The organism is Paraburkholderia ginsengiterrae (assembly GCF_001645125.1).
GTDB lineage: Bacteria > Pseudomonadota > Gammaproteobacteria > Burkholderiales > Burkholderiaceae > Paraburkholderia > Paraburkholderia ginsengiterrae.
The window spans coordinates 1-55,639 of record NZ_LXKA01000320.1 but is presented as its reverse complement, the minus strand read 5'-3'; the positions used below and the strand labels follow the sequence as shown (position 1 = coordinate 55,639).

Genomic DNA, 55,639 nt, shown 5'->3' with positions numbered 1-55,639 from the left:
CGGCAGGTGATGAAGCGGGTCACGCCGTCTTCGAACTGAAGTGCAATGCTGTGTTCCATGTGCTGCTCCCGAACCACGTCTTTCTCAGATGTGGTAAATGTCGATGACCTGATTGATGTAGTCGTTCTTCAGTACGACATACTTGTTCAGGATTTGCGGTTCGCCGCCCGAAAAGTCGATCACGTAGCGCGACATGCCGAAGTAGCTGTAATTCGTCTTGTAACGATGGCTCAGCGTGTGCCAGTTGAAACGCACCGTGAAAATGCCGTCCTTTTCGCTCTCCAGCTCCACGTTGCTGATGTTGTGACTGGTGCGCGTGTCCGGCATGGTCGCGCTCGAACGCTCGGTTTTGATGCGGAACACGCGGTCTTCGAGCCCCTGGCGATTCGGGTAGTAGATCAGCGAGATTTCGGTTTGCGGATCGGTAACGAGCTTGTCTTCGTCATCCCACGAGGGCATCCAGAACACCGCGTCCGGGTGATAGCAGGTGAGCCAGTCGTCCCATTGCTCGTCGTCGAGCAGGCGCGCCTCGCGATAAAGAAACGCTTTGATGTCGGTAATGGCAAGCGGCTTCATGCTGCGGCTCCTTCGGTCGGCGAGACCTGTTTTGCTGCCGGCGTCATGGCCGCTTTCATCGTCTCGATCCAGTAGCGGTGCTGCACGGTGTACAGCCCTTCGTCCTCGGTCTTGACGCCGCTCATCAACGGCTTCAGGCCGATCTTGTTCGCCGCTTCGTCCGGACCGTCGATCCAGTGGCGCGCGCCGCGGCACATGTCGTTCCATTCGAGCGCACTTCCCGCATAGCCTTGCTGGCACGCACGAAACTCTTCGAGGTCGTCAGGCGTCGCCATACCGCTCACATTGAAGAAGTCTTCGTACTGACGGATGCGGCGCGCACGCGCTTCGGCCGATTCGCCCTTGGGCGCGATGCAGTAGATCGTCACTTCGGTTTTGTCGACGGATAGCGGGCGCAGCAGGCGGATCTGCGAGCCGAACTGGTCCATCAGGTACACGTTCGGATAGAGGCACAGGTTGCGCGAGTTCTGGATCATCCAGTCGGCGGTTTCGCTGCCGCAACGCGCGGCGAACGCGTCGCGCTGGCTGAAATTCGGGCGGTCTTCCGGATTGGCCCAACGCGACCACAGCAGCATGTGGCCGTGTTCGAACGCATAGAAGCCACCGCCTTGGCGGCCCCAGTTGCCCGCGTCCATGGCGCGTACCTGATCGACGCGCGCGTTTTCTTCCTTGCGATGATTGGTGGTCGCCGCGTAATTCCAGTGAACCGCCGACACGTGATAACCGTCCGCGCCGTTTTCGGTCTGCAGCTTCCAGTTGCCCTCATACGTGTACGTCGAGGCGCCGCGCAGCACTTCGAGTCCGTCTTCCGACTGGTCGACGATCATGTCGATGATGCGAGCAGCCTCGCCGAGAAACTCTTCCAGCGGCAGCACGTCGGCATTGAGGCTGCCGAACAGAAAGCCACGATAGCTCTGGAAACGCGCGATCTTCTTGAGATCGTGCGAACCCTCCTTGTTGAAGCAGTCGGGATAGCCGGCATCTTCCGGGTCTTTGACCTTCAGGAGCTTGCCGCTGTTGTTGAAGGTCCAGCCGTGAAACGGGCAGGTGTAGGTGGCCTTGTTGCCGCGCTTGTGACGGCACAGCATGGCGCCGCGGTGCGTGCACGCATTGATGAAGGCGTTCAGTTCGCCTTGCCGGTTGCGCGCAATCACTACCGGCTGGCGGCCCATGTGCGTCGTGTAGTAATCGTTGTTGTTCGGGATCTGGCTTTCATGCGCCAGATAAATCCAGTTGCCCTCGAAGATATGCTTCATCTCGAGTTCGAAGAGGGCAGGATCGGTAAAGGCGCTGCGGTGCAGGCGATAGTCGCCGCGCTCTTCGTCTTCGATCAGAAAATCGTCGATACGTGTGAGACGCGGCGTGCGATCGGGGTAAATCGGAATCATGGTTGTCTCCTGAATCGTTATTGCGGGGCGAATCGCTTGGCGTGTATTCGCCCCGCGGCAGGCATTACGCAGCGGCGCGAAGGCGCTCGACTTCGCTGGCGGGCGTGGCTGCCTGCTCCGCATTCAGGCGGAAGTCGAAATCGATGGAAACGAAGGGTTGCTCGAGACCCTCGCGGCTGATCTGTTCGGGCGAGGTGATCCGCTCGATGGGCGGCACGAGGCCTTCGCGGCTTGCGAACGCGAAGTCGTCCCACAGGTACTCGTCACCGTCGATGTTGATTTGCGTGGTGAGCTTGTGGTGGCCCGGCGCGGACACGAAGAAGTGGATGTGCGCGGGGCGGCGGCCGTGGCGGCCGAGCTTGTCCAGCAGCCGCTGCGTGGTGCCGTCGGGCGGGCAGCCGTAGCCCACCGGCACGATGCTGCGAAACTGATAGCGGCCGTTGGCATCGGCAATGATCGTGCGGCGCAGGTTGAAGTGCGACTGCGTCTTGTCGAAGAAGGAGTAGTTGCCCTTCAGGTTCGCGTGCCAGACCTCGACCTGAGCGCCCGGCAGCGGCTGGCCGTGGGTGTCGAACACCGTGCCTTGCATGACCAGCACGTCTCCGTCGGCGGACTCGGTGCCGTCATCGAGCCGCGCGAAGCCTTCGCTCGCCGGTGCGCCCGCCACATACAGCGGCCCTTCGATGGTGCGCGGCGTCGCGCCGCTCAGACCCGCCGCGGCGTCCGCTTCGTCCATGCGGATGTCCAGAAAGCGTTCGAGGCCGAGCCCGGCGGCAAGCAGCCCCAATTCCTGCGTCGCGCCCGCTTCGGAGAAGTATTCGATGCCTTTCCAGACTTCGCTGGCCGTGAGGTCCAGATCTTCGATTGCCTTGAACAGGTCGCTCGTCAGCCGCACGACCACTTGCTGGGTGCGGGCGTCGACGCTGCCCTTCGCGGTGTCCACGAGGAATCCGCGGACGAGGGACTCGATGTCGGAATGTTTCATTGTCTGCTCCAGTACTCTGCTTTTCGAGGGCGCCGCAGGTATGCTGCGGGTGTCGCCGTGTAATGCCTGAAAGGTATAATTTGTTTGGAGATCAGGCTTAAGTGCAGAATAATGGGCGCCGGTTTGGCCCGTCCAACACCGATTTAGTATGAGTTTTATATCCAAAAGGTATGGTTATGGAGCTGCGCCACTTACGCTATTTCGTCGCGGTCGCCGAGGAGCAGAATTTCACGCGTGCCGCGGAACGTCTGCACATTGCCCAGCCGCCGCTTAGCCGGCAGATCCAGCAACTGGAGGAGATGCTCGGCGTGCAGTTGTTCGAGCGCGGTTCGCGGCCGCTCAAGCTGAGCGACACGGGGCGCTTCTTCTACTCGCATGCGGTGCAGTTGCTGGCGCAAACCGCCGAGCTGGAGTCGATGACCAAGCGCGTGGGCAAGATCGAACGCAGCATGTCGATCGGATACGTCGGCTCGACGCTGTACGGCATGCTGCCGAAAATCATCCGGCGCTTTCGCGACCAGAACCCCGCGGTGGAGTTGACCCTTCATGATCTGTCGACGATGGATCAGATCAAGGCCTTGAAGGAAGGCCGTATCGATGTCGGCTTTGGCCGCATCCGTCATGAAGATCCGAGCGTGCGCCGGATCGTGCTGCGCGAGGAGCGCATGATCGTGGCGCTGCCGGTGGGCCATTCGCTCACGCTGTCTAAAAGCGCGCTATCGCTGCACGATCTGCTGGCCGAAACGCTGATCATTTTCCCGAAGGCGCCGCGGCCGAGTTTCGCGGATCAGGTGCTCGCGGCTTTTCACGACCGCTCGCTCAAGCCACACCGTGTGTACGAAACGCGTGAATTGCAGATCGCGCTTGGCCTCGTGGCGGCCGGCGAAGGCATTGCGATTGTGCCGAGCAGCGTGTACGGATTGAAGCGCGACGACGTGAGCTATATGAATCTGGACGACCCGAACCTCGTCTCGCCGATCATCATGAGCATGCGCATGCTCGACGAATCGGAAGACATCAACGCGATGCTGAAGTTGATTTACGCGCTATACGTCGAAGAACAGATGGATTTCCTGCCGCCGGGCGAGCACTGAGCCGCGGCCGGCGGCGCGCGCTCATGCCTCGCTCATGCTTCGGTCACCTGCAGGTGATACAGGCCCCAGGGGGACAACTCGAAGCGGTCTTTGAGCGGCTTGTTTGAGAGTTCGGGGATATTGTCCGCGTCATACGTGGCCCATAGCGGACCCACGCCGCCGAGCGGCATCGGCTTGCCATCCATTTGCGTCGCCACGATGAAGCGATACGCGCGCACTTTGTCGAGCGTGGTCATGATGGCGTAGCCGTCCACCGCGTGCATCACGATTTGCGTGCTGCCCGCGGTTGGCGCGCCGACGTGTTCGAGCACGTCCGTCAGCAATGGGCCGCTCAAGGTGTGCTGGCGGGAATCGTATTCGGTGGTGGGCTTGATCGTCACGGCGGGCATGCCGGCAAGCATCGGAAAATCGACGCCATATGCCTCGGAGAACTTCACCTGGTGCTTCGCGAGCAACTGATCGAATGCCGGATCGAGCGCGCCGCGATTGTGCCGCTTGATCGCGCCGGTGATGGTCAGAACGACGGGGGAGGCAGCGCAGGCTTCGTGACGCTTGGGCTTGCTGCCGAATGCGGGCGCGGCAGCGGCGCTCAGCAGTGCGGCGCTGGTCAGGAATTGACGCTTGTTCATGGGCGTGGTCTCCGGGCTCGAATAGGGGGCGGCGTGTCTGGCTAATCCGTCGCGGCCTCTATTGTCAGGCAATCGCCACCGTCTGTGTCGCGGCCGCGCTTTATATTTGGCGGTCGTTCCCTATGGGCACTTCACGGGTGGCGCATCTGCGGCTGCCACTTCCGCACGCTCGGTCGCACCAGCTCTATTACATGTGAGGTAATTGGCGGGCCGCACCCCCACGCCTAATCTTCGGTTGTCGCGCGGTTCATCCCGAGCTGCGTTCACCACTGAGGACTTCATCATGTCGACGTTTCAGGTTTACACCATTGACTCCGCCCCCGAACAATCCAAGCCGGTGTTGCGGCAGCTTCAGGAAATCTTCGGCTTTGTCCCCAACATCGCAGGGGCTATGGCTGAATCGCCCGTGCTGATCAACGCCTTCATCAACCTGTTCCAGAAGGTGCATTCGGGTACGTTCACGGAAGCGCAGATCCAGACGCTGCTGCTAACGAATGCCGTCACCAATGCATGCACGTGGGCAGTGGCGTTTCACACCGCGTTGGGCTTGCAAGCAGGACTCGCTCCCGCCGACGTCGAAGCGATTCGCGCGGGCCGCGCGCCTGCGGACAAAGAGCATGCGGCGCTTTCCATTCTGGCGAAGACAGCAATTCAGAAGCGCGGACATCTCGATGCCCATGCCGTGAGCCAGTTTCTCGAAGCCGGGTTCCGCCGGGATCAGGTGCTTGAAGTGCTCGCGGTGTCGGCGGCGTCGACGATCACCAACTACGTGTGCAGCATTACGCAGCCGCCGCTGGAAGCGCAGTTCCAGGTTCACGCCTGGCAAGCCTGAGCTTCGTGAGAGAAGGAAGAGGAGGCGGTCAGCGCCGAGGAGTATGCTGATCGCTGACGTCCGGCGGATCGGTTGGCGTCGAGGCACTAAACGTGCTCGACGCTTGCCGGTCCCCCAAACTGACTGTTATCGACTTGCGGATCAGAGAGCGATGAATTCTGCGAACCCAGTGAAGAAAGTGCCGCCGAACGATCTCGGCATGCTGTTGCGCCATTGGCGAGACATGCGAGGTGTCAGCCAGTTGGACCTGTCGTTAAATGCCGGCGTTTCGCAGCGTCATATCAGCTTTATCGAAAGCGGACGCAGTGTGCCGAGCCGGCAGATGCTGATGGATATCGCGCAGACGCTCGACATTCCGCTGCGCGAGCGCAACACGCTGCTCTTGGCCGCGGGCTATGCGCCGATGTATGCGGACGGTGCGTGGAATGCGCAGGAGATGCACAGCGTCACGAGGGCGCTCGGACGCATGCTGCGGCAGCATGAACCCTTTCCGGCGCTGGTCATCGACCGCTACTGGAACGTGCTGATGACCAACGACGCCGCCCCGCGCTTTTTCAGTTGCTTCATTGACATGGCGGCGCGCGAGGGGCCGCGCAACATGCTGCATCTGATATTCGATCCCGACGGCATGCGCCCTTTCGTCGCCGACTGGCCAGGCGTGGCGGACAGTCTGATTCGGCGGGTCTACCGGGAATCGGTGGGCCGCGTGGTCGACGACTCGACACGCGAGCTGCTCGACGCGTTACGTGCGTATCCGGACGTGCCGGCGAGTCTCACGCCAGGCAGTGAGTTGGCGGCGGGTGCTTCAGCGGATGCGATGCCGGTGATCCCGATTGGCTTCGTTAAAGACGGCCGCGTCATGAAATATTTCTCGATGGTCGCGACCGTCGGGACGCCGCAGACGATCGCGGCGCAGGAACTGCGCCTCGAATGCATGTTCCCCGCGGACGACGAAACGGAAGCGTGGCATCTGGAAATGCTGGACGAAGCTTCGCAACGGACGCATTGAATCGTGAGTGGCCTGGCGGTTCGTGATGTCGGTTGCGGTTCTTATGCCGAATCCGCTGCCATCTTGCCGTCACTAAGCGGTTCTACATTCACGAATCGTTCCATCCTCGACGGAGATCAATCTGCATTCCTGATATTTTTAATTGCCTCTGTACGTGCCTCGATGGCGCGAACGACGGCCGCCATATCGGCTTGACCGAGACCTAACTCGACCGTCTCCGTGTACAGATTAAAGCAGACATCCAGCAGCGGAGACGCCAGGTGCGCATTGCGCGCCGCTTCGGCCGCGAGCCGGTTGTTCTTCAGCACGTCGTGAATGGAAGCCTGCACCGTGAAATCTTCGTTCACGAGCTTGTCGACCTTCACGCGCGATACGTTGCTTGCCATCGGTCCCGCGTCGAGCACGGCCTGGAATTGCTTCATGTCGAGTCCGTAGCGTCGCGCCAGATGCGACGCCTCGGCCAGCGCGGTCACCATTGGGATCAGGAACGTGTTGACGGACAGCTTCATCAGCAGCCCGGCGGGCACTGCTCCGCAGATTACCGTTTCATGGCACATAGGCTTGAGGAGTGGACGTACCTCTTCGACGGCTGCGGGCTCGCCAGCCAGCATCGCCACCAGTTGCCCCGCCTCAGCCGGCTTGCGCGAGCCCGAAACGGGGGCTTCGACGTACTGTCCCCCTGCCGCGCGGATGTCGGCTTCCAGACCACGCGAATAGTCGGCTGAAGTCGTGCCCATGTGCACAATGATGTGCTGTGCGACGTTCGCTGCGAAATCCGCGGTGTGGCGGCAGAGCACGCTGTCGAGCGCCGTATCTGTCGCGATCATAAGGATGACGATGCGGGCCTGGCGGAAGACTTCACTGGCGGATTCTGCAACCAGCGCGCCTGCGTCGCGCAGCGCGGCGCAACGTTCCGGTGTGCGGTTCCATACGACCAGCGGAGTGCCCGCGAGTGCGAGGTTGAGCGCCATGGGCTGTCCCATGACACCAAGGCCGATGAATCCTGTTTTCATGAGTGTCTCCTTTCAGATCGCCGCAACTACGCCTGCACACCGGAGGTGTCGATTTTCATAAGAAAAATGCACCCACTCTTCAAATAATTTCATTTTACTGTTCGCGGTGCAGCGCTCAGGATGAGAGTTCGGCAAGGGTAGCGGTGAGGGGCACGGAGGTGAGCATGCATGATCCTATTGAACCACTGATCCTCGATTTGCTGGAGTGGATTGGGCATGGCACTCGCCCTTATAGTGAGGCGATCGAAGTGTGGCGTACATCCTGTCCGCGGTTGCCGGTCTGGGAGGACGCCTGCGCGTCTGGCTATCTGACGCGCACTCATTTACCTGGCGGTGTGGCCGAAGTGGCGCTCAGCCCGGCCGGTGTTGCCTATCTGCGCGCCAGTAGAAACACGCCGGGGACGGATTCACCGCTGGGTGGTTGAGCTTTCGGGAGGGAGGTCTATTAGACGCTGTGCCGCTTCAGCCGAGTGTTTCTATTCCACGATCGTTGGGCGTTCCAGTTCGATCCAACGCTTCACAGACGGTCTTTCCCACTGATATGCGGCGTAGTCTTTCAGTCGTGCGGGTACCGGGTCATCGTTCAGGATGAGGCGATTTAGCATCAAAGCAAGATCAGTGTCAGCGATGCACCAAGACCCGAAGAGATTCTGGTCATCTCCGGCGAGCAATGCTTCGGCTGCGGAGAACAATTTTCGGGCGGCGGCTTCGGCCACTGGAGTAAGCTGCGCGCCGCGTGCACCGTAGAACACCACTTCTGTAGAGCGTTCCAGGCGGATGGGCATCAGATCGCTGCGCAACCACGCCTGAATTTGGCGTGCACGCGCGCGCATGCGTGTGTCTTGCGGATATAGCGATGCCGGCGCAAATGCTTCATCAAGATACTCGGTAATCGCTGATGATTCCGACAGCGCAAAGTCTCCGTGCGTCAGCATGGGTATGCGCTGTGTCAGCGACGTGGCTGCATAGCTCGCGTCATGATTCGCGCGACTGCCGAGGTCCACGGTCGACATTTCAAATGGAAGCCTCTTTTCGTGAAGCGCCACGAAGACCGACATCGCGTAGGGGCTTGCGAATTGCGCATCGGCATAGAGGTGAAGGCTATTGTCCGGCAATGTGCTCTCCTTGGTGCTGCGGTCGTGAAGGGCCTTGATGATAGATGGCGTGCAGAAGCGCTTCGAGATGATCCTTCCATGCGGGCCACAAAATCCTGACCCGTATAAAAGAGCAAGCACTCAATCTCCGTCAGGGATCGGAAACCGTGACGAAAACTTCACTTCACGTAGCGCAAGGCTGGACTGTATCGAAGCGATGCCCGCCTGCTTCCTCAGCACGCGCTCGACGAAATCACCGTAGGAATCCAGATCGTGGGCGACAACCTGCAGGATATAGTCCGCGTCCCCAGTGATCTTGTGACACGAAAGAACCTCGGGGCGACTGCGAATGACGGCTTCGAAATTGTCAGCCGTCTTGTCTGAATGGATGTGAAACCTGACGTGCACGAAGGCAAGCAGGTTGAGTCCGATCGCGCGCCGGTCGATGTTTGCTTGATACCCCGTAATCACACCCTGGTCTTCCAGGAGTTTGCGGCGTCGCCAGCAAGGCGTCACGCTGAGCGAAAGCTGCTCGCCGAGAGCGGCGTTCGACAGCGCGCCGTCTTCCTGCAGAAGGCGCAGCATTGAGCGATCGACGGGATCCATCTCGACTTTTGGGCGGTTTGTGCTCATTGCGGATAATTTGTAGGCGAAATTTCTAATAGTGTAGGCTTTGATGCAATCGAAAGCAAAATCATTGCAGTGATGCGTCGCTAGACTGTTGGCTACTCTCAATAGCGCAGCCAACCATGCTTACCATCTACAGCAACGATCACAGCCTGCATCATGGCGTCGAACTCAAGGACGGCGCGATCTCCGAGTCGTTCGAGAAGCCTCTGCGCGCCGAGACGGTACTCGCGCGAGTCAAGGCAACGGCATTGGGCGATGTGATTAGCCCGAAGCCCTATGCACCCTCAAGTTACGTTGGTGCGCATAGCCAGCGGTACATCGATTTCCTGGCGAGCGCGTGGAAGGAATGGTCCGCTACGGGCCGCAAATCCCAGGCGCTTCCTCTCGTGTGGCCCGTGCGCGGGTTGCCGGCCACGGAGCTGCCGCAGTTCATCGACGGCAAGCTCGGCTTCTTCTCGATGGACGCCGGCTCACCGATCAACTCAGGTACGTGGGATGCGGCGTGCTCGAGCGCCAACGCGGCGCTGACGGGCATGGATGCCATATGCGATGGCGCGCGCGCCGCGTTCGCGCTGTGCCGTCCGCCTGGCCACCATGCCGGGCGCGAATACATGGGTGGCTATTGCTATCTGAACAACGCCGCGATCGCCGCGCAACACGCCGTCAAACGCGGTGCGAGCCGCGTGGCAATTCTCGACATCGATTTCCATCATGGAAACGGCACACAGGACATCTTCTACGATCGATCCGATGTGCTGTTCGTATCGATTCATGGTGATCCAGCCGTCTCCTATCCGTATTTCTCGGGGCACGCCGGCGAGCGGGGCATAGGTGCCGGAGCAGGATTCAATCTGAACTTGCCGCTGCCAAAGGCAACGGCTATGAACGCATTCGAGGCGGCACTGCATCGTGCCGGCGCAGCGATCGGCGGACATGCGCCCGACGTGCTGATCATTTCCCTGGGTGTCGACACGTTTGAACACGATCCCATCAGTCACTTCCTTCTGCGTACGCCCGACTATCTGCGCATCGGGGAGATCATCGCGGGTTTCAACATCCCTACGCTGTTTGTGATGGAAGGTGGCTACATGGTTGACGAGATCGGGATCAATGCGGTCAACGTTCTGCTGGGCTTCGAAGGGCGTGCATGACACGTCTTTCCAACGCATGGCAGTGCAAACCGGTAATCGCTTTAAGAGAGGAGCACGAATGATGACACGATATATCGACGTCAACGATGTTTCAAAACTGGTTCAGGACGTTGGCATGACCCGCGTGCTGAATTCGATGGCGAGCTACATCGAGCAGGACTATCGGCGTTGGCACACGTTCGAGAAAACGGCGCGGCTCGCAAGCCACTCGGCCGACGGCGTCATCGAACTGATGCCGACGTCCGACGCCAAGCTTTACTCGTTCAAATATGTGAACGGACACCCCAAGAACACCAAAGCGGATCTGCTGACCGTGATGGCTTTTGGCGTGCTTGCCGATGTCGACACAGGCTATCCGTTGCTGCTCAGCGAGATGACGCTGACAACGGCGATTCGAACCGCAGCGACATCGGCGCTTTTTGCCCGCTTCCTGGCACGACCGGACTCGCGCTCCATGGCATTGATCGGCAACGGCGCACAGAGCGAATTCCAGGCGATCGCGTTTCACGACATGCTGGGTATCGACGAGATCCGAGTGTTCGATGTCGACCCTGAGGCAACCGACAAGCTCGTTCGCAACCTTGCACACCTGAGGGGGCTTCGGGTCGTTCGCGGTGCTTCCGCGGCCGATGCGGTGCGCGGCGCGGACATCGTAACGACGGTGACAGCAGACAAGACGAACGCGACCATTTTGACGGCGGACATGATCGAGGACGGGATGCATATCAACGCCGTCGGCGGAGATTGTCCCGGCAAAACGGAACTGCACGCAGATGTATTGCGCCGCGCGCGCGTGATCGTTGAGTACGAGCCGCAGACGCGAATCGAGGGCGATATTCAGCAGCTCAGTGCGAAGTTTCCTGTTGTCGAGTTTCATCGTGTGCTGTCTGGCGAGCAGAAAGGCCGCGAATTTCCCTCGCAGGTGACGGTGTTCGACTCGGTCGGCTTTGCGCTCGAAGATTTTTCGGCGCTGCGCTATCTGCATGCCGTCGCGCACGAACGTGACATCGGCATCGAGCTCGATCTCATTCCCGCGCCGCACGATCCGAAAGATCTCTTCGGTCTGGCTGCGGGCGTAAGCCATGTCGACCTTGTGCGGCGGGCCGTGGTCGTGCGGGACGAAACCGTCATTCATCAATAGAAGCGGCAAACAAAGGCAAAAACGAGCGCACAAACCTGTACTCACAAGCGCCCATCAAGGAGACAACACAATGAAGCAAGGTTACCGGAACGGCCTGGTTGCAGCAGCGGTCACGGCTCTTTCATTTGCAGCACAGGCAGATGAGGTCGTGCGTATTGGGCATGTGGCGCCGCTCACCGGCGGGATAGCCCATCTGGGCAAGGATAGTGAGAACGGAGCGCGGCTTGCGGTCGAAGAGATCAACTCCAGCGGCCTGTTAATCGGAGGAAAGCGGGTGACGCTGCAAGTCGATTCTCAGGACGATGCAGGTGACCCACGCACTGCCACCCAGGTTGCGCAGAAGTTGGTCGACGATAAGGCGGTCGGCGTTGTCGGGCACCTGAACTCCGGTACGTCGATTCCCGCATCGCGAATCTACAAAGATGCCGGCATTGTTGAAATCTCGCAGGCCGCAACGAACCCGGCTTACACGCAGCAAGGCTTCAAGACGACATACCGGGTGGTTGCCACGGACGCCCAGCAGGGGCCGGCACTTGCGGCTTACGCAGCGAAAACGCTTGGTGTGAAGAAGGTCGCTATCGTCGACGATTCCACGGCATACGGTCAGGGGCTTGCCAACGAGTTCCGGAAAGCGGCAGAAACGTCAGGCATGACAGTGGTGTCGCGCGACGCTACGAATGACAAGGCAGTCGACTTTCGCGCCATCCTCACGAAAATAAAAGGCGAAAACCCCGATGCGATCCTGTATGGCGGCATGGATGCCACCGGCGGTCCGTTCGCGAGGCAGGCACGGCAATTAGGCGTACGAGCGAAAATACTCGGTGGCGATGGCGTTTGCTCGACCGACGTCGTGAAACTTGCCGGACCCGCGGCCGACAATATCGTGTGTTCGGAGGCCGGCATGGCGCTCGAAAAGATGCCCGGCGGAGCGGCGTTCGCGCGCAAGTACGAAGCGCGCTTTCACCAGCCGCTGCAGGTGTACGCACCATTTTCCTACGACGCCGTGTACATCATCGTCGACGCGATGAAGCGGGCAAACTCCACCGACGCCGCGAAAGTGCTCGCGGTGATGCCGTCGACGGACTACAGGGGCGTGATTGGCGAGACGAGCTTCACGGCGCAAGGCGATCTGAAGCACGGTGCGATTTCGGTGTTCTCGTATAAGGATGGCAAGAAGGTCCTGCTTGACGTAGTGCAGATGTGAAATGGCCTGAATCGGTGCGGGGGGAGGCCACCTGTCAGTTGCTCGCCAACACCCCGTGCCCGCATGACGGCCGCAGCCCAACTCGCCTTGTCGCGCATCGCGCAGCGCGGGCCTTCATGCGGGCCAAGCCCGCATGGCATGACATCTGCAAGGTGCAACGCAAGCGACCGGCCGCTTGACACCTCTGCAACCGTCCTGCCCAAGGAGACATATCATGAACACACTGAACATCCACGATCTCGACAAACTCGCGGAACTCGATCGCGAAGAGATGGCCGAGATTCAAGGCGGCCGAATCAAACTCCCCGGCGGGCACGGCGGCGGTCCGATCCTCACATCCCCCGACGGCGATCCCGTAGGCGTATATGTCGACGGCGTGCTGCAAAACTCCGTGGTCGACGGCTATTACCACGGCTGACAGCAAGGGGCGCGCAATCTTGCGCCCCTTGCATCGACCAACGCCGCGGGGCACGCGCAAGCGCTGCACCATCTTGCGGTCAGGCCTGCACGCCGGGTGAAGTGATACGCGAATGGATTAAGCGGCGAAGGAGATGTGTGACCGACGTCCCGAGAATGAGCAGCATCGCGCCTGCAACGCTGTAGTTGGTGCGCAGCAATACGTCGGCGACGGAAAGCGTCAACGAGGTCAACACCATGTGACCGGCGATGGGTATCGATCGCGGATTCATCATTTCACCTGGTGTTCTTTTCAGCGGGCCTGAAGATTCGGACGGCACCGGCGAGAATGCCCCAGACGACTCAGGCGCGTTACCCGGATCGTCGGGGCGGTGTCGGACGAGCCATTCGCGGTCAGTTTCCGAAGAAGAGGGTGCAGTAGCTTGCGGGGCCGACGCACGACGATGGCGAGGTCCTCGTCACAGGCTGGACACTGCCGGAAGCCGAGGTGCCGTTGGTCGTTGTGCCGCCAACGTCGCTGTTGCCCGCCTGCTGGCTGTCCTGTGCGGCGACTTTCGCTTCAGCAGCCTGAATTTGCTCGGGATACTTCGTATGGTCGCCGTCGCCCATGCGATAGCCGGCCTGTTCGAGGCGGATCAATTCGGCGCGCACCTGCGCGCGGGTGACGGGCGCGGTGCTCTGAGCGAAGCTGACGACCGGGCTGGCAAGTGCACAGCTGGCGATGACAAGGCAACGATGGAGAAGAGCCCGTTTATCGCTGCAATAAGCCATGTTCGCACCGTGTGCGGCACGACGGGGCGCGCGGCTTCGCACGGTTGAATCGGGCCTCCGCAGGAGGGCCGGCCATGAAGGGAAGCGAGAGTGGTGGTGCCGCGCCGACAGCCTCGCCACCAGAGGTCTGAAGCGTACCAACAGTTCGGTGCCCCGCACATGCGCGAAGGCCCTCCACGTATGCCCTGGCACTTCGTCCGCGCGACGAGCCGGCGTGCCGCGGTTCTCGCAGCACGCCGCTCATACCCAGGTGGCGTCAACGTTCACGCAGCGGCACGATGATCAATTCGCGGATGTTCTGGACAACCGCTCTACCCGGTTCTTTAGTGCAACGTTCATCGCTTGCATACTGCCAATAGTGCGTTGAAGAACCTCGTCAGTCAGCGTTCCCGCGAAAATCCCAGTGAACGTTTCACTCTGGATAAAACGCGTTCTGGTGCCCACAGCTTGCAGGACGAACCGGTGTTCTCCGTCAAAGATTCCAGGAAACCAGACGTACCCCTTCCATCGCAGTTCGCGATCAGGTTGGACGGCAAGTATCGTTGGGTGAAAAGTCATCGCGTCCGAGCCAGCGCCTTCAACGAATTCGATGACGTTACCCTCCTTAAGCTGTCCGTTCAGTTGCACGATCTCAGGATTCCACGATGGATAGTTATCGGTGGCGGTGAGAACGTGCCATACATCATGAGGTGGCCTATCGATCAGAACTTCGGCCTCGATGGCGCCATTGTGGTGCATTGCCAGCATCGCGAGCAAACCCACGATACCAATGCCCGCCACGCCGACAATGAAGCGCTTCGCTAGAGTCAAGATGAATTCCTCTATGCGCCTGCAGACACGATCAGCATCATGGGACGTTCCAGTTCCTCCTCCAATTGCGGCAGATGCTCAATCTGCTCGGGTGTCGGAGCAAATTCCTCGACCCTGCGGATTTCAAAGCCCGCGCCGATCAGTGAGTTCAGCGTCGTACCTAAAGTCCTGTGGTATTTCACAACGCCCTTGGCAAACCAGTCCGTCCGGCGTTCACCCTCCACGGAATACCCGTTGATCGGCCAGGTTTTTCGGCCGTCTTCATCGCTGATCCAGTGCGGATGCACCGCCGCCATAAAGATCGGATGCTCGATCGTAAAGACAAAATGTCCGCCGGGAACCAGTGCCTTGCGGATCACACGTACGAGGCGATCAAAATCCTGAACATAGTGAAACGTCAGCGCGCTGTACGCGAGGTCGAAAGCCGCGGCGGGCAGTTCCAGCGTGTCGAGATCGGCGATGCGATACTCAACGGCGGAGTCCGCTGTCTCCGCTCTGGCGCGCGCGATCATATTCTGCGAAAGGTCGAGACCGAGCACCGAGGCCGCGCCTTGCTCGCGCATCCAGCGTGAGACCCAGCCGAATCCACATCCCAGATCGACGACGCGTTTGCCGCTCAGATCGGGCAGCAAGGCCCGGATTGCGTGCCATTCAGGCGCGCCGTCCAGGCCATGCACCTGCCGGGGTAATTGGCTGTACCCCGCGAAGAAATCAGGATTGTCGTAGATGTTCTGTGCCATGTATCTCCCCAGGATCGTGAGGGACGAGGCTCATGATCAAGCCTCGCTCTCACGAACGAAGTGTACGATCACGGCGTCCAGCGATAAACAGTGATGCTGTTGCCCTTCACGTTGTTCTTCGTGACGACGTACTCGCCCGTCGATCGCAGGTAAGCCTTGACGCCGTACATCGAATCCATGGCGCTGCTGGTGTCCACGGTAGCCGGACTGGTGTTGACCAGCGTGGTATCGAGGTTGCCTGTACTGAGATTGAAAACGTCGATGTTCGGCCACGCTGGCCCGCTGATGCCGCTGTACCAGTAGCTGACGAAGAGGTAGTTGCCGGCCGCGTCCATCGACTTGGCGTAGGCGTGGGGCAGGGTGATCACCGGATTGGGTTTGGTGGTGTTGCCGGCGCTCCAGCCGTGATACACCTCGATGCGCGTGCCAATCGCCGTCCAGTCCGTTCCGCCGACGATGCCCTGCGCGAGAATCATGGTGTCGCTGTCCGCGAGGTAGACGATGCGCGTGAGCGGCTGGATGCTAGCGGGAATGGGGATCGGAATGCCGGGGCCCCATGCTGGTTTGCCGGTTCCGTCAAAGCCGGTCAGCGGGTAATGGTAGATGTTACCGGTCTTGTCGAGACCCGCCCACACGCCGCCTTTGCTGTCGATGCTGAATCCATGCGAGACCCGCTGGGTCGTATTGAACGCGGGCCCCGGAATCGATGCATCCGGAATGGCGATATAGCCATTCGCGGCGTTGAAATGGAAAAAGTAAAAGATCGGCGGGTTCTGGCCGGACGCCACGAGAATACGGTTTGCGCCAACGCTGACGAGTTGCCCGAAATGCTCGTCGCGCTGGGTATCGCTCAGGTTGATGCGCGGATCGGCCGGGTAGGCGAATGGATCGACGGTATTCGCAACGAAGGTGCCTCCCGCATTGCCGGTGTAGATGTTGGTGCCGCCGTAGAACAAGGCGCCGTCCGTGGCCGGGTCCGGCGCAGCGACGCCCTCGAAGTTGAGAGACTGCAGCGTCCACCGCAGCCTGCCGGTGGTGTCATAGTCGTGAATGTCGGTGCCGCCGTCGCGGCCGAGGTCCCAACTGCCGCCCCAGGGGTTGTTGAGCACATAGAGGTTGCCGGCGGTGTCCTTGCCGATGCCTGCGACGCGAGTGAAGCGCTTCGCACCGACCTGGCCTTTGATTCCCGTCGTGGTGTCGAGATAACCGCCCTGAACACCGAACGTGCCGGCCAGCGTAGGCGTGCGCGAAAGGGTGTAGCGCTTGATGTTCATGTCGGGGCCCTCGTCCCCGACCATGAGCTGCCCTGACGACGCATCGAAATAGAGCGACGCGGGCCGCGATTCGCTGGACATCCGGATAGTGTTCAGCAGGGCACCCGTCGGACTGAACGCGACGATCGTGCCTTCGCTCTTCTGCGCGACCCAGACGTTGCCTGCGGCATCGAGCGCGAGCGCGCCGGGGCCCGTGACGTTGATGTCCCGTTGCCAGACACCGTCGGTCGTGAAGACCCTGACGCGATTGCCGTAGAAGTCGCTCGCATAAAGGAGCGAGCCCGCCGTGGCGAGTCCGGTAACGACGTCGATACGAGGCTGGTTGTTTAATGCGGTGATCTGAATGACACGATCGCGCGTTTTGGTGGTGCGGTTGTATCGTCCCACCGCACCGCTTCCATACGACTTGCTGTCCTGCAGCGCCACGAAAATCGACGTTGCGTTGCCCGCGATCGCGCTGCCCTGAAAATCGCCATGCGCGCCGATCGAACCGAGGCTCTTGCCGTTCTGGTAGACGGCGACGCCGCCCTCGTACTCGTCCCACATTGATGCCGTATAGATGACGCCTTCGGGCGCGACCCACATCGAACGCGCGGTATTACCTACGTGGGCGGCGAGGGTGCCATACGTGTTCGCCAGCCAGTCGGTGGTGTTTTGCGCCTGAATTGCCGGCGCTATCGTGGCGATCGCCGCGGCGAGGAGCGAAGCATGAATTCGTTTTTTCGCGAGCATGACTGATGTTCTCCTTAATGTAGCGATCATTCGCGTGAATAGCCGGTAAATCGTGCCTCGTCTTCTTTTAAAACGAATTGAGGATTTACGCTAGAGCTTCGCACGGAGCGGATGACGCACATATGAATATACGGAGGACACTCTGCACATAGTGGCTCGCACCGCCAACTATGCTTGCTGCATGTTCAGTCGTCGCGTCGCTTGCTCACATGACTGCCGACCGACTTCTAGTCGACGCTCGAATGCACGGTGAGTGATCCGAGCGTCCGCACACCCGCTTATAGCGACTGCACCTGAACCGGAGCTCCCGGCTTGCCTGCCACTTGCGGCGCGATCACGAGGTAGTGGCGCTTGTCACCGGAGGTGCTCGCACCTGGCGTGACCAGTTGACGAATCTGGCCGAGCGCGTTGACGATTGCCGAGCCCGCCGGATTGGTCATGAAGTTCGCAACAACCTGCAGGTTGCCGGTGCCGTCGGGATTGTCGGCGAGACCAAGAACATAGGACTGCTTCGGTTGAAGGCCGGTCACGGCGGCCTGGAGGACTTGCACGAGTCCCTGATCGAACAGCGCGACAGTCGTAGGGGCATTGCCGGCCGCTGCCGACTCGCCCGATCCCACCGGCACCAGTGCAATGTGGGCGCTCTGGCCGGCCAGACCGAGTGTCTGCAGGTTCTGTGTGCCATCACCTTCCGGCACCGCGTTCGGCACATAGGTGACCGCTTGCGGCGCCTGCCCGATCGGCACGGTTGCGATGACCTTGTTGGTCAGTGTATCGATTGCGGTCATGGCGTCCGCATTCTCGAGGCCGACATAGATGCGGCTGCCATCACCCGACGGCCAGAGTCCATGCGGCAGGTTGCCGACCGCAATGGTCGCGACCTGCGAGAGGTCGTCCGTGCGGAACACCTTGACGACATTCAGGCCGCCGACCGTCACGTAGGCGAACATGCCGTTGGCGTTGTGCACGATGTTCACGTGGTTGGTAATTGGGCCCGTGTCGAGCGTCTTGATCAGCGCGAATGGCGGCTTCGCATCGAACACCTGGACCTTGCCGACGTCCTTGAGCGTGAACCAGACCTGCTTGCCGTCAGGCGTCGCGGCGATGTCCGGACAGAACGGGCTGGCCTGCTTGACCGTGCCGACAATCTTGTGATCGGCCACGGAAACGACCTCGGTCTCCGGGTTGAAGGACGAGCAGACGTAACCATACTTCCCGTCAGGAGAGAAGATCTGCATGCCGGGGCCGGCCGGGACAGTGATGCGTGTTTTCTCCTCATAGGTCGTCCCGTCGAGTACCGCGACGTAGTTTTCGCCGCGCACGGTCACCCAGACTTCTTTACCATCAGGCGTAAAGAAGGCTTCGTGAGGCGAGCGGCCGACGTAGGTGACATGCTTGACGGCGTTCGTCTGCGTATCGATAAATGAAACCGAGTTCGATCCGATGGAGACGACCGCTATCGTGCGATGATCCGGCGAATAACCCATGCCGTGCACGAGCAATTGGCCCTTGTACAGCGGACTGAAATTGCCCGGCGACGGGTCGCCGAGGCGAATCAGGCCGACCAGCTTGTTGTCGGCCGGATCGATCACGGACACCGTATTCGAAAACTGCTCGGCGGCGTACACGCGATCATGGTGGCTTACCGGAATGTCGGCATCGGCCAGCGATCCGGGAGCCTGTCCTGCCCAGGCGAGCTGCGCGGCGGCCAGCGCGGCCGCCGACAAGGCGATGGTGAGAATGGATGTGCGTTTCGTCATTGCTCCTCCTGCGTGTGGTTCGGCATGTTCATTTGCATACCCTGGTGAGATGTCGAGTGAGTCTGGGCGGCCGGCATGGACGCCGGCTTTTGCTGGTCTGGTGCAGGCGCCGAAGGCGGCAACGGCAGCCCGAGCGCGATGCGCATGGCGTTGATTTCCTGCTGTTGTTCGACCACGATCTCTTGCGCGATGCGGCGTAATTGCTCGTTGTGTCCATAGCGCAGTTCAGCCTGCGCCATGTCGATGGCGCCTTGATGGTGAGGCTCCATCATGGCGACGAAGTCTCGGTCGACGTCGCCTGTCGGCTTCACGGACATGCCGTCCATCATCTTTGTCATGGCGGTGTCGTTTTCCGCCAGAAACGGCGCTTCGTCGGGGGCTGCGGATTGCAAACCTGCAGAAAATGCCGGCGAATCGTAGAGAGCGGTGATCGCAAGGGCGATGATGGCGCTCAGGATCGTCCGCGCGGTACGAGGAATGGAGGGGCGCACGATGAGTCTCCTGTTGTGGTTGGCACGTTCACGTTTCTCATTGGGGTGAACCCGCCGCATGCGAAGTTATTCCGGGGACCATGAATTTTTTTCCGGAAGACGCTGCGGCGTCTCAGGCCCACCACAATTCGACGCGATGCGGCATGCCCGCCGGCTGTCTCGGGATAGTCACCCATCAGGCGCGCGGATATGTGCGCTACCGCACAGAAAGAAAGGTCGACGCAATACATACCCAATAGTCTTGCCAGATCAGATAGCCATCCGAGTGCCGACGGCGGACTGCGCACGCGTCCTGGTGGGTGGTTGCTCAAGTCAACTACAGAGGCCCAAAATGAAGCTCAACCGAAAGCTATGTTGTACGGTCAGCGTTATCGGCGCTTTGGCCGGTGTGCTCGTCTTCACATCAGGCGGCGCACATGCGCAAAGCACGCTCACTTTCTATACGCAGGTCGTTGATGGACCGCCTGCCTCACCTGCTTCACTTGGCCCTGCCACCGATGCGGTCAGTAGCGACATTGGAACGCCGGGCGCACGCTACGTCCAGGAATCGAGTTTGTTTTCAGGCTCGACGCTTACCGGAAATTCCGTTGGCAAAGTCAAAGTTGCTTGCACTGAACTCATGACTTTGCTTGACCAGGAGTGCGTCGCAACATTCGTGTTCAATGGAACAGACTCGATCGCGATTGCGGGGTTCTATACAGAAGGTACGCAGCAACCGCCCCAGTGCATCTCTGTAAATTACATTGCGATTACAGGCGGAACGGGTAAATATAGGAATGCGCAAGGGCAAGTCAAGGTCACCCACATACCCGTCTTTCAGCCAGGTGACGATGTGAGTCAGTGTCAACACGAAATACATGATTACCGATACGACATTTCGCTAACCAATCAGAACATGTGACCACTTCGAAGCAGGTGCCGCCAGGTCCAGGCTTACTCAGGAAGGGAAAAACAATGGCAACCGCTCACGCTATCAGGCACGCAGCGAATACGCTGTTTCGCGGTCTTTCTGCGATCGCACTGGCAACTGGACTTGGACTCGCTGTTTCTGCTTGCGGCGGCGACACGCTAACACCTGGCGAGCCGGCATTCGCCACGGCCGCGCGCCCGCAGATCAACGCATTGCTTGCAAACACCATGACGACCGGTGCCGTCGTGTACGTGCAATCGCCGAACGGCGACTGGCTCGAATCGTTCGGATCGGCGGTGCGCGGCACGAACACGCCGATACCGACGACGGCTCACTTTCGCGTTGGCAGCATAACGAAGACGTGGACTGGCACGGTGATTCTGCAACTCGTGCAGGAAGGAAAGCTGAGCCTGAGCGACCCTGTCAGCAAATACATTGCTAATGTGCCTAACGGCAACTTGATCACCATTGAGCAGTTGCTGACCATGCGCAGCGGCCTCTACAACTATTCGACCAGTCTCGCATTCAATCAGACGCTCGATTCGCAGCCAAACAAGGTGTGGACCACCGCGGAATTGCTGAGCATCGGATTTGGTCAGCCCGTGTATTTCGCGCCGGGTGCGGATTTCCGCTACTCAAACACGAATACGGTGTTGCTCGGACTCATCATCGAGCAGCTAACGGGAATGAGTGCCGCGGCTGCAATGCAGGCGCGTCTTTTTGCACCGCTCGGTTTGACCGATACGTTTCTTCCGCCGCAGGACGATACGTCGCTGCCCGCGCCATCGCCACATGCTTACCAGTGGGGCACCAATGTCGAGACGGCCAACAGTGACGTGCTGTCGCCTGAGCTTCAGGCGGCTGCGCAAAGCGGGGCGCTGCAACCCACCGACGTAACCAGTGTGAACACCTCTTGGGCCTGGACTGCCGGCTCGGGCATCTCGACCGCGAAGGAGCTGGCTGCATACGTACAACGGATGGTGGGCGGCGGCTATCTGAACGCCGATCTGCAGGCGCAACGGCTCGCCAGTTGCACGTCGATCCAACCGTCGGACCCGGCGTCCGCCAGCTACTGCCTCGGTCTCGCCAAATTCGGCACGTTCTACGGACACACGGGAGAAATACCTGGTTTCAACACGTTCATGGGCTACGATCCCGCCACGAAAACGACCATCATCACGTGGGCGACGACGGCTTCGGCACCCGACGGCACTCCACCCGCCAACGCCATCGCGCGGATCCTGATGGGAGAACTCAGCAAGGCGTCCGAAGTGCCGAGCGAGGGCAGGCCTTAAGCGCTACACAGTCGACGCTACACAGTCGACATCAACCTGACAATTTCCCGCAACAGATAGTTGGCGGCCGGACCGAGCCGCCGCCCGGCCCGCGTGATCACGTAGCGGTCAAACGTGCGTGCGATGGGATGGTCGATCGGCACGGCCGTGACCTGGCCGGACGCAATCCGCTCCTGGGCCGCGCCGCGCGTCATGAATGCGACGGCGAGGTTCTGCGCTGCGATGGCCGTGGCCGTCGAAAACCGGTCGCAGCGAAATGCCGGCACGTAAGTGCGTCCGATATCGGTCAGGATCGCATTGACGTGGGCCTGCAGCCCGAACTCCGCCGGCATGAAGACCAGACGCTCGTTGGCGAGATCTTCCATCTTCACCGATTTGCGCGACGCCATGGGATGCTTGACCGGGAAAATGGCGCACAAGGGCTCGCTCTGGAACAGGCGAGCGTTGAGCGTCGGATCGGTCGATGCGCCGATGGATACGCAGATATCGACCACGTCCTCGCGGATCATCGAGAGGAGCTGGGGAAGCGAGCCGGTGCGCATCTCCACGACGATGCCGGGGTATTTGTCCAGGAAGGGTTTAAGCACCACCGGGACCAGACTCGTCACAATTCCCTCGCCCATGGCAATCGTAACTTGCCCTCGTTTCAGGCCGCGGTATTCGTCGAGCTGGGCGCGAAACCGGCGGGCATTGCGCTCGCAGTCGCGATAGTAGTCGACCGCCATCTGACCTGCTTCGGTCAACTCCATTTTTCGGCCGCGACGTGTCACCAGCGAAAGCCGCAGCTCGCGTTCGACAAGGGCGACCTGCCGGCTGATCGTAGAAACGTTCACATCCAGGCCAATTGCCGCCGGACGCATCCCGCCGTACTGCGAGATTGCGACCAGGTATTGCAGCGTGCGCTCCGACAGGCTTCGTTCGAATGTGTCCAATGACATCTCCAATGTTGCTTTGCATGCAACATTTTCGCAGGTTGGATGGCAACTTAGGGTCCGGACTTTCGCTGATACTCGGCACCCAGAGATCTGCAGTGGAATGCGGGCATGCCTAAGCCGGCCAGAGTGACTCAAGACTCGAGCGAATTGACGGAGGAGCAAATTGAACGACGCGAAGCACGCAGTTGAAAGTCCGGAGCCCAAAACCCGGTTATCCGGGATGAGCGGCGCAAAGGAGCCGATCAGTCCCTATGTGCTGCTCTTTGTCATGTTGATGCTGGCCGCGATAGCGACATGGGTTGTACCGGCGGGTGCGTTTTCGCGAACCGTCGCCAATGGCGTCAGCCTTGTCGTTCCCGGCAGCCTGAAGCCGGTGGTGCGGCATGGTGTGATGCCGGGCGAGATGTTCGTTGCGCTCGCCAAGGGGATGATCGAATCGGCGCCCATCATCGTCCTCATTCTGTTCACCGGCGGTGCGCTCGCCGTGCTCGAAGCAACGGGCGCCATGCGCAGCGCGCTCGCGATCGTTGCGCATGGAGAAGGGGCGCGCACGCGCGTCACCGTGATTGTGCTTTGCGTCGTCTTTTCGCTGCTTGGCACACTGGGCGTGGTGACGAACTCTGTCGTCGCGTTCGTCCCGCTCGGGCTGCTGCTTGCCGAGTCGATGGGGCTGAGCAAGGAAATGGGCGCGGGCATGATCTACCTCGGCACCTACGCCGGGTTCAATACGGGCATCCTCAACCCGGTGACGACCGGACTGTCACAACGCCTGGCCGGCCTGCCGATGTTTTCCGGCATGGCGTTCCGGATCTGCGTCTACGTGGCATTCGTCGTGGTCACGATCGTTTTTCTCGCCGCGCGAATCCGTGTATGTCGAATCGGCGGCGGCTCGCCATCCGCGTCAGCGCCGGGGCATCAGGCGGTAGCACCGGCGGCGTCCGCGCGAGGACTCGATGGCCGGCAAGTCACGGTTGTCGGCATCGTACTCGTCTGCCTGGCGGTCTTTGTCTATGGCTCGTCGACGCGCAACTGGGCCGAGCCGGAAATGATCGCGATGTTTGTCATCTTGGCGATTGCCTCGGGGATCGTGAGTGGAATTCGGGCGAGCAGGATTGCGGATACGTTTCTTCAGGGCTGCAGCGGCCTCATCAAGGGTGCGCTTATAGTGGGGTTGGCGCGGGCCATCTCGATCGTTCTCAGCAACGGAAAGATCCTGGACACGATCGTCGACATGCTCGCCGGCTTGCTTGCACCGCTTGACTCCACGGCCGCCGCGATCTCCATGTTTCTGAGCGCCGCGCTGATTCACGTCGGCATCTCGTCCGGCTCGGGCGAATCAGCTGTGCTCATCCCCATCTTCGCGCCCCTTGGCGACACGCTGCACCTGACCCGGCAGGTCACGGTACAGGCGGTGCTGCTTGGCGAAGGCTTCATCAACTGCTTCAACCCGACTTCCGGCGTCCTGATGGCTGTGTTGGCTACGGCTGGCATTCCTTACCTCAAGTGGGTGCGGTTCGTCGCGCCTCTGCTGATCGCCTGGTTCGTCATCTGCCTCGTCGCTATTGCAACGGGCATCGCCATTCATTGGGGCCCGTTCTAGTTAGTCGCTTTTTCCTGGATCGATCATGTTATTACCCGACCTCAGTTCCGTCTCTGCCCTGAAGCCGTTCGCCGACGATATGCGCAGGCTCCGCTACACACTGCATGGCTGTCCGGAACTGGCGTTCGACGAGGTGCAGACCGCGGGGATCGTCGCGAGCCGTTTGAAGGAATACGGTTATTCGGTCGAGACCGGCATTGCCGGCACCGGCGTGGCCGGCACACTGCGATTGGGCGCGAGCGAGCGCAGCATCGGGATCCGCGCCGATATGGACGGACTGCCGATCAATGAACTCAACACGTTCAGCCACAAGAGTCTCCATCCGGGCCGGATGCATGCGTGCGGCCACGACGGACATACCGCCATGCTGCTCGGCGCGGCTCGCCACCTAGCGCAATGCCGGCGATTCGATGGCACCGTGCATCTGATTTTCCAGCCGGCGGAGGAGCGAGGCTATGACAGTGGAGCCAAGAGAATGGTGGAGCAAGGGCTCTTCACGCGGTTTCCCTGCAACGCGGTGTTCGCCATGCACAACCATCCGGGCGCGCCGGCGGGCACGTTCATGTTCCGCAAAGGGCACTTCATGGCTGCGGGCGACCGCGTATACGTGAAGATCGTGGGCAAGGGCGGGCACGCAGCCCGCCCTCATCTGGCAAACGATCCGATCGTCGCGGCAAGCAGCATTGTCATGGCCCTGCAGACCATTGTGTCCCGCAATGTCGATCCGACTCAATCCGCGGTGATCACGGTCGGAAAGCTTGCCGGTGGCTCGGCCCCCAACGTGATTCCTGGCGAAGTCGAGTTGAGCATCAGCGTTCGATCATTCGACGCGCAAGTGCGCCAGTTGCTGAAAGAGCGGATCACGAAGCTCGTGCGCGCTCAGGCGGACAGCTATGGGCTCAGCGCAGTCATCGACTATGTGGAGGGCTATCCGGTGGTGACGAACACCGATGCCGAAACCGAACTTGCGATTCAGGTCGCGAAGGAACTGGTTGGCGACGAGCGGGTGACGGAGCAGATGGACCCGTTGATGGGCAGCGAGGACTTTGCGTACATGCTGCAGGCTTGCCCCGGAGCATTCCTGAGGATCGGGAATGGCCCGGTCGACGGTGGGAACACCCTGCACAGCGCGACCTACGACTTCAACGATGAGAACCTGGTCGTCGGCTCCGCATTTTGGGCCAGACTGGTGGAACGCTATCTGCCGATCCAGTGAGCGGTCGATGGCGAACGATCTGATCATCTCGTGCGCTGCCGGAGAACCTCACTTAGCGCGACGAATGGTCGCCGCCGCAAGGCCCGCCCCGGCGAACGCGCACACGGCGGACACGAGTGCAACGGCGCGCAGCGCGTCGGTAATGGCGTCGGCTTCTGCGCGAGCCACGGGTGTTCGAGTCAGTGTGTGGACGCCGCCCGATGCCGCGTCGGTTGGCTTGTCAGGTTCGAGTAACTGTCCTGTCTGACGCGCCGCCTGCGGCACGTGAAGCTGATCGAGCCCCATCGCCAGTGATGCGTGGTGCGCCCACACGAACACGATGCCGAGCACGGCAATGGCAAGCAGGCTCGCCACGCGTGCAACAGAATTGTTGATGCCGGAAGCGACGCCGGCGCGCTCGCCTGGCACCGAGCCCATGACGGTTGTGGTCAATGGCGCGACGGTGATTGTCATGCCGAGCCCGAGCACGGTGAGGGCAGGCAGGAAGCCGGCCCAATAGTCGCCGCGCACGAACGGCAGCGCCAGCATCGCGAACCCGATTCCGGCGACACCCGGTCCCACGGTCAGCAACGCGCGCGAACCATAACGGCTCGTCAAGCCACCCGTGAAGCGCGACAGCACGCCGATGATGACCGGCACCGGCAACAGCGCGGCGCCTGCTTCGGTCGCGGTGTAGCCATGCGCACGGATCAGCGTGAACGGCAGGAAGAAGAACGTACCGCCGAGGGCGAAGTAGAGCAGCAACGTGACGAAATTGGCGCCGGTGAATTCGCGTGAATGGAACACGTCGAGAGGCACCATCGGATTGCGGCTGTTTGCTTCGATCATCACGAACGCGGCCAGCACCAGCACCCCGGTGCCGATCGCACCCAGTACGAGCGGATGACCGAACCCGCGCGCCGACGCGGCCGTCAGCCCGTAGGTGAGGGCGGCCAGTCCCGCCGCCGCGGTCACCGCGCCGAACCAGTCCAGCTGTTGCGGTGCATCCAGTTTGTGGCTGTTGGGCACCGACGACACGGCGAGGGCGATTGTCACCGCGGCAAGCGGCACGTTGAGGAAGAAGATCGCGCGCCAGGAAAACGCGTCGACGAGCCAGCCGCCTGCCACCGGCCCCGCCGCGGACGTAATCGCGGCGGCCGCCGTCCACGTGCCGATTGCCCGTGCGCGTGCTTCCCCTTCGAATACAGCGCCGATGATGGCGAGGCTGCTCGGGACAAGCAGCGCCGCACCGATGCCCTGAACGGCACGCGCGGCGATAAGCGAACCCGCATGCGGCGCAAATCCACATGCGACGGACGCCAGCGTGAAGAGGCCGATGCCCGCGATAAACACCGTGCGCCGGCCCAGCTTGTCGCCCATCGACCCGCCAACCAGCACCAGCGACCCCAGAAAAAGCAGGTATGCGTTGACGACCCATTGCATTGCCGCGACGCTCGCGCCGAGCTTGCTCTGAATGGACGGCAGCGCGACATTGACGACCGAGCCGTCGATAAACGCCATGCTCGAGCCGAGGATCGTCGCGGCCAGTGCGAGCCGCTTGCGCCGGCATGGCCGGTCGACCGCGGTGGGTTGCGTGCTGATGACCAGTTCGTCGCAAGGAGCCGCCTGCGCGGCGACGACGTGCGCGGTGCTTCGACGACTATCGAGAAGATCCTGGCCGGCCACCTTCGCTCCCGTCCTGATCGATCTGGCAGGCACCAATCTTAACTCACGCGTGCCGCCAAAGTCCGCTGCACGGATTTCCAACGTGTTACAGGTTGATGGGCGCGAGTGAGGCGTGAAGATCGCCTTCGGCCGTCGAGTGAGCGATGACCTCATCGGCCATCTGGCAATCTCCGGATTGTCAGGCCGATAGCGCCGCGACGATCTCGCCGGTCGAGACAATGGCGTTCGCGTAGGCCGGCATGTTGAACTGCAGCGAAGCGTCCATCTCGGCGTGACCGAAGCTGCCGATAGCGTCTTTCACCAGCGTGACTTCGTAGCCCAGCTCGGCGGCAAAGCGTACGGTGGACTCGATGCACGTGTTGGCGCGCATGCCGATCACGATGATCTTGCGCACGCCGTGCTTCTTCAGTTGGAAGTCGAGATCCGTGTTGGCGAATCCGCTCGAGAGCCAGTGTTCCTGCGCGACGACTTCGCCGGGACGCGGCTCGAAATCGGGGTGAAAACTTCCGCCCCACGTTCCGTCGGCGAAAACGCGCCCCTTGGCAGCAGCGGCCCCGATGGGCGGTATCGTCTTCCAATGACTGTGCAGATCACATTCACGCCAACGATGGTGAGGGGCGATGAAAACCTGCACGCCGGCCGCACGAGCCGTGGCGAGAACCTGTCGCATATGCTCGACGACGTGGTTCGCTTCAAGCGTCGAGCGGCTGGCTTCGTAGAGCTTGCCGCCCTCCGACAGGAAGTCGTTATAGGGATCGACGATCAACAGTCCCGTCAGCTCGGACTCATAGGTCAGCCCGGACCTCGACTGATTTGCCATATCCAATGCTCCTCCGGTTCGTTGATCTTGTTGCTACAATATTTGAAGTCACCAGGTTTGTAAAGAACAAAACCAGCGATCTCCGACCGGTGCCGATCTTGGATTGCAGCGCGGACAGGTTCACAATGCAGGGCTCTGTGAGAGAGCGATATGAAACAACAAACGACCGGCGAGACGCTTTGTCCCCTCGCTCGCGCGGCTGCAATCATTGCGGACCGCTGGACGATCCTGATTCTGCGCGAGCTGAGAATGGGCAATGACCGCTTTGACGGCATTCATGCACAGACCGGCATGTCGCCCAACTTGCTTACCCAGCGCCTCAAAACCATGGAGGACAACGGGCTCATCGAGCGCCGGCTTTATCAGGAGCGGCCCAAGCGTTACGCGTACTGCGTCACGGACAAGACGCGTGAGCTTGACGGAATGATGCTGACCCTGCGTTTGTGGGGCATGCGGCACTGCGGGCTGGATCCGCAGGCCGAAGGCGCCGTGACGATGAAGCATCGCCGAACCGGCGCGATCATCGGTAGCGATTGGCAGCCCGAGGAAGCGGATCTGCCATTCAACTTCAGTCAGGTCGAAACCCGGGTCAATGCGGCATGGGCTGCCGAACGCGCCGCGCGCGCGGACGCTTTCGCGGCAGGGCGGCGCGTTCAGGTTGCCAACCGCGTGCCGCAAAAAAAACGTGCAGCGGCCTCGTCGAAAACGGCAAGCAAAAAGGGCGCTCCGCGAAAGCGCCATGCCGCATCCGTGAAGGACTGACTTGTTACTTGCCGGCGAAATGGTCGTTCAGACCCGTGAACTGCTTTGAATAACCGTCGTAGCCCTGCTCAGCGGCAAAGCGCAGCGGAAGCACGCGTTTGACGAGCACTTCGCGAACGTCCGGCTGGGTGTCCAGAATCGACATCACTTCGTCGATGAACTCCGCGAGCGGCATCGCATTGGCATCGCTTGCCTGCTGTTCGCCCATCAGTTCCGTCTGAACATACGGCGGGACGATCTCGACGACGTCCACGCCCGTGCCCGCGAACTGATAGCGCAAAGATTCGCTGAACGAATGAATAGCCGCCTTGGTGGCGCTGTACGTAGGTGTGAGCGCGAGTGGCAGGAATGCCAGTCCCGACGAAACGGTCAGCACGGTCGACCTGGCTTGCTTGCGCAGCACCGGCAACAGCGCGGCCGTGAGACGAATCGGCGCGAGCAGATTCGTGGCGATTGTCGCCTCGGCGATGCTGACGTTGATGTCGTTCGTGCGCCAGTCTTCGGGTTGCATGATGCCGGCGTTGTTGATCAGCGCGTTCAACGTCGGATACTCGGCAGCGATCTTTGCCGCGACACGCGCGATGTCTTGCGGGTCCGAGACGTCCAGCACGACAGTCTCGATGCCCGGATTTGCGCGTGCGACGTCTTCCAGTGCGGACGCGCGACGCCCTGCAACGATGACCCGGTTATCGCGACGATGAAATGCTTCCGCCAGCGCGCGCCCGATGCCTGAGCCGCCGCCGGTGATCAGAATGGTGTTTCCGCTAGTCTGCATGACTGTGCTCCTGATTGAGGTTGTGCTAGCGTATGCCAATTACTCTCAATCAGGAAGTAGGCACTGATTTGTGCAGTACGAACACACTGGTAACTAATGGGAACAGGTAATGGCGAAAGGCAAACAGGCACCTCGGCGGGTGGTGTTTAAATCTTCTCTGGGGCGCTCGTCCACTGCGGAGCTGGATGCGCTCGTGCTCGACGTGCTCGGTCGCGTGGCCGACAAGTGGACGATGTGCGTGCTCGAGGTACTGGCTCAGAATGGCGTGTTGCGCTTTACGCGCGTCGGCGAGCTGGTGGGTTCGATCAGCCAGCGCATGCTGACCAAAACATTGCGGGAAATGGAGGCGGACGGGCTCGTGCTGCGAACGGTCTATCCGGAGGTTCCGCCGCGCGTCGAGTATTCGTTGACCGAACTGGGCACGAGCCTGTGCGCCGCATTTTGCGGCGTCTGGCATTGGGCCGAAAAGCATGAGCCGGAATTGCGTGCGCTGCGCGAGAAAAGGGAGGTGGGTGATTGAGGGGGCGATCGGGACAGGTAAAGGGGCTGTCTTGACCGGTCTCGATCAATGGAGCATTTACACCGTTGTTGCCAGCCCTTCCCTGACAGACCGTTAGCGTGAGTCCACAGGAGCAGATCACATGCAAACTGTATCTCCTCAGAAAACCATCCTTCTTATCGGCGCATCCCGTGGTCTTGGCCTGGCAATGGCAGAGGAATACCTCAAGCGCGGCTGGTACGTGATCGCCACCGGGCGTGCCACGTCAACGAACAAACTCCGTCACCTCACAGGAGCCATTGAAGTTGAAACCGTCGACATTACGCATCCGGAGCAGGTCGCGGATCTACGCGCCCGGCTTGCAGGCCGACAGATAGACGTGCTTTTCGTCAACGCAGGTGTCAAGAACGATGATCGGGAAACCATCGCGGATGTCTCGACCGAGGAATTCGTTCGCGTCATGGTGACGAACTCGCTTAGCCCCATGCGAGTCGTCGAGACGTTGCAGGATCTCGTCCAACCCAACGGAACGATTGGTGTGATGTCGTCGGGGCAGGGCAGCGTCGCGAACAACACCAATGGAAATTACGAGGTCTACCGGGGCAGCAAGGCCGCGCTGAACATGTTCATGCGCAGTTTCGCGGCCCGCCACGCCGATGATCCACGGACCCTGTTGCTGATGGCGCCGGGTTGGGTGCGGACGGACATGGGCGGCCCTGAAGCGCGATTAAGTATCGAAGAAAGCATCCCGAACCTGGTGAACACAATTGAGGCCTACGAAGGGCGTTCGGGATTGCATTACCTCGACTATCTCGGGCGAGTGGTGCCGTGGTGAGACGGTGGGCCGTGATTCACCAACCGCTTAGCCGTCGTTTTGTATTTCGAGTTTTCGTACATGTCGAACTCGTCAGGCAGACTATTCTCGAAAGTCAATGCCAACTGTGTCGATGGCGTGTGGACACGACGATGCTTCTCTCGAAGTCAGTTGACACCGTGTGTAACTGAATGGAGATAACGATGACTGAGTTCGTAACATGCTTGTGGTTCGATCAAGGCAAAGCGCGCGAGGCGGCGGAGTTTTACGCCGCCACCTTCCCCGACAGCCATGTCGATACAGGACATGTGTCCCCTGGCTACGCAACCCGGAGCGCTGACGAGCGACTCGACATCTGCCCGCCTTAGTTGTGCCATCAACGCGAGGCGGATGAATTGCCATAAGTCGATTCCCAGCCGCCGCCGAGTGCCTTGCAGAGAGTGATGAGATTCGCGTCAGCGGTCCCCTTGCTTTGCTCGAGATTGCTCTGCGCCTCCAGTAATTGCTTCTGCACATTCAGCACATCCAGATAGTCAAGCGCCCCGGCCTTGTAGCGCTGCTGCGCTACCGAAAGTGCCCGCTGGTTCAGCGCAACCACGGCGGTCAGCCGATCGCGGCGCCGCTGCTCGGCATCGTAGACCACGAGCGAATCATCCACCTCGCGCCATGCCTCGAGCACGGTGCGTTTGTAGACGAGCGCGGCTTCCTGCTGCTGCGCCTCGCGCAATTGCAGTGTCCCCTTGAGGCGCCCACCTTCGAAGATCGGCATGGTGATGGAGGGGCCAACTACGAACTGTCCCGACGCCCAGTTGGCGAGACTCGAAAGCTGAAGACTCTGGAAGCCCGCGCTGCCATTGAGCGAGATGCGCGGATAAAAGTCAGCTTTTGCCATGCCGATCGAAGCCGTCGCCGCATGCAGGTCCGCTTCCGCCTTCCGTATGTCGGGCCTGCGTTGCACCAGTTCCGACGGAAAGCCAATAGGTACCTGTTCAGGCAGCTCGGGCACGTCATGCGGCTCGCCTAGTGTTTGCTTCAGTGCACCCGGCTCCCTGGCAAGCAGGACACCAATCGCGTTGATCGTAGTTTCGCTTCGCGATTCGAGCGTCGGAATCAGACTTTCGATCGACTCCACCTGCGCGGACGCATTGGCTATGTCCAGATCCGTTGTCACGCCGTCACGTACCCGGACCTGCGTGAGCTTCGCGGTATCGCGGGCAATCTCGAGATTTTGCCTGGCAATGCTCAGCAATGACTGTGTGTCGCGCAACTCGATATAGTCGCGAGCGAGTTCGGCGCGGGCCGACAGCAGCACGGCGTTTCGGTCCTCGAAAGAGGCATCCGCCAGGGCTGACGCAGCCTCGATGCCGCGGCGATTGCGCCCCCAGATATCGAGCTCCCAGGAGGCATCGAAACCCATTTGATAGAGGTTGTAAGCCGGTGAACCTTTGGAACCGGGCAACGGCGCCACGCCAAGCGGCGTATTGCCCGAAGCGGATTGCGACTGGGTGCCGGTCGGGGTGACGCCGAGCAGAGACAGTATGCCGTTCGGACTTCCTCGCTCGCGGTCGTACGACGCAGCGCCGTCCAACGTGGGCATTTCAGCCGCACCCGCCACGCGCTGTTCGGCCCGGCTTTGCCGAAGGCGCGCCGACGCCGCGGCCACATCGAGGTTCGCATCGGCCAGTTGCTGTTCGAGCGCGTTCAGCGTGGGATCGTTGAACAGTGTCCACCATTGCGGACTGAAATCAGCCTCAACGGGCTTGCTGGATGCTTGCGCGGATTGGGTGCGATCAAACACCTGCGCCGGCGGGGACGTTGTTGGACGTTCAAAATTCGGGCCGACGGTGCAGCCTGCGATCACCAGGCAAGCCAATATCTCCAGGACGATCGCGCGGAAGGAAAGGGTGTTCGCGTTCACTGTGTGTCTCCCTGCCTGGCCAGCGCATCGCGATGCTGAGCGACGGCCACTTCCGTTTCGACAGACAGCCCCACGCTCAACTCGGACGCCGCCTCCTGACCGGGGTCGATTGCGATCTTGACGGGGACGCGTTGGACCACTTTCGTGAAGTTGCCCGTCGCATTGTCGGGTGCGATTGGCGCAAAGCTCACCCCGGTCGCGGGCGCGAGGCTATCCACGCGGCCGTGAATCACCACGCCGGGAAGGCTGTCGACCTTGATCCGCACGCTCTCGCCAGGCCGCATCCGGGTAACCTGGTTTTCCTGGAAGTTGGCGACGACATAGGCTTCGGAAAGCGGCACGATCGCGAGAACGGGGGCTCCCGGCGTCACGAATGCGCCCACCCGCGCTGAACGCCGCCCAACCTTGCCGTCGACCGGTGCGTGAATCTCCGTATAGGACAGGTTGAGCCGCGCCTGTTCGAGCGCCGCCTCGGCACGCGCGAGCGCGCCGGCCGCCTTGTCGCGCTGGGTCCGCAGGACGTCCAGGTTCTGCGCAGTCGAAGCCAGCGCAGCCTGGTCGTGGGCCTGCTGCGCGAGTTGCTCCGCGAGCGTGCTCGACGCATGCTGTTGCTCCTGGGCCGTTCCGGCGCCGGCTTGCGAGAGATCCTGGTAGCGCGCGGCGTTGGCGCGCGCAAAGCCGATCGACGCATCGTCGGATTTGAGCGTCGCGCGGGCCTGATCGACGAGCGAGGGCTGCCGCGCGATCTCCGCGTCGTAGTTGGCGACGGAGGCCCTGGCGGCGGCAACGTCCGCTTCGGCGCTCATCAATGCAGCCCTGAAGTCGCGATTGTCAATCCGTACCAGCAATTGGCCGGCTTTCACCGATTCGTTGTCCTTGACGAACACCTCGGATATCTGCCCGGCGACACGCGGCGCCACGAGGGTGAAATCGACCTCGACGTAAGCGTCGTTGGTGGATTCGGTGTTCGGGTTGCCTGAGAGGCTTGTGCAAGCCCACGCACCGACGCCGGCTGCGACAACCAGAGCGGCAACACGAGTGATTTTGAGGGGAGAGCGAGCAGCGGAAGACATGATTACCGTCCCTTGGTGGGAAGATGAGGTGTAGCGCACCACGGTGGATAAATACGCACGGGCAACACCGGCACGAGGAAAAGAAGGGCAATGGCAACACCGGCCATCACGCGGTAGAGATCCGCCGAGGTCAGTACGACAGCCTGTTCGTGGATCCGGTGGGCAAGCTCACCGAGCCCGTGAACCGCGTCGATGCTTTGGCTCGTCATAAGCGCGTGGTTGCCCAAATGGTCCACGAGCATGTTCGAATGAAGGCGTTCGCGACCGGTGCCCAACCCTTCGATCAGACCCGTCGCCACAGCTGCGGAAAACGTCTTGATCGAGTTGAACATGGCAGAGGCGAACGGACCGTCCGTTGGCGGCAAGCCTGTGGTCACGCCCATCAGGATTGCCAGGATCACCATCGGTTGCGCAACGATCTGAATGGATTGAAGCCAGTAGAAATTGTTTCGAATCCACTCGGACGTGATGAAGCTGCCCATCAGGCAGGTGGCGGCCATCAGGCACAATCCGATGGCCATGACCCACCGGTGGTCGACCCGCCGCAGATTCAGGACGGCAGCCGTCAGAGGAAGGGCGATCAGCAGCGGGATCGCAACCAGCAGCGACAGGGGCGCGGTTTGCAGTGGCCTGTACGCGTGAACCTTGGCGAGATATTGGCCGGGTATCGCAGCCACGCTCACCAGCAGAATGACCGCGCCCACGAGGGTCGTCAGTCCGTGCAGGAAGTTTCTGCGCGACAGCATCTGCAGCTTGAAAAACGGAAGCGGATGAAACCACTCGTTGACGAGGAATGTCGCGAACAGCAACGCACCGCCAATGAACATCGTGCGAATGAACCCGGAATCGAGCCAGTCGAGCCGATCACCTTGCAGAAAGCCGATCACGAGCATGGCGACGGCGGGAAATCCCGTCAGAAACCCGGTCCAGTTGAACGCTCCGAGCCGTTCGAGTTTGAGCGGGTCTGGCGGCAACCCTTTTTGGATCGCCACGCAGCACACGATGCCAAGCGGCACGATTTGCCAGAAGACCATTTGCCAACCGACATACTCGGTCCACAACGCCGCGAGCGGTGTGCCGAGCGCCGGCCCGAAAGTCGCCGTGAGCGCGTACCCGGCGAGTCCGTATAACTTCACTTTGGGCGGAAGATAGCGCAGCGCCACGATGATCAACATGGGCGGAAGGCATCCGCCGGCCATGCCTTGCAGGACGCGCAACACGTAGAGCGTCAGCAGGTTCGGCGCGAAGGGGCAAAGCAAGCCGAGGAGCATCGTGGCGATCACGGCGCCGATCGTGAATCGTTTGAGCGTGAAGGTGATGCCGAACCATGGCGCAAAGACCATTGTCGCGACATTGGCCGCTTCGAATAGCGCGGTCAGCCAGGTGCCGTCGTCATGCCCAATGGAGAGCGCGCCCTGAATATCCGTCATCGACAAGGCCGTGACCTGTTCGTTGAGAATTGCCAGCAGAGACGCGAACAGCATTCCGACGAGGCCAATCGTTAGACGAAACGAAAGCGCGGGCTGTCCGGCCGCTCCTGCCACAGGCACGGACACCGGTGCCGGCGGCTGTGCGGCGCTCGGAGCTTCCCGCACGGGTGCTAAAGTGTTGCCTGTGGACATTGGGGTTCCTTCTCTGCTCATAATGAGTAGCATGCCTAAGTAGCTGTGATGGATGGCGTTTGCAAATATCACAGATCCTTCAACATCGATTACGTCTTGCGGACCGGTTCAAGGCTTGCGCTGAACCTCTTCAAAGTACTGTGGCGCTTCCCGGCGATCGAACATGCCATATTCCCGGATGATGCGGATATTCCGCAGGCGTGAGCTATCCACCGGCGCCGCGGCGCGTTCGAACGCTTCAGCCGCCGCATGGTCGCGCCACGTCGCCACTACGATCACGTCGCCTGGTGACAACAACGCGCTGAAGACGTCTCAGGAAACGAGGCCGGGGGCACTTGTATCCAGACCAATTGACTTCGCCACACCCTCTGCGCCAGTCTGTTTGATCCACTCCGGCGAGCATGTCGCGTCGAGCAACGTCACCGCTTTGCCATGACCTACCTCGGTGACATCCATGCGCTGTTCGCGCAAGACCTGTCCCGCGGACAACCGGTTGTCGCCGACCACCTGGCCAATGCGAAGGCGATCGTCGGCAAACACCCGATCCCGCGCCGCTTGCTGTATCTTGTGGTGCACTGTCGTGGTGCGCCAACGAATGAGCGACTTCTCGTCGCGCCAGCTTGAGAGCGAAAGGAGCCAGCCCTCGCGTGTGAGACTTGCAAAGCAGGTGTTGTCGATAAATCCGTCGATCTTTTCGAGTTCGGGGCGCAGCATCTAAGCCATGCCGAGATAGGCGTTGAACTGTTCGGGAATGGGGTTGACTTCAAGCATTGCGGAAAACACGAACGGCTCCTTGATCAGGTTGGCGGGTGAAGCCATTGTCGAGGATTGGCTCAACGCTTCGGAAACCACCTAGGTAGGTATTGGGCCAATGAATGAGCGATTTTTGCCAACGTGCGATGGATGTCCCCGATAACCATCACTACCGGAAAGAGTCTTCTTCAAGTGGCGAGGCGGTTTATTCGGCATGGGACATTCAAATTCTTGTTTTAGCCACGCAATAACGCGAAGCGTCGCCATGCGGCTTACCACGCATAGAATCACGACGTGCGAACACGGTGATCAGGACGAGAAGAGACATGGACAAACTGCGTGAGATGGAAGTGTTCGTCGCTGTGGTCGACCGAGGGAGCTTTACCGGGGCGTCCGACAAGCTCGCCATGTCGACGGCCGCGGTTTCGCGGGCGGTCAATTCGCTCGAATCGCGCCTCGGCACACCGCTGCTTGCCCGGACAACGCGAACGATTCGTCCGACGGATGCAGGTACGGCATACCTCGAAGCCTGCAGGAAGGTGTTGGACACCATTACGGATGCAGAAGCAAACATCGCTGCAGATCAGCTGAACCCCGTGGGTACGTTGACTGTTTCGGCACCGGTTCTGTTTGGCCAGCGATATATTGCCCCTCTGGTCAACGCCTTCGCGCTGCGTTATCCCGACGTGAGCCTCAACGCCGTGTACGCCGATCGAACCGCGCGGCTCCTCGAGGAGGGGGTGGATATTGCCATCCGTATCGGTCACCTCGGCGACTCCTCGACATTCGCCGTTCCGTTGGGATTTGTGCGGCGTCGAACCTACGCGGCGCCTTCTTATCTTGCCGCGCATGGGGAGCCGCTTCACCCCAGAGATCTGACGCAGCACCAGTGTGTGTCCTTCACGGGCGTTTCACCGCCGCTTGAGTGGGTGTTCAACGAGAACGGTGCGAGGTTGCCCGTCAGACTTCAGCCGCGGATGATCGTCGACCTGGGGCCCGCTGCCATTCTTGCTGCGGTCGACGGTGTGGGGATAACCCAGTTTCTGTCGTACCAGGCCGCTCCCGAGTTGATCGAGGGCAGGCTCCAGGCTGTCCTGACCGCATTCGAGCCGGAGTCGATTCCGGTGAGCCTGCTTCATGTTGAGCGGCGAAGCACGAGCGGCAAGATTCGCGCTTTCGTCGACTTCGTTACCGAGACGCTACGCAACAACGCGCACCTTCAAGGCGTGGACGCTACAGCAACGCGAACCTCCCGGTAGGCGTCCACCAGCGCATCGAGATTGAACGCCCGGTTGAGTCCGCTTGGATTCGGCAAGACCCACGCGCGTGCGCCGCCGAATCGCTCTGTTTGCAGACCCCACTCGATACTGCGCGTGCCGGAAATTGCCGAGAGCGCCATCTTTCCAAGGAAGGCGATGTCGCGCGGCGCGTACCGCTCGATCTTGCGCCGGAAAGCCTCTCCGGCCAGCTCGATTTCCAGGCGCGACAATTCGGCGGCCTGCGCCGTTGGCCGTGGGACAACTGTAGTTAGACCACAGCCATATCGAAGGAGCGTGCGGTCGTCTTCGGGGCGAATCTGTTCGGGCGTAAAGCCGGCAAGATGCAACACGCGCCAGAAGCGATTGCCTCTGCCTTCAAAGTGATGCCCCGTGGCCGCCGCACGGATGCCCGGATTGATGCCGCAAAAGATAAGCGACAAGCCGGGCTCAAGAACGTCAGGTAGAGATTGAACGGAGTCACCGTCAGTCACGAATGATCCTGTCATTGCAAGGAAGCCTGCGTGCCTGCCTCACCACGGAATCGTTGCCGATACTGTTTCGGCGTGACTTCCAGCCGCCGCGAGAAAGTGGTGCGCATATGCGTGGCGCTGCGAAAGCCGCATTTGAAGGCCACGGTCTTCAGCGGTGCGTCGCTGTCTTCGAGCAATTTTCTCGCCGTGTCGACCCGCACCTGCTCGACAAACGCGGACGGCGTCACCTTTGCGTGCTTCGCGAAGACTCTCGAGAACGTCCGCCGGCTCACGGCCACCGCGCCCGCAAGCTGTTCGATCGAGAGCGCATCGGTAATGTGCTCAGTCACGTAGCGGTGCACTTTGCCGATAATTGGATCTTCGTCTCTTCCGGTTCCCATATACGGGCTGTACTGAGACTGGCCGCCTTCCCGCTGGATATAGACGACAAGACGTTTTGCGACACGCACCGCCAACTCGTGTCCCCAGTCTTCGGCGACGAGCGACAGGCACAGGTCGATGCCGGCGGTCACGCCCGCCGAGGTAAACAGGCGTCCATCGCGAACGAAGATCTTGTCGGGCTGCACGCTCGCCTGCGGGAATTCCTGGGCGAGGCGCCCCGCGTCCGCCCAGTGCGTCGTCACTTCCTTGCCGTCGAGCAGACCCGCGTGGGCAAGCACAAACGCCCCATTGCAAACGGAGCCAAACCGCGTTGCGTTTCGTGCCTGATCTTGCAGCCACGCCAGAAAGTCGCCGGATAGTTGAGCGTCGGGTAGTTGCGGCCCGCCGGCGACCAGCAGCAGGTCCCATTGCGTGTCGAGATCGGCAAAACCGAACGGCACGTTCAACCCCATCCCGTTCGAGCAGGTCACGGTGCCCGCGCGGGGGCCAACGAGCGACACTTCATATTTCTGCTGATCGGAAAGAATTGTGTTGGCTTCCGCGAACACGTCGAGGGGGCCTGCAACATCGAGTGCCTGCACACCATCGAATATGACAATGGCGACTTTCATACCGTGACCTTCGCGGAGTAAATGGGCTTGTTTGCGATACCGGCGTTTTGCCTGGCTTTGGCTGAGCCGCCTGACAAAGCCGATCGACCGGTGCTGACGAGCGACGGCCCAGCTTACTGTAGTGGCCCGGAAACAGGGAGGCTGCAACCGGTAAGAGTCTTTTGCGGCCAGACAATGGGATCGGACTCGGGCTTCGCCCAACGAAGATCGACACCGCCGCGCTGTTGGCCCAAAACTCACCTTGATTGGCCCGGCATCGCGCCACCGGCGTGTTTCCTCTGCCACGGCGCCTGATTAGACTGCGTTTCATGGATGCGGCTTCGGCCTCCTCGTCGAAAGTAGCGTTCTACGTTGAAACGGGACGATAACCATGGACAGATTCATCAGATTGAAAGCGGGTCATAGCTTGCACCCGGCGGTCAGCGCGTGTGCTCGCAGTGGATGCGGCCGTTCGTGTTGCAGTGTATTCCCGGAGTGATGGGGTATGCATGTTGCCATGATGCTTTACGCGGGATTCCGGCTGCTCGAAGTGACCGGCCCAATGGACGTATTCCACGAAGCGAACCGTTTGTGCGGTGCAACCTTGTACGAGCAGCACCTCGTGGGGCCGGCGCCGGGGCCTGTGCTGTGTTCGAGCGGCATCGCGGTGGGCACTACGGAAAGCTTGTCGGATGCGGATGGTTTATTCGACATCGTCGTCGTGCCGGGCTCTCCGGTTACCGGTTCGGGGCGTGAGCGCAGCGATCTGGTGGACTGGCTTAGCAAATCCGGGCGCAAGGCGAAGCGGCTTGCCTCGGTGTCCAACGGGGCCTTTTTAGTCGCCCGCGCCGGCATTGCGGACCATCGCGCGTTGACCACGCACTGGCGCGACGCGGAGCGTCTCTCCGCCGCGTTTCCCCTGGTTCACGTCATGGGTCATCAAAAGTACCTGAAGGACGGCAACCTGTACTCGTCGAGCGGCGTCAGTGACGGCATTCAGGTGGCCCTGGCGCTGGTCAGGGAGGACTTGGGCGACGAACTCGCCAGACGCATTACCCAATCATTGTCGAGGCAGTCGTGACTCACTCCCAATCCAGTCGATCTATGGTTGACGAGAATTTGATCCATAGGGCACTCGCAAACCCTTTCCGGCGGGAGATCCTGATGTGGTTAAAGACGCCGGACAAATACTTCGTGCGCGGATACGTCGATCTGGGCTGCGGGGTGCCTTCCAATGCCATTCACTCGCGCAGCGGACTGTCTCAATCGACTGTGTCGGCGCACGTCGCGGCGTTGGTCGAGGCAAGATTGCTTGTCTCGACCCGCGTGAGTCAGTGGATGTTTCTGGCGCGAAATGAAGATGTCATTCGCGCCTTTGCGGAACAGATCACGTTGCATCTGTAGCGGCCGTTTCCCTCCCAGTCGATCACGCAGTCCCCGAAGCATGTCCGCTTTCGCCCATCCGTCGTGGATCGTCGTATTCCCGCGAGATGTCCTTGTTGGTGTAGTCGCCCATTCGTGACGTGGCAATCAGGCTGACCACGGCGCACGCGAACACATAGCACGCAATGGCGTAGCCCGAATGGTAGTAAGCGAAGAGCGCGGTGGCAATGAGCGGGGCAGGGCCGCCGGCAATGACGGAAGCCAGCTGATAACCCAGCGATGCGCCGCTGTAGCGCATCCGCCCGGTGAACGACTCGGCGATCAATGCGGCTTGGGGACCATACATCATCGAATGCGGCACCAGTGAGAGCACGATGGCAACGAAGATCCACAGTGGATTCCTGGTATCGACCATTGCAAAAAACAGGAAGCCAAATACGCCGACCGCCGCGGCGCCGATCATATACATGCGCCGGCGTCCAATCAGATCGGACACGTGGCCAAACAACGGGATCGTCACGAATTCCACCAGGGAAGCCGCCAGCACCGCCATCAGCAACAGGTCGCGTGACGCGCCAAGCGTCCTGACGCCATAAGTGAATACGAAGGCGGTGTAAATATAGAAAGGCGCCTGTTCGGCCATGCGCGCAAGGGCCGAGAGAAGAATGTCCTTCGGCTGGCGGCGCAGGACTTCGAGCATGGGCGTTTTTTCGATCCTGTGCTCGGACAGGAGCTTCGCGAAGATAGGCGTCTCAAGAATATTCAGGCGGATGTATAGGCCGATCGCAACCAGGACGATACTGAGGAAGAACGGCACCCGCCAGCCCCACGAGAGAAACGCGCTGCCCGAGTACTGGCTCATGGCCAGCACCGCCAGGTTCGCGAGAAACAGTCCCGCCGGCACACCGAACTGCGGCCAGGACGCGACGAAGCCGCGATGCGCGTTGGTGCGGGTCCATTCCATCGACATCAGAACCGAGCCGCCCCATTCGCCCCCCACGCCCACGCCCTGGATGAAACGCAGCACGGTGAGCGCGACGGCGCCCCAGATGCCGATTGCCGCATAGGTCGGAACAAAGGCCACGGCGAACGTGGCGAGTCCCATCAGCAGGAGCGTGACGATCAGCGTGGCTTTGCGCCCGATGCGATCGCCATAGTGGCCGAAAATAGCCGCCCCGACTGGCCGCGCTATGAAGCCGACGGCATAGATCAGAAAAGCCTGTAGCGTGCCGACAAGTGGATCTGATTCAGGAAAATAGAGCTTGGCGAAAACCAGGCCGGTGACGGTGCTGTACAGAAAGAAGTCGTACCATTCGATCGTTGTACCGATCGTGCTGGCGAGAACGGCGCGGCGCAACTGGCGCCGGGCCTCCTCATCGGAGAGGGGCATCGCCCCTGATTGGGTGGCAGCCATTTGGCATCTCCCCACAAACACAGAACAGAAAAACGGCGTACATCTCGATGGCATCCTGGGAAATGCAATCAATGGACACAAGAGAACCCTCTGCATCCGCCGTGCTCCTGCCAGTCAGGTCGGTACGCGAAGGCGGCAACGACCCGAACGGCAGTCCAACTGAACATGCAGCAATCGGCGTGCCAGCCCCGTTACCCGGAGTCGCGCAATCCTTTTCCTTCAGCCGGGACGGCAAACATTTTCTGCTCGACGGCAAGCCTTTCCAGATCCGTAGTGGGGAGATGCATCCCGCCCGCATCCCCGTCGAATACTGGCGGCATCGCATCCTTATGGCGAAGGCCATGGGGATGAACTGCATCGCGATCTATGTCATGTGGAATTACCACGAAGCGAGTCCCGGCGTTTTCGACTTCCATTCGGGGAACCGCGATATCGGAGCATTCATTCAGCTTTGCCAGCAGGAGGGGATGTGGGTGCTGTTGCGGCCGGGTCCGTATATCTGCGCAGAGTGGGATCTGGGTGGTATTCCGTCGTACTTATTGAGTTATCCGGACATCGAGCTCAGGACGGACTCAGCTCGCGATTCTCGCTATATGTCAGCGGTGGCGGGCTATATCAGGGAGTTGGGCCCGCGCATCAAACCACTGCTCGTGAGTCACGGCGGCCCGATCCTGATGATTCAGATCGAAAACGAATTCGGCTCGTACGCCAGAAATCCGGCATACCTCGAAGAGTTACGACAGCTTTGGCTTCAGGAAGGGATACAGGGACCGTTCTATACCGAAGACGGCATCAAGCAGCTTGAGCAGAATCGCACGACCGTCACGGGTGGCGCGATTGCGTTGAGCAATGGCAATGCAGAGCAAATCGCGGCCGTCCGGCGAAAATTCCCAACTGTTCCGGCCATGGCCGGTGAAGTGTATCCGGGGTGGCTCACGCACTGGGGCGACGAGACGTTCAAAGGTACTGACGTCGATCTCTCCAGTACGCTTGACGCGTTCATGCAACGCAAGCAGTCATTCAACCTCTACGTCATTCACGGCGGCACCAGCTTCGGCTTCTACGCCGGCGCAAACGTGGACGACCGCTCCGGTGAGTATCAGCCCGACATTACCAGCTACGACTACGCCGCGCCGATCAGTGAGCAAGGCGCGGCGACTTCGAAGTACATGCGGTATCGCGGCATCATCGCCGGATATCTTTCGACGCCGTTGCCCGAGCCACCGCAACCGGTCCCGACGATCAGCCGCACAGGAAGCGATGCCTTGATGCCGGCGCGTTGGGCGTCCATCTGGGACAACCTGCCGGCCGCGCTCCCCGCCGCGCAAACCGTCCACCCACAAGCTTTCGAAATGTATGGCCAGACATCTGGCTTCGTGCTGTATCGCAAGAGGCTGCCAGGCTACCGGGGCGGCGTGCTGGATATCGCTCAGGTTCACGATTACGCGACGGTGTTCGTCGGCGGGCAATACGTGGGAGGCGTGTCCAGAGCGCTTATGCCCGAACGCTGTGCGCAACCGCTCAATGTCATGCGCCACGCGCCGCTTGAGGTTCCCCGTGTGCCGCTGCCGCCGGACGGCGACGTATTGCTGGAGATCCTCGTGGAGGGCATGGGACGCATCAATTACGGTCACGCGATGATCGACCGCAAAGGCATACTCGAGCCGGTCACGTTACAGGATGTGGAGGGTTCGAGCGACACGCTCATCGGCTGGGAAGTCTTCCTGTTGCCGATGGATTCCGCGTTCATTGCTAACCTGCGTCCGGTTTGTGCGAATCCAAACAAGGGCGGGCTGTTCTTCAAAGCGACCTTGCGGTTGGATGCGCTCGGCGATACCTATCTCGACATGCGTGACTGGACCAAAGGTGTGGTCTGGGTCAATGGACACAATCTGGGACGCTACTGGAATATCGGTCCGCAAAGACGTTTGTATTGTCCCGCGCCGTGGCTGAAGCAGGGTGACAACGAGATTGTCATCTTCGATCTGCACCAGCTGGAAGCGAAGCCTATTGAACTGGCTTGCACGCTATCGTAAAGGCACCCCAAGCCAGCAATGGGCAATCCGCAGCGACCTTGCTTACCCTTCGCCAGCGACAGGCACCATCTCCAGCGTGAACACGTCGAAAGGCGCGAGTGAGAGGTTGTGCGGCTGGTCCGCGTCCAGCACTGGCGGAACAGGTACGGCATGACCGTGCCACACGCCGAGCGCGCGGAATCGTTCTGATGCGCCTGCGGGCAATTCCAGTTGCCTGTGCAGGTCGAGCACGAAGTCCTGTGCCATGCTGTTAGGATTGCGCAGCGTGATGATCGACTTGACTGGCGACCATGCCGCCCATCCATACACCTCGAGTCGGTCCGGCGCACCGCCAATCCAGTGGCTGTCGCGCAGCACATCGGCATTCGCCCGGGCCCACCTGGCGGACTCGGCCAGAACGTCCCAGTCGTCGTCACTCAACAGCGATGGCGTGATGTACAACTCCTGCAGCTGGGCGCCGCTGCCGAAGTACGAATGCACTTCATGGGCGAAGTCATGGCCTTGAGCGGTATTCAACCGATCGTTGTGCTGTGCGTAGATGATGCCATGGAGCATCAGCGAGTTGAGTGGAAATAGCGGACTCCTGACTACCACGTTGTGGTAACACTGAGCGTCCCGATAGGTAATCCAGCGTTCGCGATTACTGCCTACGCCGGCCAGGTCGTCATCCTTGCCGCCGCGCCAGATCGAATCGGCGTAGCGTAGCCAGAACGGCGAGGGGTAGGTGCCGACCGTGAGGTTGACGAAGGTGTCGGGCCGGGTCCCGCGGATGTCTTCGATCAACTGGATCGCCGCGTCCCAATCGCTGCTGAAGCGGCTGCCGGGGACCACCGTGTCCACATGGCCGGTCCCATCGAACTTGAACTGATTGATGCCGCGCCGCGTGAGCAGGTCCATGACGACTTCATGAAAGCGTCGATAGTAGGTCGGCCCGGACAGTGCAAAGCGGTCGTCGATAATCTCGTAGCCGGCGGCGCGGCCTCGCGCCACACGTTCTTGCCGTGTGGCACCATAGCCGCCCCACGGCGACAGCCACACACCCGGCGCCGCGCCGTACCGGGCGGCGGCATCGCGCAGAGGCACGAATCCATTCGGAAAGTCCGTGCCGAAATTCCAGCTGCCGCTGTAGTCGTCCCAACCGTCGTCGAACAGGAACGAATCGAGTTGTGCGCCGCGCTTGTCGTGCAACTCGCGGCCGATGTCGTCGATGCGTTCAAGCGCTTGCTGCTGCGTGTACGCCGTGAGGTAACCGATGTCGTACCAGCAGTTGTAGTGAAGAAACGGGCGGTATGGATGGGCGCGTTCGCGTTCGAGATAAGCTGCGAAATCGCGGCGTAGCTGGCCGTCGCGTGCTATGCCCGCCACGGCGGACGCGACAATCGTTTTGCCTTTTTCCAGCGGCAAGGCACGCGGCAGGACGAACCTGACGGTGTCGCCGCTTACCTGACTCTCCGCCAACGGAAGCTCGAAACCGAGGTAGACGTTGCCCGTGACCACGGGTGTTCCCTTGAACTCGCCGCAGATTTGGGCGCCGAACGCCTGCGTCTCTAGCAGTGAAACGGTGGCGATGTGTTCGTCTTTGTTGATCGCGGTAATGGCCACTTGCAAGCGTAGGTACTGCGAGCTATCGCGTTGCTCAACGCTCAGCTCCACGCGCAAATCCCCGCGTTCGTCGACAAGGAGGGCGCTCACCCGTCTGCCGGCGATCCGTTCGGCCAGTCGGGATGCGTTGGAATTTGCTGCCAGCCTGTCTTCGCGCAGCGCGGCGACGAGTTGCAGGTCGGCGATGCCCAGCGTGCGGCCGTCGGCCAGCGACAGCGCAAACGGTGCGATGACCGGCAGCGTACGGGCGTGCACACGGTCGGTCAGGGTGAAATCGGTCAGATGCTGATCTCTGACGGTCCAACTCAGGGCGATCGCCGCGTTACCGAAAGAATGCCGGTCACCGTCCGTCAGAAACGTGGGCATGCCCGGATGCGTAGACACCGTTTCTTTAGTATGCATGGACGAAGCACGGGATTAGGGAGATGGTTGTTCCGTCTGCTGGCGCTCGTATTCCTTGTACTTCATCTGAAGATAATCCTGCCGATCCAACTCATGCAGTTGCCGCGGATACTGCTCAGTTGCATCGAACCAGCTAATGAGGCGTTGCTGCAGGCGCTTGTCAGATGTGCTGGACAGGGATCCAAGATAGGCGTCTATCGCCAGGTAGTAGCGCATGGTATTGCGTTCCACCAAACCGCGCACCCCGCCTATGTATTCGGGTTGCGCGGAGGACGAACCACCCGTGGTGGTAAAGCCGACCTTGCCGCTGCCGATTGTCGCGAGATAGGTTTTCATGGCGAGGCGGCCCGCCATGCCGTAGCCGTACGAGTAGGTCAGGTGCAGAAAGGTCCGGTTGGCATCGATGCCAGCCGCTTCGAGCACAATGCGGTAGTCCTTTGTGCTTAGCGGACCGCTGTCGGCGGTGAGGTCCACCTGGAAGTAGCCTGGGCTCGTCGCGACTGGGCGGTAGCGGAACTGTATGCGAGAGGCGTCCGCGAGTTTCTGCTCGACTTTTTTGCCGATGTACACGGTCAGCATGTTGCCGCTGGCGCTGGCCGAGGCATGGCAATACTTTGTGTTGAGGTGCAGTATCAGCACATCGCACCAGTTGGCCGGGCCATGCACGGGATCATTGAGCGCGCCGCTGACGGTCGCGTACGGATAGTCCAACACGGCGTAAATGTCGCCCTTGATCGTGGACGGCGACTCTACGGATTCAAGATAAATAGGACGCTGGAACTGGTTATGTTTGAGCTGTTGCCCCAGGCTCTGGTATTTGTCGCGCAAGTTCGCGGCATCGTCCGCCGCGAAGGCGAGCAGGCCATGGCACAGGCAGAACATGGCCACGATGGCCAGCACCAGTGTCAATCCGAGCGGCTTGTTGTTGCCTACGTTTTTAGCAAGCGTGACCATGAATGTGCCAGAGCCTCCTGCCTGGGATTATAGGCTCCTGCCGTGCAACATACCGTCTATCGCTCCCGGACCCCAGGCGCCAATGCCTTTACAATCCAGCATTCGTTCCGACAACGGTGATTTGCGTGATGAACCTGAAATACCTTCTTGCCCCGACGTTCGCGGCGGCTATTCTCGCCGCAAGCGCAGCCGCGACAGCCCAAACATCCGGCGGCACCGATACGCCCAAACTGCAGTGCGCTATCGGGTATGTCACGGGCGTGGGTGGCTCGGAACAGAGCGTGCGTGAATACCTGGCGACCCCTTCGAGAGATCAATACCGCTATATTGCGGACAACCCGATCCACTGCAAGGTCTCGGACGAGGGGCGCGCGTCCGACTGTACCGGCATCACCAACCTTAGCCGTGAAAAAGTCAGCGTGTACGACGAGGTCGACAGCGCGATCGTTTCCGTGGTCGCGCGCGTGGAACTCGAACACGGAGACATCTATCCGGTGATTATCGCTGTGCCGAGGAAGGATGTGAAATGTCAGGAGTGACCGGCGTCACAGCACGGACGCCGGGTTAGCGCCGTCTCGCTTCAGAAAATGACGTAAACCTTCCGCATGGTTTCCTCGACTTCCCAAAGCCCTTCGGTATTCGCTTCGAAAAAGAGCGTGTCGCCGCTGGCAAAGTGAATGGTTTCCTCGTTGTCGGGCGTGAAGCGTCCGCGGCCGGAAAGGAAATGCATGACCTCCGCCTGTTTGACCGAGCGGCGGTACGTGCCGGCCGTGCATTCGAAAATGCCGGTGTCGATGGATTCACTGCCCTCAATGACACGCTGTACGCCCGACACCTGGAGCGGCGTCGTGCCGGGCAGCCCGGCCGTGCCCCAATCCTCCAGGTGCTGCAGATTGACGCTCTGTTTGATCTGTTGAACCTTCATTGTGCGTTTGCCTGTTGAATGGGTATGGGCCAACTCATGCGTTGGCTGCAACGGTTTGCTCGACCTTGCCGAGCCGCACGACCGTCACGCCGGGGCGCAACTGCCGCAACGAGGGCATGACGAGCATGCAGTTGTCGTAAGGCGTGGACACGGCCTCGCCGTTCGACCAGCCGATCACGGTGCCCGCGTCCGGGAAGACTTCCAGCCCGGTGTACGGCGCGGCGAAACGGAAGTCCATGCTGGTCGCCACCACCGGCTGCGTGACCCGCACGATGCGCTGAGCGGGCGGCAACGGTGCGAGCCAGCCGGCCGGCAGGTCGGTCTCGTCGATAACCCCGGACAGCAACAGAAAGCGCGCCGTCGTGTCGCGCGCCACGGCGACGGCGCCACGCTCCCAGTGCTGTCCGCATTCGATCAGCAACGCGTTCTTCGGGCTGCCCGCGTCGCCGAAACCTTCGTAGTCACGCATGCGCCGGCCTTCCGGATGCCCTTCGTCGCAGATCACCGTGGCCGGCGTGCCGAGCCGCACGGCCAGGTCGATCCCTTTCTGCAACGGTCCCGCCACGATTAGCGGCGCGCTCTTCTCATGCATCGAATGGAGATCGAGCAGCATGTCGACGGTGTCGATCACCGGCCGCATGGTGCGCGCGCGGGCCAGTTCGCTCGACGTGCGCGCGGTGTCGTCGAGTGCCGCGGCGGTCCACACGCGGTTGAAGTCCTGATCGACGAAACGGGCCGCGTCCGGCTTGGCGGGATCGAAGCTCTGGTAGGCCGCCACGTTCGCGAAGGCGAGCGTCAGGCGTCCGCGGCGCGGCCTCAGCGAGCGGCGCAGCAGCTCGTCGACGACGATCGCGCCGCACACTTCGTTGCCGTGCGTTAGCGCATTGATCATCACGTGCGGGCCCGGCGCGCCGGAGTCGAACGTGTGCACGTAGGCGATGCCGCGGGCCGAATGCTCGTGAACCGCGATGTCGGGGAATTCGATTTCGATTGGATAGGTGTCGGTGCTCATGTCGTGGCTCATTCGAGGTTGCCCTGGCAGAGGTACTTGATCGAGAGATAGTCGTCGAGACCGTACTTCGAACCCTCGCGACCGTAGCCCGATTCCTTCACGCCGCCGAACGGCGCGGCTTCGCTCGACACCGCCCCTTCGTTGATGCCGACAATACCCGCTTCGAGCGCACGCGCCACGCGGTCGATGCGCCGCGCGTTGTCACTATAGAAGTACGCGGCGAGGCCAAACGGCGTAGCGTTGGCCGCTTCGATGGCCTCGGCTTCGGTATCGAATCGGAACAGCGGCACGACCGGGCCGAAGGTTTCCTCGCTGTTCAGCTGCATGCCGGGGGTGGCGTCGGCGAGCACCGTCGGCGCGTAATAGTGAGGGCCGAGCGCGGTCAGGCGCTTGCCGCCCGTCAGCACGCGCGCGCCCTGCGAGACGGCGTCGTCCACGTGACGGGCGATCTTGTCCAGCGCGCGGCTGTTGATCATCGGGCCGATCTGCGCGGCGGGATCGGTGGCGGGGGCGACCTTCAGTGCGCCGACGCGCTCGGCCAGCATGGCCCCGAAGCGGTCATACACGCCGGCCTGCACGTACACGCGGTTCGGGCACACACAGGTCTGTCCGCCGTTGCGGAATTTCGCGGCCAGCAGGCCCGTGACGGCCGCGTCGAGGTCGGCGTCGTCGAACACGATGAAGGGCGCATTGCCGCCGAGTTCGAGCGACAGCTTCTTCAGCGTTTCAGCCGATTCGCGCGCGAGATATTTGCCGACCGGCGTCGAACCGGTAAAGGTGATCTTGCGCACGCGCGCGTCGTGCAGCCAGTCGGCGACAGCCGCGACCGCGCGATTGCGCGAGGCGGTGATCAGGTTCAGCACGCCCGCCGGCACGCCGGCTTCGTGGGCCAGCAGCACCAGCGCCGAAGCGGTGAGCGGCGTGTCTTCCGCGGGTTTCGCGACGACCGTGCAGCCGGCGGCGAGCGCCGGCGCGATCTTGCGCGCGATCATCGCGAGCGGAAAATTCCACGGCGTGATCGCCGCGACGATGCCGATTGGTTCCTTCACGGCCGTCATGCGCTTGCCGCGATGCTGCTGAGGAATCACGTCGCCGTAGATGCGCGTGGCTTCCTCGGCGAACCACGCCACGTACGAAGCACCGTACGCCACTTCGCCCTTGCCTTCGGCAAGCGGCTTGCCCTGTTCAAGCGAGATTAGCGCGCCCAGCGCGTCCTGATTCGCGACGATCAGCGCATGCCAGCGATGCAGCACCGCGGCGCGTTCCTTGGGCAGCCAGGCGCGCCACGCGGGCAGGGCGCGCGCGGCGGCGTCGGTGGCGGCGCGGGCGTCGGCGGGGCTGCTGTCGGCCACGTCGGCGATGACCTCGCCGGTGGCGGGATCGGTGACGGCAAAGCGCAGGTTGTCTTGCGCCGGCTGCCATTGACCGTCAATGAAATTGTCCGAGCGAATCAGCTCGCTCAATTCGAATGTGCGTGCCATGAGGCCTCCTCGTGCCTTAATCGTGTTTAAGCCAGTTTCGCCGCGATCGCCTGGCCGACCTGGGTGGTGTTCGCCTTGCCGCCGAGATCGCCGGTATGCGGGCCTTCGACCAGCGTGGCTTCGATGGCCTTGAGAATCGCGTCGTGCGCCTCGCGCTCGTTGCCCGTGTGATTGCCGAGGAAGTCGAGCATCATCGCGGCGGACCAGATCATCGCAATCGGATTGGCAATGTTCTTGCCGGCAATATCGGGCGCCGAGCCGTGCACCGGTTCAAATAGCGACGGAAACTTGCGGTCCGGGTTCAGGTTCGCCGACGGCGCGAGACCGATGGTGCCCGTGCAGGCCGGCCCTAGATCGGAGAGGATGTCGCCGAACAGATTGGTGGTGACCACCACGTCGAAGCGATCGGGGTTCAGCACGAAGCGCGCGCAGAGAATGTCGATGTGCTGCTTGTCCCACGTCACGTCGGGATACTGCGCGGCGATGCCGGCCGCGCATTTGTCCCACCACGGCATGCTGATCGCAATGCCGTTGCTTTTCGTGGCCACGGTGATCTTCTTGCGTTCGCGCCGTTGCGCGAGGTCGAAGGCGAACTTCAGCACGCGCTCGCTGCCGTGCCGCGTAAACACCGATTCCTGCAGCACGAATTCGCGCTCCGTGCCTTCGAACATCACGCCGCCCACCGAGGAATACTCGCCTTCGGTGTTCTCGCGCACGATCCAGAAGTCGATGTCGCCCGCCTTGCGGCCGGCGAGCGGCGAGGGCACCCCGGCGAAGAGCCGGGCGGGGCGCAGGTTGATGTACTGATCGAACTCGCGGCGGAATTTCAGCAACGAGCCCCACAGCGAAATGTGGTCGGGCACCGTGTCGGGCCAGCCCACCGCGCCGAACAGGATCGCGTCAGACGATTGCAGCTGGGCTTTCCAGTCGTCCGGCATCATCTTGCCGTGCTTCGCGTAGTACTCGCAGCTGGCCCATTCAATGTGCTGATATTCCAGCTCGATACCGAAGCGCGCTTTCACCGCCTCCAGCACGCGCAGGGCTTCCGGCATCACTTCGACGCCGATGCCGTCGCCGGGAATGACCGCGATCCGATATTTTTTCGACATGTTGCTGCTCCTCCAAATGGGGTCTTCGATGATTCGATAGCGGTTATTTTATTCCTGCTGTTTCGGCTTAAAATAGTCGCTTCAGTTAAGCCACTGTGCACGAATCGTGAATAAACTCCTGTGCCGCTAACCGACCTATGAACGGCTTCCCATCACCCGATCTCGACGATTTGCGCGTGTTTTGCGAGGTCGCGCGCAAATCGAGTTTCAGCGCGGCGGCGGAGACCCTGTCGGTGTCCGCGGCGTACGTCAGCAAACGCATCAATGTGCTCGAGACTACGCTTGGAACGCGCCTGTTGCATCGGTCCACGCGGCGCGTCGCCATTACGGAAGCCGGCGAGCGCGTCTACACGTGGGCCGAAAAAATTCTCGACGACGTCGATCAACTGGTGGAAGACGTGTCCAGCACCCGCCGCATTCCCGGCGGCAAGCTGCGCATCTCCAGCAGTTTCGGCTTTGGCCGGCGTTTCGTCGCGCCCGCGCTGGCGCGCTTCTCCGACCAATATCCGCAGTTGAGCGTGCGGCTCGATCTGTTCGACCGTCTCGTCGACGTGGGCGGCGAAGGCTTCGACCTCGATATCCGCATCGGCGACGAGATCGCGCCGCATCTGATCGCGCGGCGGCTCGCGTCGAATCATCGCGTGCTGTGCGCGTCGCCGGGTTATCTCGCAAGGCATGGCGCGCCGCGTCAGCTCGCCGATCTGTCCTCGCATGCGTGCCTGGCGATCAAGGAGCGTGACCATCCATTCGGGCTCTGGCGCTTGACCGTGCGCGGCGAAACGGTGTCGATCAAGGTGACCGGGCCGCTGTCGACCAATCATGGAGAAGTGGCGGTGCAATGGGCTCTGGCCGGACGAGGCATCGTGCTGCGCTCCATGTGGGATGTGCGGCCGCTGCTCGAGAGCGGCCAGTTGCAACAGGTGCTGCCCGATGTCACACAGCCGGCAAATCTGTGGGCGGTTTATCCGGCACGGCTCGCGCAATCAGCGAAGGTGCGGGTGTGCGTCGACTTTCTGAGCGAGGAATTCGCGCAATGGAGTCCGCCGGCCGATGGGGCGGCCGAGGCGGCGCCGCCGAACGGCAGGCCGCCAGGTCAGGGGGATTAGAAAATGACTAGCGCCAAACGGCGATATAGAAGATTACATAAAAGGCTACGGTTGCTATTGCAAGCAGAAGTATATTTTTCGCTATAGAGGAAGTAGCGCGAGTCTTTTTGAATCCGACGATTGTCCATAGCAGGCTTGGCGCCACAATAAAAACTGCGATAGCCACGTATCCCCACGCCGAGCCGTGACAATGCTCGATGTCCCAGCAATCGTGCCAATGCGTATTGATTAACGGCCAGGAATGGCGCGTTGCGAATCGGCTGATCCAGACAGCCGACTGCCATGAAATCAAGGCACCTATGCAAAGGTAAATCATCGATAGGGCCACGCGCTTCACTTTATGTCCCAAAAGAGAATTTGCTTCGACTTGCCCAAATCAGAGTACCAAGCGGACGATATGCCAAGAGCAAAGCGAAAAAACGATGTGGCACGGCCCTGAAAACCCGGTGACGTTAGGGTGCTACCGTTCCACAAGTCGATATGATCGCCCGACGTCTGTCCGGCACGATCAGTATTGCGCGCCCAGTACCCTGAGAAAAACACGATCCCCGTGCGACCTTTGATTTTGTCCTGCCATCCCGGACCAGTAATGTCCGCTGGCGAAGGAAGGCCGGCAAACGGTTTCAACTTTAGCCATTGTGCCATTTCGCCAGCGCGCAGAGCGGTTCGCTTCCCATCAATGCGAATTTGTCCTTCCCCTTTGAACGATTTCATCTCGACGCCGACAGTGTGCAGCGTGATACTTAGGCGGATTGCACACTGATTATCCGCATATACGGGCACCGCGCCGGTCTTTGAGTCGCGGAATGGGGCTTCTTCATCCGGGTACGCGGCCCAAAGCTCTTGAAACGTGAGCACATTTAGCTGAACATCTTTGATCGAGCCTTGCGTAGTGTTCGTTTGAACATGCGTTTTCGCGTTCGGCATTACTTCCATCCCTCATGTGCCAAGGCTTCATCGCCCCAATGGATCGTGTAGTGAGCGGCGGTGTCCGTGTAGATGCGTGGCAAGCGGCTGGAACTATCAATACGCCCGCATATAGCTTGCCCGTCTGCTGTCTCGATTAAGTATGGATAGCCCGCGAGCGACATGCGGGGAGCGCTTGCCATTACCTGCTCGTCGTAGTTGACGCCCGAACGCGTAGACGGATGCGTAGGAGTAAGCGCCGCGCGACCCTTATCTATATACATAACGCTACGCGCGTAGCGCGATATGACGCGCGGGTGTTGCTCGCACTCGCAGATAACAATATCGCCGCCCACGGCCTCCCATGAATTCTCGCGATTGTCAAAGCCCCGAAGGCCTTGTTCGATTTTTGCGCCCGCGAGAATCGGGCCGCTCGTCCCGCAAACGCCGCAGAACGCTACGTGTCCGATGTACGTTTGGCGGCGCGGGCGGCCCTCGTCATCGTCTATGGTGGAGTAACTGGAGCCGTTCAGAACCCGACCCCCATGCCCGTTATCGAGCGGATCGCCTTCTACTACCGCGTAGTAAATCGTCATCGTTCCCTGTCCCTGTTGTGCGCTCAAACTGCTGCGCCTTCCGCCTGCATCGCAAGCGCCTCGTCGCCTCAATAGACCGTGTACCGCTGCGCTCCATCTTTGGCGATGCTGCCGTCGCTCTCACGAGCGCGATATCGGACTCATCTGAATTGGGGTGGGAACAATGCAAGGCGCATGGCGACGCGCGCTTGATTTGACATTCGACAAAATGTTCTTAGGCTGTGTTTACAATTTGACGTAAGACCCGAACGCGCAGGCAAGGGCCGCAGACACGAGATAGCTGTCCGCGAGCTTGTCGTACCGCGTGGAGACTCTACGAAAATGTTTGATACGATTGAAGACGCGCCTAACAACATTGCGTGTGCGGTTCAGCGCGCGATCGCAGCGTCGTTTGGTCTTGCGATTCGAACGTGGAGGAAAGACGACCTTCGCTCCCATAGCACGCACGGCCTGTACAAAGGCATCGGATTTGTAGCCCTTGTCAGCAATGATGGTCGTGGCGAAAGTCGTCACTCAGCAGTGTGCGAGCCATCTTGTCGTGCTCGCGCAAACGACAAGATGTAAGCCCATTTCTGCGAGTGTAAACAGAGCCTAGTTGTGGTTCTGCGAGAACAGCGTTTCGAGCGGGTAGTGACTCTTCACGAACGGCGACTTGATGATCACGTAGCTGAAGTACTTCTCGATACCAATGTCGCGTTCCAGCAGACCTTCCACGATGCTCTGGTAGTGGCTCACGCTGCGCGTGACGAACTTCAGCAGGTAATCGTAGCCGCCGCTCGCCAGATGGCACTCGACAATTTCATCGACATCCTTGATCGCATTCACGAACTTGATGAAGTCTTCCCGCCGATGATCGGCGAGCGTGACTTCGGTGAAAACGATCTGCACGTCGCCGAGCTTTTCGAGCTGGATCTGCGCACCGTAGCCGATGATGTAACCGGCTTTCTCCAGACGCTTGACCCGGATCAGGCAAGGGCTGGGCGAAAGGCCGACCGCATCGGCAAGCTCGACGTTGGTTATGCGGCCTTTCTTCTGCAACTGGGAGAGTATGCGTAGATCAATGCGGTCTAGCTTGCAGTCGCTGCTCATCGTAACGTCGTCGCTCCGGCGAGTGGGGTAAGTGGCTGGGGGTGCCCTCTACTCTAGCATGCGGTGGCATGAGTTTTGACGTTCAGCGCGGCGCGTACATCGGCTTGTGCGAGAACATCGTCGAGGGTTTTTTCGAGCCGTTCAAACAGCAGGTCGAACTCCGCCCCGGTATACGACAGCGCCGGTGCAAAACCGAGAATGTTGTCGCCGAATGCACGGAAAATCAGGCGGTTTTCATAGGCGGCAGCGGCAATTCGTTCGGACAGTTTCAGCGCCGGGTCGAAGCCCGCCTTGCTGTCCTTGTCCGCGACGAGCTCGAGCGCGCCGAGCAGGCCGCGATCGCGCGCGTCCCCCACGAGTGCGTCCGCGAGCAGCGTCTCGCGGCCCCGCGCAAACCGCGGCGCGCGCGCCACGCCGTGCGCGAGCCGACCGCCTTCGTGACAAAGACCCAGCACTCCGCGGCCGCCCGCCGCCCCCCCCGGACGCGCCGACGCCCTCTGTCCAT

The 55,639-nt window shown here is 60.9% G+C and carries 56 protein-coding genes and 3 pseudogenes (1 of these 59 cut by a window edge); 22 read left to right on the top strand and 37 right to left on the bottom strand.

Annotation, left to right across the window (positions count from 1 at the left end):
* The 4 genes from benC to catA form a co-directional block, all read right to left on the bottom strand.
* On the bottom strand, nt 1-59 hold the 5' portion of the coding sequence (benC, locus tag A6V37_RS21925) for a benzoate 1,2-dioxygenase electron transfer component BenC (RefSeq protein ID WP_064286340.1). The gene continues 961 nt to the left of window position 1, outside the view; 59 of the gene's 1,020 nt are visible here — the first part of the coding sequence; the start codon lies at nt 57-59; the stop codon falls past the left edge of the window.
* 25 nt (nt 60-84) lie between these two features.
* A complete protein-coding gene (gene benB, locus A6V37_RS21920; protein WP_064265423.1) occupies nt 85-576 on the bottom strand; it encodes a benzoate 1,2-dioxygenase small subunit in 492 nt (163 codons plus the stop codon).
* Nucleotides 573-1,964: a benzoate 1,2-dioxygenase large subunit gene (gene benA / locus A6V37_RS21915; RefSeq protein WP_064265425.1), complete on the bottom strand. Its 1,392-nt coding sequence runs from the start codon at nt 1,962-1,964 to the stop codon at nt 573-575. The genes benB and benA overlap by 4 nt, the downstream gene beginning before the upstream one ends.
* Before the next feature lie 64 nt (nt 1,965-2,028).
* The gene (gene catA, locus A6V37_RS21910; protein ID WP_064286339.1) at nt 2,029-2,949 is read right to left on the bottom strand and encodes a catechol 1,2-dioxygenase; all 921 of its coding nucleotides are present in this window, start codon (nt 2,947-2,949) and stop codon (nt 2,029-2,031) included.
* Nucleotides 2,950-3,125: 176 nt separating this feature from the next.
* Between catA and A6V37_RS21905 the strand changes: the two genes are divergently transcribed.
* Nucleotides 3,126-4,043 carry a LysR family transcriptional regulator gene (locus A6V37_RS21905; protein ID WP_064265428.1) on the top strand — a complete coding sequence of 306 codons (918 nt, stop codon included), beginning with the start codon at nt 3,126-3,128 and terminating at the stop codon, nt 4,041-4,043.
* A gap of 32 nt (nt 4,044-4,075) precedes the next feature.
* Here A6V37_RS21905 and A6V37_RS21900 read toward each other — a convergent pair whose 3' ends face one another.
* Nucleotides 4,076-4,672: a putative pterin-binding protein gene (locus A6V37_RS21900; protein WP_064265430.1), complete on the bottom strand. Its 597-nt coding sequence runs from the start codon at nt 4,670-4,672 to the stop codon at nt 4,076-4,078.
* Between the two features lie 283 nt (nt 4,673-4,955).
* Here A6V37_RS21900 and A6V37_RS21895 point away from each other — a divergent pair, with 283 nt between their 5' ends.
* Nucleotides 4,956-5,504 carry a carboxymuconolactone decarboxylase family protein gene (locus A6V37_RS21895; RefSeq protein ID WP_064265432.1) on the top strand — a complete coding sequence of 183 codons (549 nt, stop codon included), beginning with the start codon at nt 4,956-4,958 and terminating at the stop codon, nt 5,502-5,504.
* A 151-nt stretch (nt 5,505-5,655) separates the two neighbouring features.
* The gene (locus A6V37_RS21890) at nt 5,656-6,513 is read left to right on the top strand and encodes a helix-turn-helix domain-containing protein (protein WP_064265434.1); all 858 of its coding nucleotides are present in this window, start codon (nt 5,656-5,658) and stop codon (nt 6,511-6,513) included.
* Between the two features lie 116 nt (nt 6,514-6,629).
* On the opposite strand, the gene A6V37_RS21885 is transcribed toward A6V37_RS21890, so the two are convergent.
* Complete coding sequence (locus A6V37_RS21885) at nt 6,630-7,526, bottom strand: NAD(P)-dependent oxidoreductase (protein WP_064265436.1); 897 nt, start codon at nt 7,524-7,526, stop codon at nt 6,630-6,632.
* Nucleotides 7,527-7,690: 164 nt separating this feature from the next.
* Between A6V37_RS21885 and A6V37_RS39395 the strand changes: the two genes are divergently transcribed.
* The gene (locus A6V37_RS39395) at nt 7,691-7,951 is read left to right on the top strand and encodes a 3-phosphoglycerate dehydrogenase (protein WP_075643536.1); all 261 of its coding nucleotides are present in this window, start codon (nt 7,691-7,693) and stop codon (nt 7,949-7,951) included.
* Between the two features lie 51 nt (nt 7,952-8,002).
* On the opposite strand, the gene yfcF is transcribed toward A6V37_RS39395, so the two are convergent.
* Entirely contained in the window at nt 8,003-8,641 is a 639-nt protein-coding gene (yfcF, locus tag A6V37_RS21880) for a glutathione transferase (protein ID WP_075643535.1), read from the bottom strand.
* Between the two features lie 120 nt (nt 8,642-8,761).
* Nucleotides 8,762-9,253 (bottom strand): Lrp/AsnC family transcriptional regulator, encoded by a 492-nt coding sequence (locus A6V37_RS21875; protein WP_064265509.1) that lies wholly within the window; start codon nt 9,251-9,253, stop codon nt 8,762-8,764.
* Between the two features lie 116 nt (nt 9,254-9,369).
* Here A6V37_RS21875 and A6V37_RS21870 point away from each other — a divergent pair, with 116 nt between their 5' ends.
* The 4 genes from A6V37_RS21870 (at nt 9,370) to A6V37_RS21855 (ending at nt 13,164) form a co-directional block, all read left to right on the top strand.
* Nucleotides 9,370-10,401 carry a histone deacetylase family protein gene (locus A6V37_RS21870; RefSeq protein ID WP_064265438.1) on the top strand — a complete coding sequence of 344 codons (1,032 nt, stop codon included), beginning with the start codon at nt 9,370-9,372 and terminating at the stop codon, nt 10,399-10,401.
* Between the two features lie 61 nt (nt 10,402-10,462).
* Nucleotides 10,463-11,542, top strand: a complete 1,080-nt coding sequence (locus A6V37_RS21865; protein WP_064265510.1) for an ornithine cyclodeaminase — start codon at nt 10,463-10,465, stop codon at nt 11,540-11,542.
* Nucleotides 11,543-11,612: 70 nt separating this feature from the next.
* Nucleotides 11,613-12,746 carry a branched-chain amino acid ABC transporter substrate-binding protein gene (locus A6V37_RS21860; protein WP_064265440.1) on the top strand — a complete coding sequence of 378 codons (1,134 nt, stop codon included), beginning with the start codon at nt 11,613-11,615 and terminating at the stop codon, nt 12,744-12,746.
* A 214-nt stretch (nt 12,747-12,960) separates the two neighbouring features.
* Nucleotides 12,961-13,164 (top strand): hypothetical protein, encoded by a 204-nt coding sequence (locus A6V37_RS21855; protein WP_064265442.1) that lies wholly within the window; start codon nt 12,961-12,963, stop codon nt 13,162-13,164.
* Between the two features lie 79 nt (nt 13,165-13,243).
* Here the strand turns inward: A6V37_RS21855 and A6V37_RS40900 are convergent, their stop codons facing one another.
* The 7 genes from A6V37_RS40900 to A6V37_RS21825 form a co-directional block, all read right to left on the bottom strand.
* The gene (locus A6V37_RS40900) at nt 13,244-13,435 is read right to left on the bottom strand and encodes a hypothetical protein (RefSeq protein WP_208607892.1); all 192 of its coding nucleotides are present in this window, start codon (nt 13,433-13,435) and stop codon (nt 13,244-13,246) included.
* A 121-nt stretch (nt 13,436-13,556) separates the two neighbouring features.
* Nucleotides 13,557-13,934 carry a DUF4148 domain-containing protein gene (locus A6V37_RS21850; protein WP_064265444.1) on the bottom strand — a complete coding sequence of 126 codons (378 nt, stop codon included), beginning with the start codon at nt 13,932-13,934 and terminating at the stop codon, nt 13,557-13,559.
* 282 nt (nt 13,935-14,216) lie between these two features.
* Nucleotides 14,217-14,744, bottom strand: coding sequence for an SRPBCC domain-containing protein (locus A6V37_RS21845; protein ID WP_082902564.1), 528 nt, complete (start codon nt 14,742-14,744; stop codon nt 14,217-14,219).
* A gap of 11 nt (nt 14,745-14,755) precedes the next feature.
* A complete protein-coding gene (locus A6V37_RS21840) occupies nt 14,756-15,484 on the bottom strand; it encodes a class I SAM-dependent methyltransferase (protein ID WP_064265446.1) in 729 nt (242 codons plus the stop codon).
* 68 nt (nt 15,485-15,552) lie between these two features.
* A complete protein-coding gene (locus A6V37_RS21835; protein WP_064265447.1) occupies nt 15,553-17,490 on the bottom strand; it encodes an SMP-30/gluconolactonase/LRE family protein in 1,938 nt (645 codons plus the stop codon).
* Nucleotides 17,491-17,768: 278 nt separating this feature from the next.
* Entirely contained in the window at nt 17,769-19,250 is a 1,482-nt protein-coding gene (locus A6V37_RS21830; RefSeq protein ID WP_064265449.1) for a YncE family protein, read from the bottom strand.
* The gene (locus tag A6V37_RS21825) at nt 19,247-19,741 is read right to left on the bottom strand and encodes a DUF305 domain-containing protein (protein WP_064265451.1); all 495 of its coding nucleotides are present in this window, start codon (nt 19,739-19,741) and stop codon (nt 19,247-19,249) included. The genes A6V37_RS21830 and A6V37_RS21825 overlap by 4 nt, the downstream gene beginning before the upstream one ends.
* 331 nt (nt 19,742-20,072) lie before the next feature.
* Between A6V37_RS21825 and A6V37_RS40895 the strand changes: the two genes are divergently transcribed.
* Complete coding sequence (locus A6V37_RS40895; protein ID WP_131799797.1) at nt 20,073-20,642, top strand: hypothetical protein; 570 nt, start codon at nt 20,073-20,075, stop codon at nt 20,640-20,642.
* A gap of 53 nt (nt 20,643-20,695) precedes the next feature.
* On the top strand, nt 20,696-21,946 hold the full coding sequence (locus A6V37_RS21815; RefSeq protein WP_064265455.1) for a serine hydrolase domain-containing protein: 1,251 nt from the start codon (nt 20,696-20,698) through the stop codon (nt 21,944-21,946).
* 17 nt (nt 21,947-21,963) lie between these two features.
* On the opposite strand, the gene A6V37_RS21810 is transcribed toward A6V37_RS21815, so the two are convergent.
* On the bottom strand, nt 21,964-22,884 hold the full coding sequence (locus A6V37_RS21810; RefSeq protein ID WP_064265456.1) for a LysR family transcriptional regulator: 921 nt from the start codon (nt 22,882-22,884) through the stop codon (nt 21,964-21,966).
* 217 nt (nt 22,885-23,101) lie between these two features.
* Here A6V37_RS21810 and A6V37_RS21805 point away from each other — a divergent pair, with 217 nt between their 5' ends.
* Nucleotides 23,102-24,481, top strand: a complete 1,380-nt coding sequence (locus A6V37_RS21805) for a YfcC family protein (protein ID WP_100249329.1) — start codon at nt 23,102-23,104, stop codon at nt 24,479-24,481.
* A gap of 25 nt (nt 24,482-24,506) precedes the next feature.
* Nucleotides 24,507-25,697 carry a M20 aminoacylase family protein gene (locus A6V37_RS21800; protein WP_064265458.1) on the top strand — a complete coding sequence of 397 codons (1,191 nt, stop codon included), beginning with the start codon at nt 24,507-24,509 and terminating at the stop codon, nt 25,695-25,697.
* A gap of 48 nt (nt 25,698-25,745) precedes the next feature.
* Here the strand turns inward: A6V37_RS21800 and A6V37_RS21795 are convergent, their stop codons facing one another.
* Nucleotides 25,746-27,362, bottom strand: coding sequence for an MFS transporter (locus A6V37_RS21795; protein WP_064265459.1), 1,617 nt, complete (start codon nt 27,360-27,362; stop codon nt 25,746-25,748).
* A 178-nt stretch (nt 27,363-27,540) separates the two neighbouring features.
* Complete coding sequence (locus A6V37_RS21790) at nt 27,541-28,182, bottom strand: cysteine hydrolase family protein (protein ID WP_064265460.1); 642 nt, start codon at nt 28,180-28,182, stop codon at nt 27,541-27,543.
* 150 nt (nt 28,183-28,332) lie between these two features.
* Here A6V37_RS21790 and A6V37_RS42510 point away from each other — a divergent pair, with 150 nt between their 5' ends.
* Nucleotides 28,333-28,944: a winged helix-turn-helix transcriptional regulator gene (locus tag A6V37_RS42510; protein ID WP_064265461.1), complete on the top strand. Its 612-nt coding sequence runs from the start codon at nt 28,333-28,335 to the stop codon at nt 28,942-28,944.
* A 4-nt stretch (nt 28,945-28,948) separates the two neighbouring features.
* Here A6V37_RS42510 and A6V37_RS21780 read toward each other — a convergent pair whose 3' ends face one another.
* A complete protein-coding gene (locus A6V37_RS21780; RefSeq protein ID WP_064265462.1) occupies nt 28,949-29,719 on the bottom strand; it encodes an SDR family oxidoreductase in 771 nt (256 codons plus the stop codon).
* A 109-nt stretch (nt 29,720-29,828) separates the two neighbouring features.
* Here A6V37_RS21780 and A6V37_RS21775 point away from each other — a divergent pair, with 109 nt between their 5' ends.
* The 3 genes from A6V37_RS21775 to A6V37_RS39390 all read left to right on the top strand — a co-directional run bounded on the left by A6V37_RS21775 (nt 29,829) and on the right by A6V37_RS39390 (nt 31,400).
* Nucleotides 29,829-30,239: a winged helix-turn-helix transcriptional regulator gene (locus tag A6V37_RS21775; protein ID WP_082902567.1), complete on the top strand. Its 411-nt coding sequence runs from the start codon at nt 29,829-29,831 to the stop codon at nt 30,237-30,239.
* 121 nt (nt 30,240-30,360) lie between these two features.
* Nucleotides 30,361-31,053 (top strand): SDR family NAD(P)-dependent oxidoreductase, encoded by a 693-nt coding sequence (locus A6V37_RS21770; RefSeq protein WP_064265463.1) that lies wholly within the window; start codon nt 30,361-30,363, stop codon nt 31,051-31,053.
* A 182-nt stretch (nt 31,054-31,235) separates the two neighbouring features.
* Entirely contained in the window at nt 31,236-31,400 is a 165-nt protein-coding gene (locus tag A6V37_RS39390) for a VOC family protein (protein WP_423213092.1), read from the top strand.
* Nucleotides 31,401-31,408: 8 nt separating this feature from the next.
* On the opposite strand, the gene A6V37_RS21765 is transcribed toward A6V37_RS39390, so the two are convergent.
* The 4 genes and pseudogenes from A6V37_RS21765 to A6V37_RS21750 all read right to left on the bottom strand — a co-directional run bounded on the left by A6V37_RS21765 (nt 31,409) and on the right by A6V37_RS21750 (nt 36,428).
* Entirely contained in the window at nt 31,409-32,950 is a 1,542-nt protein-coding gene (locus A6V37_RS21765; RefSeq protein WP_064265464.1) for an efflux transporter outer membrane subunit, read from the bottom strand.
* Nucleotides 32,947-34,023: an HlyD family secretion protein gene (locus tag A6V37_RS21760; RefSeq protein ID WP_064286338.1), complete on the bottom strand. Its 1,077-nt coding sequence runs from the start codon at nt 34,021-34,023 to the stop codon at nt 32,947-32,949. The genes A6V37_RS21765 and A6V37_RS21760 overlap by 4 nt, the downstream gene beginning before the upstream one ends.
* Nucleotides 34,024-34,025: 2 nt before the next feature.
* Nucleotides 34,026-35,645 (bottom strand): MFS transporter, encoded by a 1,620-nt coding sequence (locus A6V37_RS21755; protein ID WP_064265466.1) that lies wholly within the window; start codon nt 35,643-35,645, stop codon nt 34,026-34,028.
* A 108-nt stretch (nt 35,646-35,753) separates the two neighbouring features.
* A pseudogene (locus tag A6V37_RS21750) lies at nt 35,754-36,428 on the bottom strand (antibiotic biosynthesis monooxygenase family protein).
* Nucleotides 36,429-36,724: 296 nt separating this feature from the next.
* Here A6V37_RS21750 and A6V37_RS21745 point away from each other — a divergent pair.
* A complete protein-coding gene (locus A6V37_RS21745; RefSeq protein ID WP_064265467.1) occupies nt 36,725-37,657 on the top strand; it encodes a LysR family transcriptional regulator in 933 nt (310 codons plus the stop codon).
* Here the strand turns inward: A6V37_RS21745 and mug are convergent.
* Nucleotides 37,618-38,163, bottom strand: a complete 546-nt coding sequence (gene mug, locus A6V37_RS21740; protein WP_064265468.1) for a G/U mismatch-specific DNA glycosylase — start codon at nt 38,161-38,163, stop codon at nt 37,618-37,620. The two genes, A6V37_RS21745 and mug, sit on opposite strands and share 40 nt — an antisense overlap.
* On the bottom strand, nt 38,160-39,140 hold the full coding sequence (locus tag A6V37_RS21735; protein ID WP_064265469.1) for a GlxA family transcriptional regulator: 981 nt from the start codon (nt 39,138-39,140) through the stop codon (nt 38,160-38,162). Before A6V37_RS21735 ends, mug begins: the two co-directional genes overlap by 4 nt.
* A 484-nt stretch (nt 39,141-39,624) precedes the next feature.
* Here A6V37_RS21735 and A6V37_RS21730 point away from each other — a divergent pair, with 484 nt between their 5' ends.
* Together A6V37_RS21730 and A6V37_RS21725 are read left to right on the top strand one after the other, a co-directional pair.
* Nucleotides 39,625-40,200 carry an AraC family transcriptional regulator gene (locus A6V37_RS21730; protein ID WP_100249330.1) on the top strand — a complete coding sequence of 192 codons (576 nt, stop codon included), beginning with the start codon at nt 39,625-39,627 and terminating at the stop codon, nt 40,198-40,200.
* 23 nt (nt 40,201-40,223) lie between these two features.
* The gene (locus tag A6V37_RS21725; RefSeq protein ID WP_064265470.1) at nt 40,224-40,523 is read left to right on the top strand and encodes an ArsR/SmtB family transcription factor; all 300 of its coding nucleotides are present in this window, start codon (nt 40,224-40,226) and stop codon (nt 40,521-40,523) included.
* A gap of 22 nt (nt 40,524-40,545) precedes the next feature.
* On the opposite strand, the gene A6V37_RS21720 is transcribed toward A6V37_RS21725, so the two are convergent.
* Complete coding sequence (locus A6V37_RS21720) at nt 40,546-41,916, bottom strand: MFS transporter (RefSeq protein WP_064265471.1); 1,371 nt, start codon at nt 41,914-41,916, stop codon at nt 40,546-40,548.
* Nucleotides 41,917-41,987: 71 nt separating this feature from the next.
* On the opposite strand from A6V37_RS21720, the gene A6V37_RS21715 reads away from it, so the two are divergent.
* A complete protein-coding gene (locus A6V37_RS21715; RefSeq protein ID WP_082902568.1) occupies nt 41,988-43,952 on the top strand; it encodes a beta-galactosidase in 1,965 nt (654 codons plus the stop codon).
* A 42-nt stretch (nt 43,953-43,994) separates the two neighbouring features.
* Here A6V37_RS21715 and A6V37_RS21710 read toward each other — a convergent pair whose 3' ends face one another.
* Nucleotides 43,995-45,956 carry an alpha-galactosidase gene (locus A6V37_RS21710; RefSeq protein WP_207547565.1) on the bottom strand — a complete coding sequence of 654 codons (1,962 nt, stop codon included), beginning with the start codon at nt 45,954-45,956 and terminating at the stop codon, nt 43,995-43,997.
* A 15-nt stretch (nt 45,957-45,971) separates the two neighbouring features.
* On the bottom strand, nt 45,972-46,910 hold the full coding sequence (locus tag A6V37_RS21705; RefSeq protein ID WP_064265472.1) for a hypothetical protein: 939 nt from the start codon (nt 46,908-46,910) through the stop codon (nt 45,972-45,974).
* 134 nt (nt 46,911-47,044) lie between these two features.
* Here A6V37_RS21705 and A6V37_RS21700 point away from each other — a divergent pair, with 134 nt between their 5' ends.
* Complete coding sequence (locus tag A6V37_RS21700; protein ID WP_064265515.1) at nt 47,045-47,449, top strand: hypothetical protein; 405 nt, start codon at nt 47,045-47,047, stop codon at nt 47,447-47,449.
* Nucleotides 47,450-47,490: 41 nt separating this feature from the next.
* Here A6V37_RS21700 and A6V37_RS21695 read toward each other — a convergent pair whose 3' ends face one another.
* Genes A6V37_RS21695 through A6V37_RS21680 form a run of 4 tightly spaced genes read right to left on the bottom strand, consistent with a single transcriptional unit; the run spans nt 47,491 to nt 51,437 of the window.
* Entirely contained in the window at nt 47,491-47,835 is a 345-nt protein-coding gene (locus tag A6V37_RS21695; RefSeq protein ID WP_064265473.1) for a cupin domain-containing protein, read from the bottom strand.
* 34 nt (nt 47,836-47,869) lie between these two features.
* Nucleotides 47,870-48,847: a M14 family metallopeptidase gene (locus tag A6V37_RS21690; RefSeq protein ID WP_064265474.1), complete on the bottom strand. Its 978-nt coding sequence runs from the start codon at nt 48,845-48,847 to the stop codon at nt 47,870-47,872.
* Between the two features lie 8 nt (nt 48,848-48,855).
* Nucleotides 48,856-50,328 carry an NAD-dependent succinate-semialdehyde dehydrogenase gene (locus A6V37_RS21685; RefSeq protein WP_064265475.1) on the bottom strand — a complete coding sequence of 491 codons (1,473 nt, stop codon included), beginning with the start codon at nt 50,326-50,328 and terminating at the stop codon, nt 48,856-48,858.
* Between the two features lie 26 nt (nt 50,329-50,354).
* Nucleotides 50,355-51,437 carry a tartrate dehydrogenase gene (locus tag A6V37_RS21680; RefSeq protein WP_064286337.1) on the bottom strand — a complete coding sequence of 361 codons (1,083 nt, stop codon included), beginning with the start codon at nt 51,435-51,437 and terminating at the stop codon, nt 50,355-50,357.
* A gap of 137 nt (nt 51,438-51,574) precedes the next feature.
* Here A6V37_RS21680 and A6V37_RS21675 point away from each other — a divergent pair, with 137 nt between their 5' ends.
* Entirely contained in the window at nt 51,575-52,543 is a 969-nt protein-coding gene (locus A6V37_RS21675; protein WP_064265477.1) for a LysR substrate-binding domain-containing protein, read from the top strand.
* A 333-nt stretch (nt 52,544-52,876) separates the two neighbouring features.
* Here A6V37_RS21675 and A6V37_RS21670 read toward each other — a convergent pair whose 3' ends face one another.
* From A6V37_RS21670 to A6V37_RS21655, 5 genes and pseudogenes are all read right to left on the bottom strand, one after another.
* Entirely contained in the window at nt 52,877-53,470 is a 594-nt protein-coding gene (locus tag A6V37_RS21670) for a type VI secretion system amidase effector protein Tae4 (protein ID WP_064265478.1), read from the bottom strand.
* Complete coding sequence (locus A6V37_RS21665) at nt 53,470-54,045, bottom strand: PAAR domain-containing protein (protein WP_064265479.1); 576 nt, start codon at nt 54,043-54,045, stop codon at nt 53,470-53,472. The genes A6V37_RS21670 and A6V37_RS21665 overlap by 1 nt, the downstream gene beginning before the upstream one ends.
* 225 nt (nt 54,046-54,270) lie before the next feature.
* A pseudogene (locus tag A6V37_RS39380) lies at nt 54,271-54,537 on the bottom strand (transposase); the annotation flags it as partial.
* Between the two features lie 99 nt (nt 54,538-54,636).
* Nucleotides 54,637-55,134, bottom strand: coding sequence for an Lrp/AsnC family transcriptional regulator (locus A6V37_RS21660; RefSeq protein WP_064265480.1), 498 nt, complete (start codon nt 55,132-55,134; stop codon nt 54,637-54,639).
* Nucleotides 55,135-55,187: 53 nt separating this feature from the next.
* Nucleotides 55,188-55,639, bottom strand: a pseudogene (locus A6V37_RS21655) (aspartate aminotransferase family protein); the annotation flags it as partial.

Bases quoted from the DNA above. Each gene is read 5' to 3' on its own strand.
- benB (WP_064265423.1), bottom strand. From the start codon at position 576: ATGAAGCCGCTTGCCATTACCGACATCAAAGCGTTTCTTTATCGCGAG.
- benA (WP_064265425.1), bottom strand. From the start codon at position 1,964: ATGATTCCGATTTACCCCGATCGCACGCCGCGTCTCACACGTATCGAC.
- catA (WP_064286339.1), bottom strand. From the start codon at position 2,949: ATGAAACATTCCGACATCGAGTCCCTCGTCCGCGGATTCCTCGTGGAC.
- A6V37_RS21905 (WP_064265428.1), top strand. From the start codon at position 3,126: ATGGAGCTGCGCCACTTACGCTATTTCGTCGCGGTCGCCGAGGAGCAG.
- A6V37_RS21900 (WP_064265430.1), bottom strand. From the start codon at position 4,672: ATGAACAAGCGTCAATTCCTGACCAGCGCCGCACTGCTGAGCGCCGCT.
- A6V37_RS21895 (WP_064265432.1), top strand. From the start codon at position 4,956: ATGTCGACGTTTCAGGTTTACACCATTGACTCCGCCCCCGAACAATCC.
- A6V37_RS21890 (WP_064265434.1), top strand. From the start codon at position 5,656: ATGAATTCTGCGAACCCAGTGAAGAAAGTGCCGCCGAACGATCTCGGC.
- A6V37_RS21885 (WP_064265436.1), bottom strand. From the start codon at position 7,526: ATGAAAACAGGATTCATCGGCCTTGGTGTCATGGGACAGCCCATGGCG.
- A6V37_RS39395 (WP_075643536.1), top strand. From the start codon at position 7,691: ATGCATGATCCTATTGAACCACTGATCCTCGATTTGCTGGAGTGGATT.
- A6V37_RS21875 (WP_064265509.1), bottom strand. From the start codon at position 9,253: ATGAGCACAAACCGCCCAAAAGTCGAGATGGATCCCGTCGATCGCTCA.
- A6V37_RS21870 (WP_064265438.1), top strand. From the start codon at position 9,370: ATGCTTACCATCTACAGCAACGATCACAGCCTGCATCATGGCGTCGAA.
- A6V37_RS21865 (WP_064265510.1), top strand. From the start codon at position 10,463: ATGACACGATATATCGACGTCAACGATGTTTCAAAACTGGTTCAGGAC.
- A6V37_RS21860 (WP_064265440.1), top strand. From the start codon at position 11,613: ATGAAGCAAGGTTACCGGAACGGCCTGGTTGCAGCAGCGGTCACGGCT.
- A6V37_RS21855 (WP_064265442.1), top strand. From the start codon at position 12,961: ATGAACACACTGAACATCCACGATCTCGACAAACTCGCGGAACTCGAT.
- A6V37_RS40900 (WP_208607892.1), bottom strand. From the start codon at position 13,435: ATGAATCCGCGATCGATACCCATCGCCGGTCACATGGTGTTGACCTCG.
- A6V37_RS21850 (WP_064265444.1), bottom strand. From the start codon at position 13,934: ATGGCTTATTGCAGCGATAAACGGGCTCTTCTCCATCGTTGCCTTGTC.
- A6V37_RS21840 (WP_064265446.1), bottom strand. From the start codon at position 15,484: ATGGCACAGAACATCTACGACAATCCTGATTTCTTCGCGGGGTACAGC.
- A6V37_RS21835 (WP_064265447.1), bottom strand. From the start codon at position 17,490: ATGCTCGCGAAAAAACGAATTCATGCTTCGCTCCTCGCCGCGGCGATC.
- A6V37_RS21830 (WP_064265449.1), bottom strand. From the start codon at position 19,250: ATGACGAAACGCACATCCATTCTCACCATCGCCTTGTCGGCGGCCGCG.
- A6V37_RS40895 (WP_131799797.1), top strand. From the start codon at position 20,073: ATGAAGCTCAACCGAAAGCTATGTTGTACGGTCAGCGTTATCGGCGCT.
- A6V37_RS21815 (WP_064265455.1), top strand. From the start codon at position 20,696: ATGGCAACCGCTCACGCTATCAGGCACGCAGCGAATACGCTGTTTCGC.
- A6V37_RS21810 (WP_064265456.1), bottom strand. From the start codon at position 22,884: ATGTCATTGGACACATTCGAACGAAGCCTGTCGGAGCGCACGCTGCAA.
- A6V37_RS21805 (WP_100249329.1), top strand. From the start codon at position 23,102: ATGAGCGGCGCAAAGGAGCCGATCAGTCCCTATGTGCTGCTCTTTGTC.
- A6V37_RS21800 (WP_064265458.1), top strand. From the start codon at position 24,507: ATGTTATTACCCGACCTCAGTTCCGTCTCTGCCCTGAAGCCGTTCGCC.
- A6V37_RS21790 (WP_064265460.1), bottom strand. From the start codon at position 28,182: ATGGCAAATCAGTCGAGGTCCGGGCTGACCTATGAGTCCGAGCTGACG.
- A6V37_RS42510 (WP_064265461.1), top strand. From the start codon at position 28,333: ATGAAACAACAAACGACCGGCGAGACGCTTTGTCCCCTCGCTCGCGCG.
- A6V37_RS21780 (WP_064265462.1), bottom strand. From the start codon at position 29,719: ATGCAGACTAGCGGAAACACCATTCTGATCACCGGCGGCGGCTCAGGC.
- A6V37_RS21775 (WP_082902567.1), top strand. From the start codon at position 29,829: ATGGCGAAAGGCAAACAGGCACCTCGGCGGGTGGTGTTTAAATCTTCT.
- A6V37_RS21770 (WP_064265463.1), top strand. From the start codon at position 30,361: ATGCAAACTGTATCTCCTCAGAAAACCATCCTTCTTATCGGCGCATCC.
- A6V37_RS39390 (WP_423213092.1), top strand. From the start codon at position 31,236: ATGACTGAGTTCGTAACATGCTTGTGGTTCGATCAAGGCAAAGCGCGC.
- A6V37_RS21760 (WP_064286338.1), bottom strand. From the start codon at position 34,023: ATGTCTTCCGCTGCTCGCTCTCCCCTCAAAATCACTCGTGTTGCCGCT.
- A6V37_RS21755 (WP_064265466.1), bottom strand. From the start codon at position 35,645: ATGTCCACAGGCAACACTTTAGCACCCGTGCGGGAAGCTCCGAGCGCC.
- A6V37_RS21745 (WP_064265467.1), top strand. From the start codon at position 36,725: ATGGACAAACTGCGTGAGATGGAAGTGTTCGTCGCTGTGGTCGACCGA.
- mug (WP_064265468.1), bottom strand. From the start codon at position 38,163: ATGACAGGATCATTCGTGACTGACGGTGACTCCGTTCAATCTCTACCT.
- A6V37_RS21735 (WP_064265469.1), bottom strand. From the start codon at position 39,140: ATGAAAGTCGCCATTGTCATATTCGATGGTGTGCAGGCACTCGATGTT.
- A6V37_RS21730 (WP_100249330.1), top strand. From the start codon at position 39,625: ATGCATGTTGCCATGATGCTTTACGCGGGATTCCGGCTGCTCGAAGTG.
- A6V37_RS21725 (WP_064265470.1), top strand. From the start codon at position 40,224: ATGGTTGACGAGAATTTGATCCATAGGGCACTCGCAAACCCTTTCCGG.
- A6V37_RS21720 (WP_064265471.1), bottom strand. From the start codon at position 41,916: ATGGCTGCCACCCAATCAGGGGCGATGCCCCTCTCCGATGAGGAGGCC.
- A6V37_RS21715 (WP_082902568.1), top strand. From the start codon at position 41,988: ATGGACACAAGAGAACCCTCTGCATCCGCCGTGCTCCTGCCAGTCAGG.
- A6V37_RS21710 (WP_207547565.1), bottom strand. From the start codon at position 45,956: ATGCATACTAAAGAAACGGTGTCTACGCATCCGGGCATGCCCACGTTT.
- A6V37_RS21705 (WP_064265472.1), bottom strand. From the start codon at position 46,910: ATGGTCACGCTTGCTAAAAACGTAGGCAACAACAAGCCGCTCGGATTG.
- A6V37_RS21695 (WP_064265473.1), bottom strand. From the start codon at position 47,835: ATGAAGGTTCAACAGATCAAACAGAGCGTCAATCTGCAGCACCTGGAG.
- A6V37_RS21690 (WP_064265474.1), bottom strand. From the start codon at position 48,847: ATGAGCACCGACACCTATCCAATCGAAATCGAATTCCCCGACATCGCG.
- A6V37_RS21685 (WP_064265475.1), bottom strand. From the start codon at position 50,328: ATGGCACGCACATTCGAATTGAGCGAGCTGATTCGCTCGGACAATTTC.
- A6V37_RS21680 (WP_064286337.1), bottom strand. From the start codon at position 51,437: ATGTCGAAAAAATATCGGATCGCGGTCATTCCCGGCGACGGCATCGGC.
- A6V37_RS21675 (WP_064265477.1), top strand. From the start codon at position 51,575: ATGAACGGCTTCCCATCACCCGATCTCGACGATTTGCGCGTGTTTTGC.
- A6V37_RS21670 (WP_064265478.1), bottom strand. From the start codon at position 53,470: ATGCCGAACGCGAAAACGCATGTTCAAACGAACACTACGCAAGGCTCG.
- A6V37_RS21665 (WP_064265479.1), bottom strand. From the start codon at position 54,045: ATGACGATTTACTACGCGGTAGTAGAAGGCGATCCGCTCGATAACGGG.
- A6V37_RS21660 (WP_064265480.1), bottom strand. From the start codon at position 55,134: ATGAGCAGCGACTGCAAGCTAGACCGCATTGATCTACGCATACTCTCC.